The 57,671-nt window shown below is 40.8% G+C and carries 55 protein-coding genes (1 of these 55 running past the window's edge); 46 read left to right on the top strand and 9 right to left on the bottom strand.

What is annotated here, in order from left to right:
* Window positions 1-442 carry the final stretch of an aspartate kinase gene (locus tag BLO53_RS03735; protein ID WP_092059176.1) on the top strand. The gene continues 878 nt to the left of window position 1, outside the view, so the window shows 442 of its 1,320 coding nt (coding positions 879-1,320); its start codon lies off the left edge, out of view; the stop codon is at window positions 440-442.
* A 102-nt stretch (window positions 443-544) separates the two neighbouring features.
* Here BLO53_RS03735 and BLO53_RS03730 read toward each other — a convergent pair whose 3' ends face one another.
* Window positions 545-1,342 (bottom strand): hypothetical protein, encoded by a 798-nt coding sequence (locus tag BLO53_RS03730; RefSeq protein WP_092059175.1) that lies wholly within the window; start codon window positions 1,340-1,342, stop codon window positions 545-547.
* 288 nt (window positions 1,343-1,630) lie between these two features.
* Here BLO53_RS03730 and BLO53_RS03725 point away from each other — a divergent pair, with 288 nt between their 5' ends.
* The 5 genes from BLO53_RS03725 to BLO53_RS03705 all read left to right on the top strand — a co-directional run bounded on the left by BLO53_RS03725 (window position 1,631) and on the right by BLO53_RS03705 (window position 9,162).
* The gene (locus BLO53_RS03725; protein WP_092059174.1) at window positions 1,631-2,140 is read left to right on the top strand and encodes a DUF6106 family protein; all 510 of its coding nucleotides are present in this window, start codon (window positions 1,631-1,633) and stop codon (window positions 2,138-2,140) included.
* A gap of 80 nt (window positions 2,141-2,220) precedes the next feature.
* Window positions 2,221-3,678 carry an IMP dehydrogenase gene (gene guaB / locus BLO53_RS03720; protein ID WP_092059173.1) on the top strand — a complete coding sequence of 486 codons (1,458 nt, stop codon included), beginning with the start codon at window positions 2,221-2,223 and terminating at the stop codon, window positions 3,676-3,678.
* Between the two features lie 44 nt (window positions 3,679-3,722).
* Window positions 3,723-6,452 (top strand): sensor domain-containing phosphodiesterase, encoded by a 2,730-nt coding sequence (locus BLO53_RS03715; protein ID WP_092059172.1) that lies wholly within the window; start codon window positions 3,723-3,725, stop codon window positions 6,450-6,452.
* Between the two features lie 99 nt (window positions 6,453-6,551).
* Window positions 6,552-8,258, top strand: coding sequence for a glutamine--tRNA ligase/YqeY domain fusion protein (locus BLO53_RS03710; RefSeq protein ID WP_092059171.1), 1,707 nt, complete (start codon window positions 6,552-6,554; stop codon window positions 8,256-8,258).
* Between the two features lie 40 nt (window positions 8,259-8,298).
* Window positions 8,299-9,162 carry a DUF2225 domain-containing protein gene (locus BLO53_RS03705; protein WP_026488864.1) on the top strand — a complete coding sequence of 288 codons (864 nt, stop codon included), beginning with the start codon at window positions 8,299-8,301 and terminating at the stop codon, window positions 9,160-9,162.
* A gap of 65 nt (window positions 9,163-9,227) precedes the next feature.
* On the opposite strand, the gene BLO53_RS03700 is transcribed toward BLO53_RS03705, so the two are convergent.
* From BLO53_RS03700 to BLO53_RS03690, 3 genes are all read right to left on the bottom strand, one after another.
* Window positions 9,228-9,524: a hypothetical protein gene (locus tag BLO53_RS03700; RefSeq protein WP_035789465.1), complete on the bottom strand. Its 297-nt coding sequence runs from the start codon at window positions 9,522-9,524 to the stop codon at window positions 9,228-9,230.
* A 68-nt stretch (window positions 9,525-9,592) separates the two neighbouring features.
* Entirely contained in the window at window positions 9,593-10,531 is a 939-nt protein-coding gene (locus tag BLO53_RS03695; RefSeq protein WP_092059170.1) for a carbohydrate kinase family protein, read from the bottom strand.
* A gap of 55 nt (window positions 10,532-10,586) precedes the next feature.
* On the bottom strand, window positions 10,587-11,195 hold the full coding sequence (locus tag BLO53_RS03690) for a TetR/AcrR family transcriptional regulator (RefSeq protein ID WP_026488862.1): 609 nt from the start codon (window positions 11,193-11,195) through the stop codon (window positions 10,587-10,589).
* Window positions 11,196-11,487: 292 nt separating this feature from the next.
* On the opposite strand from BLO53_RS03690, the gene malQ reads away from it, so the two are divergent.
* From malQ to pdxR, 6 genes are all read left to right on the top strand, one after another.
* On the top strand, window positions 11,488-13,011 hold the full coding sequence (malQ, locus tag BLO53_RS03685) for a 4-alpha-glucanotransferase (RefSeq protein ID WP_092059169.1): 1,524 nt from the start codon (window positions 11,488-11,490) through the stop codon (window positions 13,009-13,011).
* A complete protein-coding gene (locus tag BLO53_RS03680; RefSeq protein ID WP_026488860.1) occupies window positions 12,992-14,023 on the top strand; it encodes a LacI family DNA-binding transcriptional regulator in 1,032 nt (343 codons plus the stop codon). Before malQ ends, BLO53_RS03680 begins: the two co-directional genes overlap by 20 nt.
* A gap of 234 nt (window positions 14,024-14,257) precedes the next feature.
* Window positions 14,258-15,073 carry a PfkB family carbohydrate kinase gene (locus BLO53_RS03675; RefSeq protein ID WP_092059168.1) on the top strand — a complete coding sequence of 272 codons (816 nt, stop codon included), beginning with the start codon at window positions 14,258-14,260 and terminating at the stop codon, window positions 15,071-15,073.
* Between the two features lie 4 nt (window positions 15,074-15,077).
* Window positions 15,078-15,599, top strand: coding sequence for a TIGR04002 family protein (locus tag BLO53_RS03670; RefSeq protein WP_092059167.1), 522 nt, complete (start codon window positions 15,078-15,080; stop codon window positions 15,597-15,599).
* Window positions 15,600-15,621: 22 nt separating this feature from the next.
* Window positions 15,622-16,218 (top strand): TIGR04100 family radical SAM protein, encoded by a 597-nt coding sequence (locus tag BLO53_RS03665; RefSeq protein WP_092059166.1) that lies wholly within the window; start codon window positions 15,622-15,624, stop codon window positions 16,216-16,218.
* A 111-nt stretch (window positions 16,219-16,329) separates the two neighbouring features.
* Window positions 16,330-17,463, top strand: a complete 1,134-nt coding sequence (pdxR, locus tag BLO53_RS03660) for a MocR-like pyridoxine biosynthesis transcription factor PdxR (protein ID WP_092059165.1) — start codon at window positions 16,330-16,332, stop codon at window positions 17,461-17,463.
* 544 nt (window positions 17,464-18,007) lie between these two features.
* Here the strand turns inward: pdxR and BLO53_RS03655 are convergent.
* Window positions 18,008-18,556, bottom strand: a complete 549-nt coding sequence (locus BLO53_RS03655) for a DJ-1 family glyoxalase III (RefSeq protein ID WP_092059164.1) — start codon at window positions 18,554-18,556, stop codon at window positions 18,008-18,010.
* Window positions 18,557-18,854: 298 nt separating this feature from the next.
* Between BLO53_RS03655 and BLO53_RS03650 the strand changes: the two genes are divergently transcribed.
* From BLO53_RS03650 to clpX, 8 genes are all read left to right on the top strand, one after another.
* Complete coding sequence (locus BLO53_RS03650) at window positions 18,855-19,796, top strand: Fic family protein (RefSeq protein ID WP_092059163.1); 942 nt, start codon at window positions 18,855-18,857, stop codon at window positions 19,794-19,796.
* A gap of 52 nt (window positions 19,797-19,848) precedes the next feature.
* Window positions 19,849-20,019 (top strand): hypothetical protein, encoded by a 171-nt coding sequence (locus BLO53_RS19095; protein WP_176757150.1) that lies wholly within the window; start codon window positions 19,849-19,851, stop codon window positions 20,017-20,019.
* Window positions 20,020-20,260: 241 nt separating this feature from the next.
* Window positions 20,261-20,653 (top strand): pyridoxamine 5'-phosphate oxidase family protein, encoded by a 393-nt coding sequence (locus tag BLO53_RS03645; protein WP_092059162.1) that lies wholly within the window; start codon window positions 20,261-20,263, stop codon window positions 20,651-20,653.
* A 49-nt stretch (window positions 20,654-20,702) separates the two neighbouring features.
* The gene (locus BLO53_RS03640; protein WP_330388805.1) at window positions 20,703-21,251 is read left to right on the top strand and encodes a hypothetical protein; all 549 of its coding nucleotides are present in this window, start codon (window positions 20,703-20,705) and stop codon (window positions 21,249-21,251) included.
* Window positions 21,252-21,476: 225 nt separating this feature from the next.
* Window positions 21,477-21,809 (top strand): hypothetical protein, encoded by a 333-nt coding sequence (locus BLO53_RS03635; RefSeq protein ID WP_092059161.1) that lies wholly within the window; start codon window positions 21,477-21,479, stop codon window positions 21,807-21,809.
* Window positions 21,810-21,990: 181 nt separating this feature from the next.
* A complete protein-coding gene (gene tig / locus BLO53_RS03630) occupies window positions 21,991-23,457 on the top strand; it encodes a trigger factor (RefSeq protein ID WP_026488849.1) in 1,467 nt (488 codons plus the stop codon).
* A 221-nt stretch (window positions 23,458-23,678) separates the two neighbouring features.
* The gene (gene clpP, locus BLO53_RS03625; protein ID WP_026488848.1) at window positions 23,679-24,284 is read left to right on the top strand and encodes an ATP-dependent Clp endopeptidase proteolytic subunit ClpP; all 606 of its coding nucleotides are present in this window, start codon (window positions 23,679-23,681) and stop codon (window positions 24,282-24,284) included.
* Between the two features lie 37 nt (window positions 24,285-24,321).
* A complete protein-coding gene (gene clpX, locus BLO53_RS03620; RefSeq protein WP_092059160.1) occupies window positions 24,322-25,590 on the top strand; it encodes an ATP-dependent Clp protease ATP-binding subunit ClpX in 1,269 nt (422 codons plus the stop codon).
* A 73-nt stretch (window positions 25,591-25,663) separates the two neighbouring features.
* Here the strand turns inward: clpX and BLO53_RS03615 are convergent, their stop codons facing one another.
* Together BLO53_RS03615 and yihA are read right to left on the bottom strand one after the other, a co-directional pair.
* The gene (locus BLO53_RS03615) at window positions 25,664-29,785 is read right to left on the bottom strand and encodes a glycoside hydrolase family 16 protein (protein ID WP_092059159.1); all 4,122 of its coding nucleotides are present in this window, start codon (window positions 29,783-29,785) and stop codon (window positions 25,664-25,666) included.
* Window positions 29,786-29,930: 145 nt separating this feature from the next.
* Window positions 29,931-30,539, bottom strand: a complete 609-nt coding sequence (gene yihA, locus BLO53_RS03610) for a ribosome biogenesis GTP-binding protein YihA/YsxC (RefSeq protein WP_092059158.1) — start codon at window positions 30,537-30,539, stop codon at window positions 29,931-29,933.
* Window positions 30,540-30,753: 214 nt separating this feature from the next.
* Here yihA and BLO53_RS03605 point away from each other — a divergent pair, with 214 nt between their 5' ends.
* The 14 genes from BLO53_RS03605 (at window position 30,754) to BLO53_RS03540 (ending at window position 44,308) form a co-directional block, all read left to right on the top strand.
* Window positions 30,754-32,505: a hypothetical protein gene (locus tag BLO53_RS03605; protein WP_092059157.1), complete on the top strand. Its 1,752-nt coding sequence runs from the start codon at window positions 30,754-30,756 to the stop codon at window positions 32,503-32,505.
* A complete protein-coding gene (locus BLO53_RS03600; protein WP_092059156.1) occupies window positions 32,506-33,114 on the top strand; it encodes a hypothetical protein in 609 nt (202 codons plus the stop codon).
* 125 nt (window positions 33,115-33,239) lie between these two features.
* Window positions 33,240-35,834 carry an ATP-dependent chaperone ClpB gene (gene clpB / locus BLO53_RS03595; protein ID WP_092059155.1) on the top strand — a complete coding sequence of 865 codons (2,595 nt, stop codon included), beginning with the start codon at window positions 33,240-33,242 and terminating at the stop codon, window positions 35,832-35,834.
* A 30-nt stretch (window positions 35,835-35,864) separates the two neighbouring features.
* Window positions 35,865-36,047, top strand: coding sequence for a DUF4250 domain-containing protein (locus tag BLO53_RS03590; RefSeq protein ID WP_092059154.1), 183 nt, complete (start codon window positions 35,865-35,867; stop codon window positions 36,045-36,047).
* Window positions 36,048-36,328: 281 nt separating this feature from the next.
* Window positions 36,329-37,054, top strand: coding sequence for a CpsB/CapC family capsule biosynthesis tyrosine phosphatase (locus tag BLO53_RS03585; RefSeq protein WP_143003199.1), 726 nt, complete (start codon window positions 36,329-36,331; stop codon window positions 37,052-37,054).
* 16 nt (window positions 37,055-37,070) lie between these two features.
* Window positions 37,071-37,799, top strand: coding sequence for a YveK family protein (locus BLO53_RS03580; protein WP_092059152.1), 729 nt, complete (start codon window positions 37,071-37,073; stop codon window positions 37,797-37,799).
* 8 nt (window positions 37,800-37,807) lie between these two features.
* Window positions 37,808-38,635 carry a polysaccharide biosynthesis tyrosine autokinase gene (locus tag BLO53_RS03575; RefSeq protein ID WP_092059151.1) on the top strand — a complete coding sequence of 276 codons (828 nt, stop codon included), beginning with the start codon at window positions 37,808-37,810 and terminating at the stop codon, window positions 38,633-38,635.
* 53 nt (window positions 38,636-38,688) lie between these two features.
* Entirely contained in the window at window positions 38,689-39,147 is a 459-nt protein-coding gene (locus BLO53_RS03570; RefSeq protein ID WP_092059150.1) for a hypothetical protein, read from the top strand.
* 82 nt (window positions 39,148-39,229) lie between these two features.
* Window positions 39,230-40,288, top strand: coding sequence for an LCP family protein (locus BLO53_RS03565; protein ID WP_092059149.1), 1,059 nt, complete (start codon window positions 39,230-39,232; stop codon window positions 40,286-40,288).
* On the top strand, window positions 40,263-41,036 hold the full coding sequence (locus tag BLO53_RS03560) for a class B sortase (protein ID WP_092059148.1): 774 nt from the start codon (window positions 40,263-40,265) through the stop codon (window positions 41,034-41,036). The genes BLO53_RS03565 and BLO53_RS03560 overlap by 26 nt, the downstream gene beginning before the upstream one ends.
* Window positions 41,037-41,067: 31 nt before the next feature.
* Window positions 41,068-41,775, top strand: a complete 708-nt coding sequence (locus BLO53_RS03555; protein WP_092059147.1) for a hypothetical protein — start codon at window positions 41,068-41,070, stop codon at window positions 41,773-41,775.
* A gap of 110 nt (window positions 41,776-41,885) precedes the next feature.
* Window positions 41,886-42,935: a histidinol-phosphate transaminase gene (hisC, locus tag BLO53_RS03550; RefSeq protein ID WP_092059146.1), complete on the top strand. Its 1,050-nt coding sequence runs from the start codon at window positions 41,886-41,888 to the stop codon at window positions 42,933-42,935.
* Window positions 42,935-43,429 carry a COG2426 family protein gene (locus BLO53_RS03545; protein WP_092059145.1) on the top strand — a complete coding sequence of 165 codons (495 nt, stop codon included), beginning with the start codon at window positions 42,935-42,937 and terminating at the stop codon, window positions 43,427-43,429. The genes hisC and BLO53_RS03545 overlap by 1 nt, the downstream gene beginning before the upstream one ends.
* Before the next feature lie 15 nt (window positions 43,430-43,444).
* A complete protein-coding gene (locus BLO53_RS03540; protein WP_092059144.1) occupies window positions 43,445-44,308 on the top strand; it encodes a class I SAM-dependent DNA methyltransferase in 864 nt (287 codons plus the stop codon).
* An 80-nt stretch (window positions 44,309-44,388) separates the two neighbouring features.
* On the opposite strand, the gene dapF is transcribed toward BLO53_RS03540, so the two are convergent.
* Window positions 44,389-45,276 (bottom strand): diaminopimelate epimerase, encoded by an 888-nt coding sequence (gene dapF, locus BLO53_RS03535; protein WP_092059143.1) that lies wholly within the window; start codon window positions 45,274-45,276, stop codon window positions 44,389-44,391.
* Window positions 45,277-45,559: 283 nt separating this feature from the next.
* Between dapF and pssD the strand changes: the two genes are divergently transcribed.
* From pssD to BLO53_RS03475, 12 genes are read left to right on the top strand one after another with little or no spacing between them, the layout of a single operon-like run.
* Window positions 45,560-46,030: a PssD/Cps14F family polysaccharide biosynthesis glycosyltransferase gene (pssD, locus tag BLO53_RS03530; protein ID WP_026488829.1), complete on the top strand. Its 471-nt coding sequence runs from the start codon at window positions 45,560-45,562 to the stop codon at window positions 46,028-46,030.
* Window positions 45,973-46,503, top strand: coding sequence for a PssE/Cps14G family polysaccharide biosynthesis glycosyltransferase (pssE, locus tag BLO53_RS03525; RefSeq protein ID WP_255363870.1), 531 nt, complete (start codon window positions 45,973-45,975; stop codon window positions 46,501-46,503). The genes pssD and pssE overlap by 58 nt, the downstream gene beginning before the upstream one ends.
* Window positions 46,504-46,529: 26 nt before the next feature.
* A complete protein-coding gene (locus tag BLO53_RS03520; protein WP_092059141.1) occupies window positions 46,530-47,933 on the top strand; it encodes a sugar transferase in 1,404 nt (467 codons plus the stop codon).
* 23 nt (window positions 47,934-47,956) lie between these two features.
* Window positions 47,957-48,214, top strand: coding sequence for a lasso peptide biosynthesis PqqD family chaperone (locus tag BLO53_RS03515; protein ID WP_035789499.1), 258 nt, complete (start codon window positions 47,957-47,959; stop codon window positions 48,212-48,214).
* 18 nt (window positions 48,215-48,232) lie between these two features.
* The gene (locus tag BLO53_RS03510; RefSeq protein ID WP_092059140.1) at window positions 48,233-49,678 is read left to right on the top strand and encodes a polysaccharide biosynthesis tyrosine autokinase; all 1,446 of its coding nucleotides are present in this window, start codon (window positions 48,233-48,235) and stop codon (window positions 49,676-49,678) included.
* Entirely contained in the window at window positions 49,620-50,615 is a 996-nt protein-coding gene (locus BLO53_RS03505; protein ID WP_092059139.1) for a glycosyltransferase family 2 protein, read from the top strand. Before BLO53_RS03510 ends, BLO53_RS03505 begins: the two co-directional genes overlap by 59 nt.
* An 8-nt stretch (window positions 50,616-50,623) precedes the next feature.
* Window positions 50,624-51,568 carry a glycosyltransferase gene (locus BLO53_RS03500; protein WP_176757149.1) on the top strand — a complete coding sequence of 315 codons (945 nt, stop codon included), beginning with the start codon at window positions 50,624-50,626 and terminating at the stop codon, window positions 51,566-51,568.
* 1 nt (window position 51,569) lies between these two features.
* Window positions 51,570-52,952, top strand: a complete 1,383-nt coding sequence (locus BLO53_RS03495) for a hypothetical protein (RefSeq protein ID WP_092059137.1) — start codon at window positions 51,570-51,572, stop codon at window positions 52,950-52,952.
* The gene (locus tag BLO53_RS03490; RefSeq protein WP_092059136.1) at window positions 52,939-53,886 is read left to right on the top strand and encodes a capsular polysaccharide synthesis protein; all 948 of its coding nucleotides are present in this window, start codon (window positions 52,939-52,941) and stop codon (window positions 53,884-53,886) included. Before BLO53_RS03495 ends, BLO53_RS03490 begins: the two co-directional genes overlap by 14 nt.
* Window positions 53,858-54,760, top strand: coding sequence for a glycosyltransferase family 32 protein (locus BLO53_RS03485; RefSeq protein WP_092059135.1), 903 nt, complete (start codon window positions 53,858-53,860; stop codon window positions 54,758-54,760). Before BLO53_RS03490 ends, BLO53_RS03485 begins: the two co-directional genes overlap by 29 nt.
* A 2-nt stretch (window positions 54,761-54,762) precedes the next feature.
* Window positions 54,763-55,353, top strand: coding sequence for a VanZ family protein (locus BLO53_RS03480; RefSeq protein WP_092059134.1), 591 nt, complete (start codon window positions 54,763-54,765; stop codon window positions 55,351-55,353).
* The gene (locus BLO53_RS03475; protein ID WP_092059133.1) at window positions 55,337-57,352 is read left to right on the top strand and encodes a CotH kinase family protein; all 2,016 of its coding nucleotides are present in this window, start codon (window positions 55,337-55,339) and stop codon (window positions 57,350-57,352) included. Before BLO53_RS03480 ends, BLO53_RS03475 begins: the two co-directional genes overlap by 17 nt.
* Before the next feature lie 138 nt (window positions 57,353-57,490).
* Here BLO53_RS03475 and BLO53_RS03470 read toward each other — a convergent pair.
* Window positions 57,491-57,671 (bottom strand): transposase (locus BLO53_RS03470; protein ID WP_176757148.1); only part of this gene is annotated, 181 nt, incomplete at its 5' end.

The following is a 57,671-nucleotide window of genomic DNA, read 5'->3' as shown; positions in this document are numbered from 1 at the left end:
GGGATTTTGCTGCGTGAATGTTCTCAAGGATCAGATGAACTCTGAGGTTGGATTTGTCCGCAAGGTATTACAGGCTTTTGAAGATCAGAATATATCTATCGAGCATGTACCTTCTGGAATCGACACAATGACTGTGTTTGTTCAGCAGGATGAATTTATTGAGAAGGAACAGGCTGTAGTATCAGAAATCCACAGACTTGCTCACCCGGACATGCTGGAAATCGAATCAGACCTTGCTCTTATTGCAGTTGTAGGCCGCGGCATGAAGTCAACACGTGGTACTGCTGGAAGAATCTTCTCAGCACTTGCTCACGCTTCTGTAAATGTCCGCATGATCGATCAGGGCTCCTCAGAGCTTAATATCATCATAGGTGTTGAAACAAGAGATTTTGAAAAAGCTATCCGTGCTATATACGATATTTTTGTAACTACACAGATTTGATCAGGATTTGGATTGTTATATGATCCAAGATGCGAAGATTAAGTTTACAAGATAAAAAGGAGGCTGTTGCACTTTATAATCTAGTGCAACAGCCTCAAACATTTACTTAAGCAAATATTCTATATATTTTACGGCAAGATCTTTTCTTGAGCTGTTGATGATAACTCCTGCTGCGGAGGAGTATCCGGAGTAGGCGCCTGTCTTTTTAAGGATTGCTGAGTTATCAAGCTTTATGCCTACAGGAATCGGATTCTCCATATCGGAAGGGTCAGTTGGAGGGAAAGTCAGGTCTTTGTTATAGTTATCAGCAATAACTGCGTATTTGTTGTTTTTATCAAACTCGCCAGTGCTGATGTAAGCCTGGTATTCCTCTGAGTTCAGATAATCCAGGTAACTCTGATCTACATATATAAACAAATCCTGATATTTCTCAATTTGTTCCTTTGAAAGAACTGTCCTTAAATCAGCAAAGACTTCCTGATTGGCGTAATAGGTAAAGATGTTGCTGTCAGCTGCCAGAACATCAAGATCTCCGCCGGCAACATTTGCCATGATCTTCTGACTCGTAGCTATGGTGGTCTCTGTAATAACCTGAAGATCATAACTCTCGGCAGTATCTATAAAGCAGCTATACTTACTGGTATCAATTCCTGCATAAGGAGCAAAACCGTATTCGAGCTCTTCCTGAGCACTTGATGCACCTGAGTTTATCATGACAGCATAGAAACCATAGGGCTTGTTGCTTCTGATATCGTGAATAAGCATAGATAAAAGAGCTACAGCACAAATGATCACTATTGTATGGATCTTGTAGTACTCCCAAAAATATTCGAGCTTGGCCTTAAATCCCTGACCTTTTAATTTTTTTTGTTGTTCTCTTATTTCATCGTGTAATGACATTTCTTCTCACTTTCCAACATGGTATTATTAACAGAAAAATAATACTTTTTTATCATCAAAACATATATAATAGTAATAGGACTTTTTTGCCCTCATATAATAAAGTAAATAATAAAAATTTAGAACAAAAGTGTCAATCCACAATTTAAATCAAATGTGAAATTGAATACAAGATAATAGTACAAAAATATTGCAAAATACACCTTGAAAGATTAGAGAAAGTAATATAAGATAGTCGATAAAATGGGCCATTTCTATAGGCCAGATTACAGGAGGCTATTGTTACAAATGGTTAGTGATAACAGTTATGTAGAATGTCTTGTCTCTAGTAAGGCATCACCTCTGTTTGTTGTTTTGAAGGTGGTTTCCCTTATACTTGCGATACTTTCTTTTCTTTCATCACTTTTACTTGGAAGCCTTGTGGGAATGATACTTGCGATAGCATTTGGTGCAGCTTACTATTTCGTTTCACTTAATGCCAGCATTGAGTTTGAGTATCAGTACTGCGACAAAGAGATCACAGTAGACAAGATTCTAAATAAGAGCAGACGTAAGAACATAGGCAAGTTCGATGTTGGCAAAATTGAGGCTATGGCTCCTTCTCGTTCTTATCACCTGGATGAGTACAAGAACAGAACCTACAAGGCTCTTGATTTTTCATCAAGGATCAAGGATCAGCAGCCTGATCCAACCTACACAATCTATTATGATGGCAAGGAGAAGATAGTTCTCGAGCCTTCTAAGGAGTTTGTAGAGGCCGTTAGAAACGTGGCTCCGAGAAAGGTATTTTTTGATTAATTGAATATAGTTGAATAAAGTATAAATGTGTTGGGGAATACATAGATACCAAAAATAATGATTTACGATGGGAGTAGAAAATGGGACAGATTATTGGTGAAGGAATCACATTTGACGACGTATTATTGGTACCTGCATATTCACAGGTAGTACCTAATCAGGTGGATGTAGGAACATATCTTACTAAGAAGATAAGACTTAACATTCCTATGATGAGTGCAGGAATGGACACCGTTACTGAGCATAGAATGGCTATTGCCATGGCCAGACAGGGCGGAATTGGTATTATTCACAAGAACATGTCAATCGAGGCTCAGGCCGAAGAGGTTGATAAGGTAAAAAGATCAGAGAACGGCGTCATCACAGACCCATTTTCACTTTCTCCAGACCATACACTGGCTGATGCTGATTCTCTTATGGCTAAGTTCCGTATTTCAGGCGTTCCTATTACAGAGGGAAGAAAGCTTGTTGGTATTATCACAAACCGTGATCTTAAGTTCGAGAAAGATTTCTCTCAGAAGATCAAGGACGTTATGACAAGCGAGAACCTGATCACAGCTAAGGCTGGAATCACATTAGAGGAGGCCAAGAACATTCTTGCCAAGTCTAAGAAAGAAAAGCTCCCAATCGTTGATGATGACTACAACCTTGTAGGACTTATCACTATTAAAGATATTGAAAAGACTATCAAGTATCCTCTCGCTGCCAAGGATGATCAGGGCAGACTTCTCTGCGGCGCAGGTGTTGGAATTTCTGCTAACTGCCTTGAGAGAGTAGCAGCACTTGTTGATGCCAAGGTTGACGTGATCGTACTTGACTCAGCACATGGACATTCCGAGAACGTTCTTAAGTGCCTTAGAATGATCAAAGAGAAATTCCCTAATCTTCAGGTTATTGCAGGTAACGTTGCTACAGGTGAGGCTACAAAGGCTCTTATCGAGGCTGGTACTGATGCGGTTAAGGTTGGTATCGGACCTGGCTCTATCTGTACAACAAGAGTTGTAGCAGGTATCGGTGTTCCTCAGATTACTGCTATCATGGACTGCTACAAGGTTGCCAAGGAATATGGAGTTCCGATCATCGCTGATGGTGGTATCAAGTATTCAGGAGATATTACAAAGGCTATAGCTGCAGGCGGTAACCTTGTAATGATGGGATCAATGTTTGCTGGCTGTGATGAGGCTCCAGGTGAGTTCGAGCTTTATCAGGGCAGAAAATATAAGGTATATCGTGGAATGGGATCCATTGCAGCTATGGAAAACGGCTCCAAGGATCGTTATTTCCAGGAAGATGCCAAGAAGCTTGTTCCAGAAGGCGTTGAGGGACGAGTTGCATATAAGGGAACAGTAGAAGATACTGTATTCCAGCTTATTGGTGGTCTTCGTTCAGGTATGGGATACTGCGGATGCGGTACAATAGAAGAACTCAAGGAGAACGGCAGATTCATCAAGATGACATCAGCTGCTCTTCGTGAATCTCATCCACATGATATTCAGATTACCAAGGAAGCACCTAACTATAGCGTAGATAATAACTAATAACACAGATGTAATTTAATCTTTATTTTCCTTGAGGGGGGAAAATGCAGGAGACAGTTACCAAAGTGGAACTTGAAAAAGCCACAGAGACGGGGTCTTTAAATGAAAAGAAAGGAGCCCTTGGTAATTTTGCGCTCAAAAATGCCGAGGGCATGCAGGCCTGGCAGGATAAGTTCTGCGAAATGTCAGGGGTCTATGCCATGTGCCTTGATGAAAACGGCAGTCCCATGAGCCAGTTCTCCGGCAATCCCCATGAAATAGAGATTATCAAGAAATACGTAACGGATGTACGTATTCATAATATTTTCAAAAGAGTATCAGAGAGCGAGCTGGAGGATCAGGCTGTGGAGATCACAGAGGTGCCTAATCTCCGGCTGGCTGCTGTTGCTGTTAAGAGTGGCAAGGATACTGCCGCTGTCTGGATTGTATGTGGCGCTTTTAAGGACGCAGAATATGAAGCGGAGTTCTATCATGTTCCGCCTATTGATTCTTTTTCATATCAAATTTCCGAAGATAAATTTTATAGAGTATTAGATCTTTTGAGAGCCACTCTGAATGCTCTTTTGGCTATTGAAACCTCAAGAACGCAGGCAGTAGCCATAAGTGAGGAATCAAAAGCCCAGGAACTTGAGATGACATCATCTTTCCACAGAGCAGAGACCATGACGGAGATTGTCTCCCTCCTTGATAGCAATGAAGGAATTGAAACTATCATGGCCATGATCTTGTCAAAGCTTTGTGGATATTTACAGATTAGTAACGGATTTACCTGCAGAGTTCACCACGGAAACCTCATGGACATTGTAGTTCAGTGGAATGCGCAGGGTGTAAACAAGATGTTTACTGAGACTACAGATCAGGAAGTGTACTGGTTCCTTGGAAATGAGAAGGCAATCGTGGTATCAAGTGACTCACAGATGAATGCAGGTGAAAGAGAGCAGCTTGACATACTTGGTATCAGGGCTCTTGTTGCTATGCCTATTATCATTAACGGTGCACCCAGATTTTATGCCTGCATTACTGAGAACAGAGAAGACAGGATATGGTCCATTGATGACGTTAAATTTATTAACGACACAATTAGAATCCTGCAGAGTATCATTACAAAGAGAATACAGACTAACTCCCTTGCTAGTTCTTTTGCCTCGCTGGAAGCGGTTCTTGATAACGTGGGCTGTTCCATATACGTAAGAGATATTGGCACTGGAGTATTGCTCTTTGCTAATAGGAGCTTTAAAAAGAACTTTAGCAAAGAGCTTTCTGAAAACAAACTTATAGAGCTCTTTGAATCTAACATTCCATCTAGAAGTCATAGTGGTAACTATGAGGTTAATCATAAGACCAGAGGTAAGTGGTACGACGTTTACTATACAAGGATCAAGTGGGTAGACGGCCGCCCGGTTTCTCTGTGCGCTATTTACGATGTTACTGAGAAAAAGCTCTACCAGAAGAGAATTGAGCAGCAGGCTTATACTGACTTTTTGACAGGCTTGTACAACAGAATGTGCTGCGAAAAGGATCTTGCTAAGTACGTAGATGAGGCTCGTCAGACAGGCAGGACAGGTGCACTTATGTACCTTGACCTTGATGATTTCAAGCACATCAATGATAGCCTGGGACATCAGTATGGAGATGTCCTCCTGCAGGATATTTCAAATGCCATGAGCAGGATTGATGGTATCAGCAATTCCTGTTATAGAATGGGCGGAGATGAATTTGTCATCATCGTTCCGCCTGAGAACTACAGCAAGATGGACAAGATACTTGAGGAAATCAAGGATGCCTTTGCTACACCCTGGTATCTCAAGGATAGCGACTATTACTGCACCATGAGTATGGGTGTCGTGAAGTTTCCGGAAAATGGCGATAATGTATCTGAACTTATCAGAAAGTCAGACGTTGCCATGTATGAGGCAAAAAAATCAGGCAAGAACAGGATTGCTGAGTATTCAGATAATATAGATTCTTCTTCAATCCACAGACTGGACCTTGAAAAGAATATGTTTGACGCTATAGGTAAGGCCTGCGAGGAATTTGAAGTCTTTTTCCAGCCTATAATCACCTTTACTCAGGATAAAAAGAGTAAGAAAAAGATCAAACATGTGGGAGCAGAGGCACTGGTTCGCTGGAACAGTACTAAACTGGGATTTTTAAGTCCGGATGAGTTTGTGCCTCTTGCAGAATATCTTGGACTTATAAATCCTATTGGAAATCATGTCCTGCAAAAGGCCTGCGAGTGCTGCAGGCAGTGGAATGAGTCTGGAATAGGAGAGTTCGCAGTAAGCGTTAATCTGTCTGTAGTCCAGATCATGCAGAATGATATTGTGGATACCATAAAAAAGTGCATCGAAGATAATCACCTGAATCCAGAAAATCTGGTGCTGGAGCTCACAGAGAGACTTGCTATAAATGATCTTGCAAGAACCAAGCAGACTCTTTTGGATATAAAGGCACTTGGAGTAAGGCTTGCACTTGATGATTTTGGTACCGGGTATTCCGCTCTTAGCAGTATAAGAGCTCTGCCTTTTGACATAATCAAGGTGGATAAGGATTTTGTAAAAGATATTGCGACAGACAATTATTCCCAGGCTTTCGTAAGAATGATGGCGCAGCTTGGAGAGACAATTGGTGCAGACATCTGTGTTGAAGGTATTGAGACCAAGCAGCAGCTGGATGCATTAAAAGGCATGGGAGTTAAGTATATTCAGGGTTACTATTATGACAAACCTCTAAGGAGAGTAGCCTTTGAAGAAAAATATGTCTACAATCCATAGAGTTTAGGGAATGTATAATAGAACATAGAATTATGTTATAATTTATGATATCATAGTGTGTCTATACTATACTATTTAGAAGGTTGGTTTTATTAAGTAATGGCAGAGGAAGTAATTAAGAATTTATCTGAGAATGCAGAGGGTGACAATACACCTTCAAGACATTTTATTGAACAGGCAATTGACAAGGATCTTGCAGAGGGAGTTTATGACCACGTTCATACACGTTTCCCTCCAGAACCTAATGGATTTTTGCATATAGGTCATGCTAAGAGTATTCTTCTTAACTATGGAATGGCTCAGGAATACGGCGGCAAATTTAATATGAGATTCGATGATACTAATCCTACCAAGGAGAAGGCAGAATTCATGGATTCTATCATCGAGGACGTTAAGTGGCTTGGTGCAGATTATGAAGATCGTCTCTTCCATGCATCAGACTATTTTGACGAGATGTATGAGGATGCCATCAAGCTCATCAAAAAGGGCAAGGCTTATGTATCTGAACTTTCCGCTGAAGAGATGCGTGAGTACAGAGGAACCCTTACAGAGCCTGGTAAGGAAGATCCTAACAGAAACAGAAGCGTAGAAGAGAACCTTAAGCTCTTTGAAGATATGAAGAACGGCAAGTTTGAGGACGGAAGCGCTACTCTTCGTGCCAAGATTGACATGGCTTCACCTAACATTAACATGAGAGACCCTATCATTTACAGGGTTGCACATATGACACATGCTAGAACTGGCGATAAGTGGTGCATTTATCCTATGTACGACTTTGCTCATCCTATTGAGGATGCTATTGAGGGAATCACACATTCTCTTTGTACTCTTGAATTTGAGGATCACAGACCTCTTTACGACTGGGTCAAAGAAGAGTGTGAGTACAAGAACCCTCCACGCCAGATTGAGTTTGCCAAGCTTTATCTTAATAACGTAGTTACAGGTAAGAGATATATCAAGAGACTTGTAGAGGATGGAATTGTTGATGGATGGGATGATCCACGACTTGTTACTATTGCCTCTCTTCGCAGAAGAGGATTTACTCCAGAATCTATCAAGATGTTTGTAGATATGTGTGGTATCAGTAAGGCTAACTCTACAGCTGAGTATGCTATGCTTGAGTACTGCATCAGAGAGGATCTTAAGCTTAAGTCTAAGAGAATGCTTGCTATCTTAGACCCAGTTAAGCTCATTATTGACAACTATCCAGAGGGACAGACAGAGCTTCTCGATATCGAGAATAACAAGGAAGTTCCAGAGATGGGATCCAGAAAGGTTCCTTTTGGAAAAGAGCTTTATATTGAGAGAGAAGACTTTATGGAGGAACCTCCAAAGAAATACTTCCGTCTCTTCCCTGGCAATGAAGTAAGACTTATGAACGCTTACTTTGTAACATGCACAAGCTTTGTCAAGGATGAAACTGGCAAGGTAACAGAGATCCACTGTACTTATGATCCTGCTACAAAGGGCGGAGACAGCCCTGATGGCAGAAAGGTCAAGGGTACTATCCACTGGGTATCTGCCAAGGAGGCTGCTACTTGTGAAGTGCGCCTTTATGAGAACATCATTGATGAGGAGAAGGGTGTATACAATGAGGATGGTTCACTGAATCTTAACCCTAACTCAATCAAGGTTATCAAGGATGCCAAGCTTGAGCCTGAACTTGCAAACGCAGCTCCATACGACAAGTTCCAGTTTGTAAGAAATGGATTCTTTAGTGTGGACAGCAAGGACTCCAAGCCAGGAGCACCTGTATTTAACAGAATAGTTTCACTTAAGAGCTCATTTGTAGTTCCTAAGAAGTAATGTCACCAAAACTAAAATCCTAATAAAGAGAGGTTGCGTTATGGCTGGTATTTTTTCTGGACTTGAAAAACTCGGACTTGGAAACATTGGCGGTGGTAATCTTTTTGAAGATCCTTCCAAGAAGGAAGCACCTGTAAAAAAAGAAGAACCCAAAAAGAAACTTTCCCTTGTAAACGAAGAGGACTATCTGTTTGATAAGAAGTACAAATGTCCTGTTTGCGAGGATGAATTTGACGCTAAGACTGTAAGAACAGGTAAGGTCAGGATGAAGAATGTTGATATCGATCTTCGCCCTGATTACGATGAAGTTGACCAGAATAAGTATGATGTTATAGCGTGCCCTCACTGTGGATATGCTGCGCTGGGAAGATATTTTGCAACACTTAACAAGTATCAGATTGATGATATAAGAGTTAAAATCTGTATGAACTATAAGAAACTCGACTACAATGAGCCTACTTATAGTTATGAACACGCCAGAAATATTTATCAGCTTGCTCTTGCTAACGCAGTGGTCAAGAAGGCCAAGAACAGCGAAAAAGCTTATATATGTCTGAAGACAGCCTGGGTTATCAGAGGTGAGACAAGACGTATGGATCCTTCTGAGGATGGCTATGAGGAAAAGAAAGCTGCCAATGATGCTCAGGAAAAAGAGCTGCTTTCAAATGCACTTAATGGCTTTGTAATGGCGAGACAGTCTGAGGAGTTCCCTATTGCAGGAATGGATTCAACAACACTTGATTACCTGATCGCTGCACTTGCCGTAGAAACTGATCAGTTTGATGTAGCTTCCAAGATGGTTTCAGAGCTGTTAACTTCAAGAGTTGCCAACAGCCGTATAAAGGACAAGGCTCGTTTACTAAAGGATATGATTGCTGAAAAGAAGGGCGAGCCAGCAGAGTGATAGTTTTGTAGTAAACATAAAGAAAACCCCTGTAGCCAATGGCTATAGGGGTTTATTAATATTCATTATTTCTCGTCATTGAAAAATTCTTCTGACTTTTCAGCTGTCTTCTCAGGTTCATCGTCAAGAGCTGAATCATCAGCAGGGCTGATATCTACATACTTGCGATTGCCAAATTTGAATTCTGTAGTATTATACTCGTCATCGTCCTCGAAATCTTCGAAGTCCTCGTAATCATCATCGTCAAAATCATCGGCAATAGCTTCATCTCTCTTTGAGAGATAGTAATATGCTCCAGCTGCGGCAGCACCTACAGCAGCACAAAATACAATAAATTTACCAAATCCGTTTTTCTTGGACATGTAAATGACCCTCCTATCAAGCGATAGAATAATTTTAATACAATTTAATCACAAATAAAAGTGCAAAATTAAGAATTACCGTCAAATTCACTTTTTTTGATGCCCCAGATAAGATTGCGCCACTGCTCAAGCTGATCTGTTGTCATGAAACCATTGGAGGTTCCCATATATCCAATTTTGTAGGAAGCAAATAACAAAGCGTTCTTGATCGCATTTACGCTGTCGCCGTTTTCCATATAGTAGTGAAGGAAACATGCGAACAGGGCATTACCAGCACCTATGGTATTAACAACCTCATTGGTCTTGACTGTTTTATAGTGGACACGAAGGTTCTGTGCTTTATCATACAGTATAAGACCTTCGTGGCCCTGACCAAGAATGATGATATCAGTGCCGTAGGTTCCAGCCATTCTGTCGATGAATTCATAAGGATCCTCACCCAGATTATCATCACTAAAATACAGAACTTTGGCAGGCTCAAGGAAATCAGTGTTATATTTTTCTTTTTCCCTATTGTAGTTTCTGATATTGACTGCAATAGGTTTTTTTCTGGCAGCTGCTTCTTTTGCAAAAGGTCTGCAGAAATTTGCATTGGCCAGTACCATCATGTCGCAGGCTTCTGCGATAGGGGCAACCATGGACATGTCATACACGTTTTCTCTTAGATCCTTGATATCTTCAAAGATTTGCTGCTTACGATCCTTGTCATACAGAACAACCTCTGTTGGAGTAGCCTCCATTTGAGGAATGATATACTGGGTAGAAAGAGTTATCTTTCTATCATGAGGATTGATCAGGCTAAGGTCCTGATTTCTTCCTACGATGGACATGAAAGTTACATCGTCACCGAGCCATTCAAGAGCCAGTGATTCGTTGTAAGCATCGCCGCCAATAGCCGTAAAAATGGAATCATTTGCACTGGTAATAGGAGAGTAGACTACAGGAATCTTGTCAACTCTAACAATGGTCTCAATCTGCGTAACACCTGCTACTAAGAACTTGCTCATGCTTTTGCCTCCTCATTATTGAGATATTCTGAATATCTGAACCAGTTTTATGGGTTTATCGTTCCATAAGAGACATGGCTTTTATCATATCTATATATTCTTCAGCTTCCTGCAAAAATAAGTCGGAACGGAAACTTGCACTTTTGATTCTTTTTACCATAAGTCCGTTTATTGTAAAATCAAGGATCTCTCCAACTTTATTGTAATCAACAAAAGGAGCGAACTGGGTTATATCGGCTCTTTCTCTTAGGGCCTCCATGATCCTTTGATATTTTTCTCTTCGCTCGCTGATCTCAGCGACAGCTTCTGGATGTTTTTCCTCATCAGCCTTATTAAGGTAGAGGAAAATGTATGGATACTGAGACATGGCTGCCACTTTGGCAGATAAAATCTGGTGATACAGCTCAAAATAGCCATTTTCATTTTTTTCCACATTGGCTGTAAGCTCCAGAGTTACGAACCTTGTGGCATAGTCGTACAAAAAAGCGTATATACCAATCTTGCTTCCAAAATAGTGAAACAAGAGTCCCTTGCTGATCTCAGCGTTTTTTACTATCTCATCGGTACTGGCATGATAGTAACCGTACTCAGAAAAGACCTTAAGTGCCGCGTTTATCATCCTGTCCTGCTTTTCTTTTTTTAGTTCAAAAAATTTCTCATTCATACTCTAGCCCGCCTAAAAAGTCGTAATTGACCACACCAGTCTATTATAAATATAGCATTTTTGCCATGTCACTTCAAACGATTTACCGTTATTTATCAATTTTTTATAGGTGGCGTCAAGCTAGGCAATACGCAGTTTAAAGCATTTTTAACGTAATTTAGTAGTTGCGGTAGAGTGATAATGGTGGTAAAGTATAAATATGGAAACGTTACCGGTAACGAGCGAAAATTTCCGGAAAGTGGTATTATAATAGTTAATGTGCAGGTTTTATGCGGATTGAGAGGGTCAAGTAATGGCAAAGAGTAATAAAAAGCAGACAAGGGCATGTGGTGTTCTTCTTCCTATTTTTTCACTGGCTTCAGAGTATGGAATAGGATCTTTTTCCAAGGAGGCATATGAGTTTGTTGACTTTTTGAAGGAGGCAGGGCAGAGCTACTGGCAGATACTGCCACTAGGTCCTACAAGTTATGGTGATTCACCATATCAGTCTTTTTCAACATTTGCAGGAAACCCTTATTTTATAGATATTGAGAAGCTTATAGAGGAAGGTCTTTTGACCAAAAAGGATGCAGAGAGCTACGATTTTGGCGACAATGCTGAGAAAGTCGATTACGAGAAGCTCTATCGCAATAGATTCAAACTTCTTAAAAAGGCCTTCGACAACATAGATAAGGCAAAGAATTCCAAAGAGATCAGAAAAGAGTTTGACTCTTTTAAGAAGAACAAGGATAATGATTGGCTAAGGGACTATTCTCTTTTTATGGCTCTTAAAAACGCCAACGGTGGAAGAGCCTGGAATACATGGGATGAGGATATAAGGCTTAGAAAGGCTTCAGCAATGAAGGCTGCTTTTGAAAAGTATGATGAGGAAGTTGAGTTTTACTCATTCCTTCAGTATCTTTTCCTCAAGCAGTGGACAGATCTTAAGGCTTATGCCAATGATAAAGGCATCGAGATCATAGGAGATATACCGATCTATGTGGCCTTTGACAGTGCTGATACCTGGGCTAATCCGGAATTGTTCCAGCTGGATAAAAAGAACACACCTATCGATGTGGCAGGATGCCCGCCTGATGCCTTTAGTGCTACAGGTCAGCTTTGGGGCAATCCTCTTTACAGATGGGACTATCACAAGAAGACTGGCTATAAATGGTGGATGAAGAGAATTGCTCACTGTTACAAGCTTTATGATGTGGTCAGAATAGACCATTTCAGAGGCTTTGATGAGTATTATGCAATTCCTTTTGGCAATCCAACAGCCGAGATTGGCGAGTGGAGAAAGGGCCCTGGATACGAGCTCTTTGAAACCATGAAGAAGGAACTTGGGGAAAAGAAGGTTATTGCAGAGGATCTTGGATATCTGACACCTTCAGTAATAAAGCTTGTTAAGAGAACAGGTTTCCCTGGTATGAAGATCCTGCAGTTTGCTTTTGACTCAAGGGAAGAGAGCGATTATCTGCCTCACAACTATACCAAGAATTGTATTGTGTATACTGGAACTCACGACAATGAGACTACAAGAGGCTGGTTTGATCATCTTCCAAGACAGGACAAGAAATTCTGCAAGGAATACCTTGGAATTCATTACAACAAGGACGCTGTTTGGGCTACTATCAGAGCTGCCTTTGCCAGCGTGTCTGACACAGCGATCATTCCTATGCAGGATTACCTTGAGCTTCCCATGTCAGCCAGGATAAATACCCCATCAACCCTTGGCGGAAACTGGGTATGGAGAATGGACAAGAACGCACTTTCAAAAGAACTGTGCGAGAAGATGAGGGATTACGCAAGAATTTATGGCAGAAATAACAATTAGAGAAATCGCAAAGCGCTGCGGAGTTGGCGTCAGCACTGTATCAAGAGCTATCAACAATCACTCTGATATAAATCCTGAGACCAAGCAGCGAATAATGGACGTAATAAAGGAAACAGGCTATATTCCAAATAATAGTGCAAGGAACCTTAAGAGAACTGATGCTAAGTGCATAGGTGTTCTGGTAAAGGGTATTACAAACCCCTTCTTTACACCTATCATCGAGAAGATTGAGCAGGAGACTGAAAAGAAGGGCTATGCTCTTGTGCTCAGGCATGTTGAAGCCTATGAGAACGAGGTGAATGTAGCGCTTGAGCTGGAAAAAGAAAAAAGGCTCCGTGGCATTATCTTTTTGGGCGGTAGTTCCAAGCATGAGGCAGATAAGCTAAGACAGCTCAATGTACCTGTAATCTTTGCTACAATAGGGTCTGACATTTCTGATGACCTTGGAAGAAATGCATATTCTACTGTATCTGTAGACGATGAGGTGGAGAGCCGCAAGATGGTTGAATACCTGATAGGTCTTGGACACAAGAAGATTGCTATCCTGACAGAGGGTAATGACCAGCCATCTGTTGTTAGCCTTCGTTATGATGGGTATAGAGATGCCCTTAATAAGCATGGGATAAAGCTTGATGAGAAATTGGTCAAATATGTAGATCGTAGGATTTATGCTATGCAGAACGGATATGAGACCACTAAGGCCCTTATTGATTCCGGAGCAGAGTTTACAGCTCTTTTCTGCGTATCAGACGTTTTGGCAGTAGGCGCTCTCAGAGCTCTTGCTGATGCAGGAATAAGAGTTCCAGAAGATGTTTCTGTTGCGGGATTCGACGGACAGGATCTGGCTTCATTTACAGTACCAAGGCTTACCACGATCAAGCAGCCATTATCTGATATTTCAGAGGAGACCATGCGCCTGATATTTGATCTTATTGAGGAAAAGAGAGGCCATAAGCATATAATTTTCCCTGGAGAGCTTGTTGTGGCAGAATCTACAAGGAGTATAAAATAATAATATAAAAATATAAAAATATAAAAATATAAAAATATAAGAGCCGTCTGGTTGCCTTTTGAGAAGGAAATCAGGCGGCTTTTTTCCGCTTATGAACTATCTCCGGGGATGAAAACATAATACTAACAAACTGGTCATATAAAAAGCCTTAAAACTGAATATATTTATAGTACCAGAAATATTGTATATTTGCTTTTAAATTAAACAAAATGCTTGCAGAGAGGTGATAATTACATGAAAAGAGTTGCTGCGATAAATGACCTTTCAGGATTCGGAAAATGTTCTCTTATAGCGGATATTTCAGTTCTATCATCCATGGGAATTGAGGTTTGTCCTGTTCCAACGGCAGTGCTAACTGCTCAGACGGGATTTCCATCTTATTACCAGCAGGATCTGAAAGATATGGTGGAACACTGCAGAATAGAATGGTCCAGGATGGGAACGAAGTTTGATGGTATCATCACAGGTTATATCCCCCATGAGAACCAGATTGATCAGATTATTGATTTTGCAAATGCCTTTAATCAAAAGAATACAGTTCTTTTGGTGGATCCAGTAATGGGCGATGGTGGACAATGCTATGCAAATTACACAGATTCAATGCGTTTAGGAATACAGAAACTTGTAAGGAAAGCAGATGTTATCACTCCAAATCTGACTGAGCTATGTATATTGGCAGGAGAAGACCCAAATGAGCTTCCCAATAATGTTGACCGCATTCTGGAAATTGCCAAAAAGGCAAAGGCTAGCGAAAAGCAGAAAATAGTTGTGACAGGTGTGATCCTTGAAAAGGGTGAGCTTTGTAACATGGCAATACATCCAGGTGGAGCAGAGGTTATTCACAGTAAATACAATGGCCTCAGCTATTCAGGAACAGGAGATCTTTTTGCGGCAGCCCTAATGGGAAATCTGTTAAATGGAGAAACGCTAGTGGACGCAGTTTCTAAAACAGCGGATTTTATAAGTGAATCCATAGTTAATACTGAGGATAAGGATAGAAACTATGGCGTTGACTATGAATTACAGTTAAAAAAGGGATGGGAGAGGTGAGAGTATGAATGAAAAAGTAAATACAAGGACAAAAAAGCTTTCTTTTACAGGACTATTGATAGCCATGACTGTATTGTTTACAGCCTATATTTTTCATATTCCGTTTGGACTAAATGGCGGTTATATTCATTTTGGTGATTCGATCATCTATCTGGCAGCAGCTCTTTTGCCAACACCCTATGCTCTTATGGTTGGAGCCATGGGAGGCGGGATTTCAGATCTTTTAACCGCTCCAATGTGGGTAATTCCTACAGTTATCATCAAAATGCTGATAGTGCTTCCGTTTTCAAGCCAAAAAAGTACTTTAATAACTAAACGAAATCTGGTGGCTCCTGTCATTTCTTTTTTTATCTCTGCTACAGGTTATTTTATAGCAGAAAAGATAATGTTTGGCACAGAAACAGCTATATTCGCAGCCTTTTCAGGGAGCTTCATTCAGTCTGGAGGAAGTGCATTGTTCTTTTATCTGATAGCAACCGCGTTTGACGGTGTTGGAATAAAAAAGAGAGTTTTTCAGGTTCAGTAATTTGGGGAAAGGGGATAAAAACGTGGCAGACATAATATATACTTACAAAGATTCAGTTTACGCAAACATAACAAATAAGTGCAATTGCAGATGTACCTTCTGTATTCGCTTTTTAAAGGATGGCATTGGAAATGCAGACACTCTTTGGCATCAGCAGAATCCTTCCAAAGAAGAAGTAATAAAAACCATAAGGGAATACGATTTTACAGGCTATAGTGAGCTTGTGTTCTGTGGTTATGGCGAACCTACCTGCGCTTTGGATATTTTGCTAGCCGCAGCCAAGGTTGCTAAAGAGGAGAAGGGGCTGAAGGTCAGACTTAATACAAATGGTCTTGGTAATGAGGAAAATGGCAGAAATATTGTCCCGGAGCTGGCAAGCGTAGTAGATAGCATTTCTATAAGCCTTAACGCGCCGGATAGTGCTGCCTATGAGAAGGTAACAAGACCTCTGGTGGAAAATGCTTTTGACAAAATGGTGGATTTTGCCAGGAAGGCAAAAGATAGCATTGGTCAGGTCAAATGGTCTATAGTTGACGTTTTGCCTAAGGAGGATATAGAAAAGTGCAGGCGACTCTCAGAAGAGACTGGTATTGATCTTAGGATCAGACATTTCACATGAAGACTATGAAAGGACAGGCAGCGATGTTTGTCCTTTACTTATATATTTCAGAAGGTTATCATAAATCTGGATATATAGGAATTTTCTTTTTTAGCAAAAAGGTATAACCAGATGAACTACAAAATTGAAAAAAATATATCGGAACCTGCGTATATTCAGCTTTACAAGCTCCTGGTAAATGATATTGTTGGAGGAATTTATGAGTACGGAAGTAAACTTCCTTCAAAACGCGTTATTGCCGAGGAGACAGGAGTCAGCGTCATAACTGTCGAGCATGCACTGACCCTTTTAAATGAAGAGGGCTATGTTGAGAGCAGGGAGCGAAGTGGTGTCATTGTCACTTATAAAGGTGAAGATTTTCTTGGAAACATGCAATCAGGCAGATTAAAGAGCGACGAGATAGCACATAAAAATATACATAAGCAGGTTGGAACGATAAAGAGTGATAACAATGCCGTCAGCGGAAGCAAGGGAGACTTTCCTTTTTCAGTTCTTACAAAGACAATGAGAAAGGTAATGCTAGATTACGGAGATAAGATATTGATCAAATCTCCAAATCATGGCTGTACAGAGCTTAGGCAGGAACTGTGCCATTATCTTGCAAGGAGCAGAGGCATCATGGTTGAGCCATCTCAGGTCATCATAGGTTCAGGAGCAGAATATCTCTATGGCCTTATTGTTCAGCTTCTTGGAACCGACAGAGTTTATGCCATAGAAGATCCTTCCTACAAAAAGATATATGATGTTTACAATGCGCTTGGCGCCAAAATTGACAGGCTGGGTATGACAAATGAGGGAATAGCTTCAGATGCTCTTTTAAAAACAAAGGCACAGATACTGCATGTCACACCCTTTAACAGCTATCCAAGTGGAGTTACAGCCAGTATTTCCAAAAAACTTGAGTACATAATGTGGGCTAAATCAAGAAACGGAGTCCTCATCGAAGACAATTATGAATCGGAACTAACGGTATCAAGAAAAGCTGAGCAGCCATTATTCTCTATGGACCCAGAGGCTGACGTAGTCTATATCAACACTTTTTCACGAACAATAGCGCCTTCCATGCGTATTGGCTACATGGTACTGCCAGAGAGCATGGTGGAACTCTTCAACGAAAAACTCGGCTTCTACTCCTGTACAGTACCTATATTCGACCAATACGTCATATCACAGCTCCTTAAAAGTGGTGACTTCGAGCGCCACATCAACAGAGTCCGCCGCCAGCGAAGGCAGCAACTGAAGTGATTCAGGCCTGAGCGCCAATGGTCAGCTTTTTACTCGCGCCAGTTTCCGTAGTGCTCGTCACTGACAAATGCAGATTTTCTTAGATGTTTCCGCAGTTTTTCTTCTAATGCGCATGCTGCAGCTGAAACTTGCAGGACGGGGAGAAATATTTCAATAGAAAATGCCATAGCCCGCGATGCGGGCATTTACAAGAAAAGCTACATCAATCTCTCAAGTAAACTTGGAGATGTTGATGTAGCTTTTCTTTATGGCGCGGTGCGCCAAATGGCATTTTCTTATATAAGATTATTATCCGTCCTGCTTCAGACAACGCTTCGCATGCGCGGGAAAAACTGCCATGGAAACATTAGAAAATTGCATTTGCCAGAAAAGACTCGCATAGGAAACTGGTCGCCTCGCAAGCGCTGCCCTGGCGCGAGTTTTGAACCGTAGAATTCTTATGCTACTTCCAGAAGCCAATGAATATCCGAACTGAAGCCGACGAAAAAGACTTTCTGAATGAGCGTTATTTACTCTGTGGCGAGGAATGCCAATGCACAGTGAATTATCTGTAGACGATTTTGGCTGCCATTTCGCGGGCGGCAGTTTCGCCCTGGAAGTGTTCAATGATTGCAAGGCCGAAGGGAATTGCTGTTCCCATGCCGCGGCTTGTGATGAAGTGGCCATCCTTGGTTACTTCTGAAGTTTGTACGTCGGCGCCCTGAAGGTCTACTTCGCAGCCTGGGTAGCAGCAGGCTTTTTTGCCATTAAGAAGGCCCATCTTGCCATAGACTGTTGGTGCTGCGCAGATTGCGCACAGCATCTTATCTGTAGCATCAAACTCTTTAATCTTGTTCTTGAGTGGCTCGCAGTTGCCGAGATTTGTTGTTCCTGGCTGACCACCTGGAAGGATCAGCATATCCATTGCTTCAAAGTCCACATCCTCAAAAAGTGTATCAGCGATAACGGTGATCTTGTGAGAGCCGGTTACTTCCTTTCTTCCCATTATGGAAGCGGTTGTAATCTCGATTCCTGCACGCCTCAATAAGTCTACAACAGTAAGAGCTTCAATTTCTTCAAATCCATCTGCTAAAAAAATAGCTGTCTTTGCCATAATTTCCTCCAAAAAGATACATTCTATGCAGTAATTGTTTTATGAATATTGTACCATAGTAATAGGTTTAATTCATTGCTTGAATAAGCGGGAAATGGTATATTTATTGATTATGATGAATATATTACTTATGTTTCAGTATTATAGACGATGTTAAGTCGGAGGTAAAAATTCTTTTCGAGACATTTTAGGGAACTTTCCTTGCTGATTATCGCAAAAAGTTCCCTATTTTTTATTTGAACTTTAGGGAACTTTTTGATATATTTCTATTAGAAAGGTTCCCTAAAAGGAGAAATCGATGGATAATAAGTTGGAAACAATTAAGAGCCTATTGCAGGATAAAGCTGACCTTCAGGCCCGTCTAAATCTCATACCTTATGACGGCTCACCGGAAGTGAAGGAAAACTCCAGTGGCAAATACTTGTATATAAGAAAAAGAGTAAATGGAAAACTTACATCAACATATGTTGATGTTTATTCAGATAATCTGTATCAGTTGCTTCTTAGAAACGCTAGAGAAGCCAGAGAATTAAAAAAGAGTATTCGAAAAATAGATAAGCAGCTTGCAGAAGTTGGATATAGCCCTACTGAACTATCTGCAGATGTTGTTATGAATTTGGATTTCGCCAGAGCCAATATGAAATCAAATATCTATGATCAGGCTGTGTTGGAGGGAGTAGCAACGACCTTTCCACAGACAGAGGAAATATTGGAAAAAGGTATCGTCAATGGCATGACAGCAGATGATGTGCAAAAAATCCTGAATCTTAAGCATTCTTGGGAGTTTATTCTTGACCAGGATGTTATACAGGCTGAAACTGATTATCATTTACTTTGCCATGTAGCAAAGCTTGTTAATGAAGGATTTTTCTCTTATGGGGGAAAGATACGGAGTGTGCCTGTAACCATAGGCGGAACCAGTTATGTACCGCCTATTCCTATAGAGTCAATGGTTATAGAGAACATAAACGAAATAAGATCATCTGATAAGGTGGATATAGATAAAGCTATAGAATTATGCATGTATTGCATGAAAACGCAGGTCTTCGTTGACGGTAACAAAAGAGCTTCTGTAATATTTGCTAATCATTATCTTATATCCCATGGGCAAGGACTTCTTGTCATACCAGAGAAAGATGTGCCGGAGTTCAAGAAATTATTGGTTGCATACTATGAAGGTGAAGACATCAATGTGATAGCTACTTTTCTTAAAGAAAAATGCTGGAAACGGATGAACTAAAAATAAATTCTGTTATTTTATATTAACAAAATTTCCATAACTTTGAAAAAATATGAGTTATGGAAGAAATGTTATCGTTTATATCCGAATAAAAAAGGTATTGCTAGAATATAAAGATGATGATGCAGGTTTTGAAGAAAGCAAGGAAAAGGTATTACATTTTGCGCCTGATGCAGAGGTCTATAAAAGGGCATCAGATGGACAATGGACATTAATGGACTAATGGTACTGTTGACAGGGGAAAACTAAATGAAAAGAATAAGCATTTTACTATTGGTTCTAATTATCACCTTTACTAGCGTTGGATGTATGGCTAATGGTAGAAAAAATCTGGATTTTTGGGGTATAAAAACATCGTATGGAGAGTGGGCCGACAATATAGGATTACTTAATAGAGATGGATTGACGATTTAGAACAATAAAGTAAAATTAAGGTATCTGAGTAAATTATAGGAGGTGACGACATGGAACGAGTAGCAAAGTTTTTGAAGGATGCAGGAACTTATTATCTTGCGACAGTAGAGGGAGATCAGCCAAGGGTAAGACCTTTTGGCACAGCGCACATTTTTGAGGGGAAGCTCTACATCCAGACTGGCAAGGTCAAGAATGTATCCAAGCAGCTTCACGCTAATCCAAAGGCTGAGATCTGTGCATTTATGAATGGGCAGTGGCTTAGAGTAGCTGCTGAGCTTGTAGAGGATGACAGAATAGAGGCAAGACAGTCTATGCTGGATGCATATCCTTCACTTCAGGGCATGTACAAGGCTGATGATGGAAATACAGAGGTGTTCTATCTTAAGAATGCGACAGCAACATTCAGTTCATTTACAAGTGAGCCAGAGGTTGTAACTTTTTGATGATGAGTGTAGGGAGTGATAGGATCACTCCCTATTTTTGAGGGCTAGTATGGGAATTGAAATTGAGAAGAAATTTACGGTAAAAGAGATATCTTTTGACCTGGACAAATATCCATTTCATGAGATTGAGCAGGGGTATCTTAATGTGCATCCTGCTATCAGGGTAAGGCGCCAGGATGATATTTACTATATGACGTATAAAGGAACTCCAGACAGCTCTTTTGCTGATAAAAAGAGTGAGAATATTGGCCAGCTTGAGTACAATATGCCACTTGATAAGGCAAGCTATGAGCATATGGTTTTGAAGGCTGATGGAAATTTTATCAGGAAAAAGAGATATCTGATCCCTTTAAATGAGGATGCGTTTTCTGCAGAATATCTGGAAGCTAATCCAGATTTAAAGGAACAGATAAAAAAGGGCGAAATCAAGATTGAGCTAGATATTTTCAAGGCGCCCTTTGAGGGAAGAATCCTTGCTGAGGTTGAGTTTCCTTCTGAGGAGGCAGCCAGAAACTATCATCCGGCAGCTTGGTTTGACGAGGATGTGACTGGCAACAGGAAATATAGTAATTCTCAGATGAGCATTGAGAAGGTATGAAATATTTTATTTCAATAGTTGCTTCTATTTTAGAATTATAATTTCACGGAATTTTGTTAATAATAAACAATAGAAAAAGTTGCCTTAAATATTTTTTGTGCTACTCATAGATAAATGTATAGATTTTGTGTATTGGGTTTATTTCACTCTTTTCCTGTAGTATAAATATCCCTGCGAATAATTAGAAGAAAATGAATGAAAGATATGAAGGGCAGGACATAATAAATGAGTAACAGGGCAGAGCTTATAAATCAGCTTGCGGCTTCAATGGGGGCTGGAAAAGTTGGAACAAATGTGGGGAACGGAACATCCAAGTCAAGATATAATGCCAAGACAGGAACTCTATATTGCAAGGAACACGATGTTTCTCAGAATGTTGCTAATCAGGCGATGACGTATTTTATGGGGATGAAAGAGAAATATAGTAGAAATACTTCTCTTCAGGCACAGCAGATGGTGCAGATTTATCAGTGCGCAATAGATGCCATCAGAATGTCACAGGATCCAAATGTTAAGGCAGCGCTTAAGGCAGTAAAGGCCAAGAAGTCAGTAGGCTGACAGAGCTAGAGCATTTTATATTAGTAATATAATGATAGGAATTTATAAGATGTGACGATATCTCAGAAATAATATGAAGATATCGTCACATTTTTGTTGAATGAAAAACAATATTATGTTATGATGTAAACCGATTGTGCCCAAAAGGGCGTAGACTTTTTTAGGAGGAAACAATAGTAACATGAGCGTAACAGTAGAGAAGCTCGAGAAGAGCATGGCTAAGCTTAAAATCACAGTTTCTGCAGATCAGCTTGAGAAGGCTTTGCAGAAGGCATATGAGAAGAATAAGAACAAGATCCAGCTTCCTGGATTCCGTAAGGGTAAGGCTCCTCGTAAGATGATCGAGCAGATGTATGGCAAGGGAGTATTCTACGAAGATGCAGCTAACGAGCTCATCGAGGAAGAGTATCCTAAGGCAGTAGAAGAGTGCGGCGAGAGCGTTGTATCTTCACCTAAGATTGACGTTGAGCAGCTTGAGGCTGGTAAGGACTTCATCTTTACAGCTGAGGTAGCTCTTAAGCCACCAGTTAAGCTCGGAAAATATAAGGGTGTAGAAGTTCCTAAGATGGACGTAGAAGTTACAGACGAGGAAGTTGATGCTGAGATCGACAAGCAGCGCAACACTAACGCTAGAACAATCGATGTTACAGATAGAGCAGTTGAGAACAACGATATCGTAACTCTTGATTTTGAAGGATTTGTAGATGGAGTTGCTTTCCAGGGCGGTAAGGGAACAGATTATCCTCTTACAATCGGTTCAGGTTCATTCATTCCTGGATTCGAGGAGCAGCTTATCGGATTTGAAATTGGCAAGGAAGGCGATGTTAACGTAACATTCCCTGAGGATTACCAGGCAGAGGATCTTGCTGGTAAGGCTGCTACTTTCAAGTGCACAGTTAAGGCTATCAAGGCTAAGGAGCTTCCAGAGCTCAATGATGAGTTCGCTTCAGATGTATCTGATTTCGATACACTTGCTGAGTACAAGGAAGATGTTAAGAACAAGCTCGTAGAGCGCAAGACAGCTTCTGAGAAGGCTAACAGAGAGGATCTCGTAGTTAAGGCTGTTATCGAAGATTCAGAGATGGAGCTTCCTGAGGCTATGATCGAGACTCAGCAGAGACAGATCGTTAATGACTTTGCACAGAGACTTCAGATGCAGGGTATGAACTTCGATCAGTACATGCAGTACACAGGCAACACAGTTGACAAGATGCTTGAGCAGGTTAGACCTCAGGCTATCGAGAGAATTCAGGCTAGACTTGTTCTTGAGGCAGTTGCAGAAGCTGAGAAGATCACAGTTTCTGATGATGACTTCGAGGCAGAGCTTGCTAAAATGGCTGAGCAGTACAAGATGGATGCAGACAAGCTTAAGGGTCTTATGGGTGAAGGCGAGCTTAAGACAATGCGTGAGGATCTCACAGTTCAGAAGGCAGCTGATTTCCTTGTAGAGAATGTTAAGGAAGGTGCCAAGAAGGCAGCAGCCAAGAAGACTACTACCAAGAAGGCAGCAGCTGACAAGGACGCTGAGGAGAAGCCAGCTAAGAAGACAACTACAAGAAAGACAACTAAGAAGGCTGCAGATGATGCTACAGCTGAAGAGAAGCCTAAGAGAACAACTAGAAAGAAGAAGACAGAAGAAGAGGCTTAAGTCATATCTTTTGACGCAATGAATATATAAGGCGCGAGGATGGTCATACGTCCTCGCGCTTTTCATAGTTTTTTAATAAAATAAAGGTTGCATAAAATCTAATTGTAGCGTAGTATTGCTCGTAAGTGCTAAAGACTTTAAAAAAATCAATAATTAAATTATAATGTAATTGGTATGTGCTTTTGCATTTGCCATTACAGTAAGATGAAAGGAAGACAGATATGAGTTTAATACCTTACGTCATTGAACAGACAAGCCGTGGAGAGAGATCCTATGATATCTACTCCAGACTTTTAAAAGAAAGAATTGTATTTTTGGGAGAAGAGGTTAATGCAGCTTCAGCCAGCACAATCGTGGCTCAGCTCCTTTTCCTTGAGGCGGAAGATCCTAACAAGGATATCCACATGTACATCAACAGCCCTGGAGGAGAGATTTCTTCCGGTATGGCTATTTACGATACTATGAACTACATCAAGTGTGATGTTAGCACAATCTGTATCGGAATGGCTGCCAGCATGGGTGCTTTCCTTCTTGCAGGCGGAGCAAAGGGTAAGAGAATGGCTCTTCCTAATGCAGAAGTTATGATTCATCAGCCACTTGGTGGAACACAGGGCCAGGCTACAGAGATTGAAATCGCTGCCAAGCACATTCTCAAGACTAAAGAGAAGATGAACAGAATGCTTGCTGCAAACTGTGGCAAGACATACGAGCAGGTAGCTGCTGATACTGAGAGAGATAACTGGCTTTCAGCTCAGGAGGCTCTTGATTATGGCCTTATCGATTCAATCATTGAGAATCGTCCATCTGAGAAGGATGACAAGAAGTAATTAAGAAGGCATTTTATATTAGAAATGAGGACTAATAATGGCAGGAAAGAATTCCGGTGAGATCAGGTGCTCTTTTTGTAACAAGACACAGGATCAGGTTAAAAAGTTAATAGCAGGACCTGCAGGGGTTTACATCTGTGACGAGTGCGTAGACATTTGTGCAGATATTATTGAGGAAGAATTTGAGGATGAACCTGTTACAGGCAGAGACCAGCAGATCAACCTCCTCAAGCCTGCAGAGATCAGGAACTTCCTTGATGAATATGTAATCGGACAGGACGAAGCTAAAAAGGTTTTGGCTGTATCTGTTTACAATCATTACAAGAGAGTTCTTGCTCCCAAGAATGAAGACAAGAATGATGTTGAACTTCAGAAGAGTAACATCATTATGATCGGACCAACAGGATCTGGTAAGACATATCTTGCACAGACTCTTGCCAAGATCATCAATGTACCATTTGCTATTGCAGATGCTACTACTCTTACAGAGGCTGGATATGTAGGTGAGGACGTTGAGAATATTCTCCTTAAGCTTATCCAGAATGCAGATTATGATATCGAGAGAGCTCAGTACGGAATCGTATATATCGATGAGATCGATAAGATCACCAAGAAGAGCGAGAATGTGTCTATAACACGTGATGTTTCAGGTGAAGGCGTTCAGCAGGCACTTCTTAAGATCGTAGAGGGTACTGTGGCAAGCGTTCCTCCTCAGGGTGGACGTAAGCATCCTCACCAGGAGCTTATACAGATTGATACCAGCAATATTCTCTTTATCTGCGGTGGTGCTTTTGACGGACTTGATAAGATCGTGGAGGCAAGACTTGACCGCAATTCAATCGGATTTAACGCTGAGATAGCAGATAAGTCTGAGAGAGAAATCGGTGAGGTTCTTAAAGAGGTAACTCCTCAGGATCTTGTAAAGTTTGGTCTTATTCCAGAGTTTGTAGGACGTGTGCCTATTACAGTTACTCTTGAAGGTCTTTCCAAGGAAGCTCTTATGAGAATCCTTACAGAGCCCAAGAATGCTCTTGTTAAGCAGTATCAGAAGCTCTTTGATTTTGATGATGTTAAGCTTACATTCGAGGATGAGGCTGTTCATAAGATAGCTCAGATGGCTTACGAGAGAGAGACTGGAGCAAGAGGACTTCGTTCTATCATGGAGAAGACTATGATGGATGTAATGTATGAGATTCCATCAGATGAGACTATCAGCGAGTGCGTTATCACAGATGCATCAGTTGATGGAACCAGCCAGCCACTTCTTGTTCACAAGGATCAGAAGAAGCTTAAACAGGCTAAATAAGATAAGTTAATAATTTTAAATAATAAAAAAGCAATTGGAATGAGGATAACCTCAGACCAATTGCTTTTTGTCTTTAGTTAATAAGAACTCCGTTCTCATCAAAGGTGTATTTCTTAAGCCATTTTGTGATGGTGCGATCCTTTACCATGTGTCCATCGCCGTCAAAATAGTGTCTTCCATCTTCAAGATCAACAAAGCTGCTAACAACGATATGACCTTTTTCATTAGCATAATAGGTGTATCCGTCTACATCGATGAGGGCATCCACTTGCATAAGGCCCTTTTTGTCAAAGAAATATTTAGAACCCCACTTTGTCATAAAGCCAGTAACCATGTGGCCTTCGCTATCAAAGTAGTACTTGCCATCATCTGTAGTGACATAATCACTTTTTACCATAGTGCCCTTTGCCTTGAAGTAGTAGGTATCTCCTTCATAAGTCAACATTCCTGAATATTTGCTGCCGTCCTCGAGGACATAGTAGGTTGAACCCCACTTAGTAACAAAAGATCCTGCTGGTGCTTCTGGGATTTCAGGATTTTCTGGTACTTCTGGTTCTGAAGGCTGTGTTGGCTCTGTAGGAACAGGCTCAAAGATGTCGTCTCCAAGCTCATCGTCGTTATCGGAATCTCCGCCTTCAGATGTTTCTTTTACCAGAGTCATTGATACATTTTTAAAGCTAAAAGTCATGTCTCCAGTTGCTGCGCTGTCACCGAAACCAAAGTTTAAGTGACAGTCATCCAGGGAAGCACCTGCAGTAAATACAGTTTCATAATGATAGAAACCATCATCAGTAGCTGTAAGATCATTTAAGTTAACCTGGACTACATCCTGAACAACTATCCAGTTTCCGCCGTTTTGCTGAACGATATATTTAAAGGTGTTGTTGCTGTTTCCTGTTATCTTGCAGTCCATGGACAGCTTGTACTGTAGGCCCGCCATAACAGAGAAATTGCTGCTTCCTATCTGTGGTGAATACCAGGTTGAACCGCTTGCAATTCCCGTCATGCTGTAAGTATTTGCTGCATCAGTCTCAATTGCTATAGCTGAACCTGCGCCGCTGTCGCCTGTGAAAGTGGTATTTTCATTAACTGGATTTTCGTCAACTACGGAAACCTGATTAGCGCCACGCATTGTTACATTGTCAATCTGGACACTACTTCCCTTTGCGAAGGTAAGAACAACTGCGCCGTTGTCCAGGTCTTCATCTGTGGTGACTGACAAGCTATATCTCTTTATGTTTCCAGCATTTGAATATGAAGCCTTGGCATTACCAAGCTCTTTTCCGAGAGTCTGACCACCATTCTCATCTGTTACAACTTCACGGATGGAAGCCTTAACAGCAGTTTCATTATCAGAATACATGTCAAAAGAGATAGTGTAAGTATCAGCAGTCATCTTGATGCCGCTCTGATAAATTGTAGGCACAGAGCCATTCTCAGAAGAAATCTGACCTCTTCTTTCGTAGTACTTAATGCCGTCAGGAATGTTCTCGTAGTTGGTCATGGAAGCGATATCCTTGACTCTTACATCGCTGTCCCTTAAAGCTGACAGAGTGTATCTTGGAACTAAAAGCTTAGTATTATCTAGTGTAGTCCAGTATCCTACGTGGTTGTTACCCTGATCAAAGGTTCCGTTAAAGATCATGTTGCCATCAGCAAGGACTCCGTGTACGCCGCTTGGATCTGTTGTTCCTATAAGTGCTGGATCAACTATTTCAACCTTAACATTTGAAATATATACTGAGCCGGTAGCCTGTCCACCTACATTGAATTCAATTCGGCAGTTGTCGAAATCTTCTGACTGTGCAAAGATGAAGGAATTGCGAGCTGGTGTATCAGTCAGATTAAAGGCCTGGATGCCATAGGTACTCCAGCCTGCATATTCCTTGGAATCGCAGTTTACCTGCTTACCTACAAGGGCGCCAGAAGCGTAGGAATCAAAGGAAACCCTATAGACGTATCCTGCCTTGGCGTTGTAATGGCCGATAAGTTGCACGCCGTAGTCCTGACTTCCCTGGCCGTTAACATTTATCTTTGCCCAGGTCTGGCCCTTATCATCTGTTACAGCTTCTGCAGTTGCTGCTGCATCTGACTGATATGAGAGGAACCACTTTCCAGAATCTTTTGCAGCATTATCATCATGTCCACCGCCTACAGTATCAAGATTATCAGTTGATAGATCTGCAATCTGATTTACGCCGGCTTGATCAGACCAGTCATCACGGACGCTTCCATCAACAGATCTTGTGACAGAGTCTGCGTAGCCTTCAGTCTTTTGATAGCAGCGGATATAGTCAACGTACATGTTTATATCATCCTGGAAATCAGCTTTGTTGGCTGATCCGCCGAACTGACCGCTGTCTACGGCGAGATTTAGGATCATGTAAAATGGCGCATCGAAAGGAGCATCAAAGCCAAGAGAATCAGAAGCTCCTGAGATTGCACTTGACCAGTTTGAGGAAGAATAGATTTCTTTTCCATCATAGTAGAAGGTCATTCTGCCTGGTTCCCAGTCTACAGCGTAGGTGTGGAAGTATCTGATGTCTGAATCAAGTGCTGTGTAGCCGCTTCCCTTGTATACGTGGCTTGGAACACCCCAGTGAAGTGTTGAGCAGGCCTGGTTAGTTTGAGTACCTGTTGTTTCCAGGATATCTATTTCCCCTGATACAGGCCAGCCGCCGTAGATCTCTGTGCTCTGTGGAAGCATCCAGAAAGCAGGCCATGCTCCTTTTGTCTGAGGAAGAGATATTCTGCCTTCTATATAGCCGTAGGTGCTGTTAAATAGCTCTTTCGAAGCGGTTGTTGTACGGATTCTTGCTGAGGTATAGCTCTTTTTGCTCTCTGCAGCATAGTTGTAGCCATTTTCTTCATATGACGCAGTGATACGAAGAAGTCCATCTCCGAAACCATCTCCATCAAGGTCTTCGTTTACAGAGATGTTTTTGGCATCATTGGTGTAACACTCAAGCTCATTATTGCCCCAGCCGTAGTTGCCACAGTCTGTTGTTCCATCACCCAGCTGATATCCCCAGTTATCGAGATTCAGGCCGGTCTGACTGTCTATATTAGATGTTGTATAGTTACCATCAAATTCATCTGACCAGATAAGGTCATAGCCTTCTTTGGAAAGGCCTGGATCAGCATAGTCAAAGAGTGCGTTGTCCTCTGCGGAAAAATCATATTCAAGGCCCTTGGACCCATTAGCAGATCCGCCTGAGAGGGATATGTAATTGCCTTCAGAGTCACATATCCTGAGGTTTTCTATAAGAATAGTTCCGCTAAGGTTCGCTGCTTCACCCTGCATTTGTCCAAGCGCAATAAAAAGAGTGTTGTTAGCAAGCTCGGAAATTGTAGCTGATGCAGTGTATTCATAGGTCTTGCCAGCCTGAAGGTCTATAAATTCATATATCTGACCTGAGTCGTCCAGTTTAATAAGGGCTTTTTTATTTATGGAAGATGTAAGATCCACAGAAAGAGTATAGGTTTCACCAACGCTAAGCCCAAGATCTTTAATTATGTACTGAAGACCCCACTCTCCATTCCAGCCATAGCTTGAAGTGGTGATAAGAGCTGTGGTGCCAGTTTCCTTGATATTTGCATTAACGCCGGCCCAGTCACTTCCAACATATAGTTCTGATGTGGCATCAGCAAGGCTTATAGCCCCTTCTTTGATCTGATGTTCTTCCGGAGGAGTTTCGCTACCTTCTCCTGCTCCTGGATCAGTTGGAGTTTCACCGCCTTCACCAGTTCCAGGTTCTACTGGAATATCTCCTTCCCCGGGACCAGGTGTTTCTGTGCCAGGTGTTACTTCTGGATTTCCCACTGTCACGGTTGCTGTAACAGCTCCTGATAGCTCACCATCTCTTTGGCCCTGGAGCTCTATAAGGTATACTCCGTCAGCGTACTCATCAGGATACCAGTGATAGCCAAGTTCCTGATCAGGGTAGACTTTCTCATATCCATTTGCAGCACAGGAAATAGTAACGGTATACAGATCATATCCTGCTGCGCCCCAGACAAAGCCAATACCTTTTTCCTGGTCATAATCTGCTACCTGACCAAAGGGAAGTGATAAAGACTCATTGACAGGCCCCTGATAAGCCAGGACCTGAAGACTTGTTGTCGTAAGAGACGACAAGGAGAGGGCAAAAGCAACTGCAATTGCAAGGCGCCCCCTTAGATTTCTCTTTTTCATACAAAAATACCTCCTTTAAACTTTTGTATACCACGCAATACTGCTATAAGTTTAAAAGAGGTAAGTCTTTGATTTTAGTTCTATAATTTTAATTTAGTGTCATTTTTACACTATAAGATTATGCGGATTATAGTTTGAAAAGTTATCACGCTTCTGATGTGTTTGCTGCCTCAGCAAGAAGCTCATCCATGAAATCATATATTTCCTGACGGCCCTCTTTGGACAGGGCTGAGTAAGGGAAAATCTTGATCTCATCAGGAAGTCCAAGGGTGTTTCTGAGCATGTTAAGGTGCTTCTCATGCTGGGACTTTTTGATCTTGTCAGATTTAGTAGCTATGATGACTGGCTGGAAGCCCTGATGAACAATCCATTTGTACATCTGAACATCATTGGCTGAAGGCTCGTGCCTTATATCTATTAAAAGAAATACTCTAAGGAGCTGTTTGGAAGTGTGAAGGTAGTTCTCAATCATCTTGCCCCACTGCTCCTTGACCTTCTCAGGGACTCTTGCAAAGCCATATCCTGGAAGATCCACAAGATAGAACTCATCATTTATGTTGTAGTAATTGATGGTCTGAGTCTTGCCTGGTTCCTGAGAGGTTCTGGCATAGTTCTTGCGGTTCATGATCCCGTTTATAAGTGAGCTCTTACCAACATTACTCTTACCTGCAAAGGCAAATTCAGGATGAATATTGTCAGGAAGAGTACTGGTGATTCCGCACACTGTCTCAAGATTTACATTTTTTATTACCATAATAATTCTCCAATAATCTAAATGAATAAAATGTTTCAGCGTCTTAATAATACACTATAAAAACTAATGTGGCAAAAAGTGGTCAGATAGTTGGAAGATTTTTCTATGTTAGAATAGTTGATATTTTGATATAGTTTCATTTGTGTGAAACAAAGCAAGGCGGGTGAATGTATAAAGAATAGAATAAAAAAGCCTTGTTGGGAGGAAATGAAAAATGAAAAGGATCAGTGCAGTTCTTTTAGCTGGCGCTATCATGGTTACGGCAACAGGATGTGACTTACAGGAACTTGGGAAAAAACCAATTAGAGTCGAATCAGAAGCGGAGGCTTCAGCGGAAGATATGTCAGTAGCTGAACCTGTAAAAGAGGAAGTGAAAGATGAGGCATCAGAAGCAGCTACTGTTGAAGAGGCAGAGGAAATAGTTGAGGAAGAAGAGCCTGAAGAAGATCTTTTGACTAAATACAAGAATAATCCAATGGACCTTACACCTGGAGAATTGTTCAGGCTGTTTTGCCAGGGAGAGATCATGGCAGAGACTCTTCCTGATGAAAGCGGCAATACACATACAATTGATGCAAGTCATTATGAATTTGAAGACTTTACAGATGCTACCAGTGCAATGACTGTGAAAAAGCCTCTTGATCTGGATAATGATGGGGAACTTGAATTTATCCTTAATAACATGGTTTATGGGGATATGTATTTCGACTGCAAGGAAGGCAAGGTTGTATGCTTTGCTCAGGGCGAAGGTACAGAGATTAAGTGCAGTAATCAGTACTATAACGGCGATAACTGGGTTATCCATTATGGCTCTGCTGGCAACGGAACTGCGTATATTTTTGATAAATATAATGGAAATTTAGAGATTACCGAGTCCTTCAGGCTTGATGCTATAGATGAAGCGGATGGAACAATGTCTTACTACAAGGATGAGACACCTATTTCAGCAGATGAATATGTTGTTCTGCACGAGACTATTTTTGGCTATGACCGTGAGGGCATGATGGAAGGTGAAGAACTTACCAAAAGTGAGCTTAAGGACTATGAAGCATTTCTAGAACGAGAGGGTTATGTTGGGTTTACGTTTACAACTTATAGACAGCCTGAAGATGTGAGTTGGGGTAGTGTTCTCTATGGAGGGGCTGGAATAGATACAGATGATTACTCTGTAGAGGCCAAAGATGCTTATCTTAAGGCAATTGGCGAAGAGTATGTAGAATACGATCTTGCTGCATTTAAAGGAGACGATGTCAGGGCAGATATAGAGAAAAAAACCGGACTTGTTAATTTTGATCTGAAAAAAATTCGGGGCCTTGTATATGTAGAAGAGTATGATATGTGCTTCCTGGAGTATAGTGATGTTACTAATTTAGATGTGACTATCCTAAAGGGAGTTAAGAATGGCCCTATAGTACAGCTTGTTATTGAAGGCAGATATGGCGAACCTGCAACTCGCCTGACACTTATAGGAACAGGGGATCCTGCAAATCCCTTCCATTTTTATTCAAACCGTCAGCTTTGGGAGGAAGAATATGGAAATAAGACCTTCCTTGCCCCTGTGGATGGATCAGATGAAATGGTTGAATATGTTGTTTCATCTTCTGTGAATGTTCATGATGGTTGTACACGTCCACATATTCAGATAATAGAAAACAATGAGACTGGAAATACTGTAGGTACATGGATGGCGAATGTAGATCTTGCAGGATATGAAATAAAGGAAGTACTGTTCTGTGAAGTAAACGGCGATGATATTAGAGATGCGATCCTGATACTGGATGACGGATCAGATACGATTGCTGTAGTCAGCAGAGGAAATAATAGCGAATATGGTTCAAGTTACTATTCTTGCGATAAATATACTACTACGGAATGGCTTGGCAAAAATATTAAAAATTTGACAGCAGCGCGCGTATTAAAGTACATTAAATCTCATCAGGATGAATATAAGGAACTCATTAAATAAATGAATTTTATTCCACTTAAGGTATCCCTGGATGAGGCCTGCATGTCAGACTTTTCAAGGCGATACCATTTTGAAGAAAAAGATAAAAATGAGATAGAAAAGCTCTACATAAAGGCTAGCCCAAGGGTTCATGCCCAGTTCCACTACTGTCTTCTTAATAATAAAGGTGAAGCCTTGGAAAAAGAGAATACGAAGGCAGCTAAACAGGCTTTGGTTGTGGTGACTCTGGGTCAGGCCTTTGATGTATTACAGGATAGTTTCCTTTCTAGTACAGAGGAAAATATCCATAAAGCGTATATCCTGGACTGCATTGGGCTTGAACTTCTGGCCAGGGCTTATGAAGAGGTTGATAAAAAGCTCCATGAACTGACAGGAATGTACGCAGGACGCTACATTTTTGCGGGAGAGGACAAGCTTCCTATGTCTGAAGTTCCAAGACTTATGGGACTTCTTGGGCAGAAGCTTGTGACCTACAATGAAGCCATGGTGCTGATACCAAAGAAAAGTGTGTTGTTTGTGGTACCTCTTTTGACAGAGCCTGTGCATAAACCTGGATTATGTAGTATGTGCGACGCCTTGGACTGCGCAATGAGGCAGGGAGAGGTATGATTGCACTATGCGTATTTGCGGATAAATTTTGAAAAAAGATTGACAGACAAAAAAAGGATTGTTATAGTTGTAATAGAACAACAATAACAATCCTTTATATTATGTATTTTTAGAGGGGAGGTATTATGAATATTCAGAAATTCACACAGAAGTCGCTAGAGGCTGTTAATAGCTGTGAGAAGATTGCTATGGAATATGGCAATCAGGAAATAGAACAGGAACATCTCTTGTATGCGCTTATGACGATTGAGGATAGTCTTATAGCAAGGCTCGTTGAGAAGATGGGCGTGGACAAAGAGTCTTTCATTAGGAGAATAGAGCAGGGAATAGCTAAGAGGACCAAGGTTCAGGGTGGTAACCCTTATGTGGGATCTGACCTTAACAAGGCTCTTTTATCAGCTGAGGATGAGGCTAAGGCTCTTGGAGATGAATATGTATCTGTAGAGCATCTTTTTATGGCTATTATCAAGAAGCCTAACAGAGAAGTCAGAGAGATACTGAGTCAGTTTGGTATCGACAGGAACAGATTCCTTCAGGTACTGTCTGAGGTCAGAGGTAATAGGAATGTTACAACAGACAACCCTGAGGCTACCTATGATACTCTTAACAAGTATGGTACAGAGCTTGTGGAGAAGGCCAGACGTCAGAAACTTGATCCTGTAATTGGAAGAGATACTGAGATCAGAAATGTGATCAGGATTTTGTCCCGTAAGACCAAGAATAACCCGGTCCTTATTGGCGAGCCTGGTGTTGGTAAGACTGCAGTTGTAGAGGCTCTGGCTCAGAGAATAGCTAGTGGCGATGTCCCATCAGCTCTTAAGGACAAGAAAATCTTTTCTCTTGATATGGGAGCACTGGTGGCTGGTGCCAAGTACAGAGGCGAATTTGAGGAGAGACTTAAGGCAGTTCTTGAGGATGTTAAGGGCTCTGATGGCGAGATAATTCTTTTCATTGATGAGCTTCATCTTATAGTAGGCGCTGGCAAGACTGATGGCGCTATGGATGCCGGTAATATGTTAAAGCCAATGCTGGCAAGAGGTGAACTGCACTGTATCGGTGCTACAACTCTTAATGAGTACAGACAGTACATTGAGAAGGATGCGGCCCTTGAGAGACGTTTCCAGCCAGTAATGGTTGATGAACCAACAGTTGAGGACACAATCAGTATCCTTCGTGGACTCAAGGAGAGATACGAGGTATTCCATGGGGTCAAGATCATGGATTCAGCCCTTGTAAGTGCTGCGGTTCTCTCTAACAGATACATTTCAGACAGATTCCTTCCGGACAAGGCTATAGACCTGGTGGATGAAGCCTGCGCTCTTATCAAGACTGAGATGGATTCCATGCCTGCAGAGCTTGATGAGCTTAACCGTAAGATCATGCAGATGCAGATTGAGGAGGCAGCTCTCAAGAAAGAGGACGATTCTCTTAGTAAGGAAAGACTATCTAATCTGCAGAAAGAGCTTGCTGAGCTCAAGGAAGAATTCGATTCCAGAAAGGCTCAGTGGTCCAATGAAAAAGAGGCAGTGGATAAGCTTGCTGCCATGCGTGAGCAGATAGATACTATAAATTCTGAGATTGCTATAGCTCAGAGAAATGGTGATTACGAGAAGGCTGGAGAGCTTCAGTATGGCAAGCTCCCTGCACTTAAGAAGCAGTTGGAAGAGGCTGAGGCAGTAGCAAGAGAGAAAGAGTCTGATACAACTCTTGTACATGAGAGAGTATCAGACGAAGAGATAGCTGGAATTATCAGCAGATGGACTGGCATTCCTGTCAGCAAGCTTACAGAGAGCGAGAGAAATAAGACCCTTCATCTTTCGGATGAGCTTCATCAGAGGGTTATTGGCCAGGACGAAGCCGTTGTAAAGGTTTCAGAAGCTATCATGAGATCCAAGGCTGGCATCAAGGATCCTACTAAGCCAATTGGTTCCTTCTTATTCCTGGGCCCTACCGGTGTTGGTAAGACAGAGCTTGCCAAGAGTCTTGCACAGGCCTTGTTCGACGATGAGAACAACATGGTCAGGATTGATATGAGTGAATATATGGAGAAGTATAGCGTATCCAGACTTATCGGAGCTCCTCCAGGATATGTGGGCTATGATGAGGGCGGCCAGCTAACTGAGGCAGTCAGGAGAAAGCCTTATGCGGTAGTCTTATTTGATGAGGTTGAGAAGGCTCATCCTGATGTGTTCAATATCCTTCTTCAGGTTCTGGATGATGGTAGAATCACAGATTCTCAAGGCAGAACTGTAGACTTCAAGAATACGATACTTATCATGACTTCCAATATCGGAGCCCAGTATCTTCTTGATGGAATCAGAGAGGATGGAACAATCAGTGAGGATGCCCAGAAGGAGACCATGGAGGATCTTCGTGCTCACTTTAGGCCTGAGTTCCTTAACAGACTTGATGAGATCATAATGTTTAAGCCTCTTACCAAGGAGAATATTGGAGGCATTGTTGATCTTGTAATAGCAGATCTTAACAAGCGTCTGGCGGACAGAGAGATTACAGTTTCTCTTACTCCTGCGGCCAAGGCCTATGTTATTGATAATGCATATGATCCAATTTATGGAGCAAGACCTCTTAAGAGATATATCCAGAAATATGTGGAGACGCTTTCAGCCAAGCTGATCCTTCAGGATGAGATAAATCCACATGATACTATAGAGTTTGATGTAAGAGACGGAGAACTTGTAGCCAGAGGCGTGAAGGGATGAATTAAAAGACTTTCATAGTAAGGAGAAAATATGATACCACAGGATCCAGTAATGCTGCTTAGCTTTATCAACATGAAGCTTCGAGATGAATATCAGGGGCTTGATGCCTTGTCAGAGGGGCTTGATATTAGCAAGGACGAGCTTGATGAAATAGTACGTAAATTAGAGAATATAGGGTACAAGTATGATCCGAAGCTCAACAAATTCGCCTAATTAGAGTATACTAATTCTCTGTTGTGGGAAATTTTATTATGGCTGTAGGCGGAATCATAGGGAAAGTTTTGATCGCATCCAACAAAAATAAGGGTAAAAGGTAATATAAGTGCAACTGACAAAGAGAGATTCTTTGTCAGTTGCACTTTTTTATATCATCTGATCTAAAAACTGGTGTATAATTAATTTGTAATACCATAACTTCTTAAACGCAATAATGAAAATGCGTTAAGAGATTATGATATTACAATGAATAAAACACATATACAACAAGGAGCGATATGCTATCATCCATAGATATTCACTGTCATATTATGCCAGGTGTAGACGATGGGTCCCCGGATATGGAGACTAGTCTGAAGATGCTGCAAATTGCGGAGAAAAATGGTATTGAACGCATTATTCTTACTCCTCATCACAAACCAATGCATCATAATGTAAGTCCTGAGCACAACAAGGTTTATTGCGGCAAACTCCAGGAACTGGCAGATAGGGCAGGACTTCATATTCATCTATATTCTGGAAACGAGATTTACTATAGTGATGAGACCCAGAGGGAACTTGAGAAGGGCAAGATCTGTACTCTGGCTGACTCTGATTATTGTTTGGTTGAGTTTCATCCCACAACCCCATTTAGAGCTATACATAACGGAATATATCAGGTTCAGACAGCAGGCTACATTCCAATAATAGCCCATGTTGAGAGATATTCAGATGTTGTATCCCATTATTCGTACGTAGAGGACCTAATAGATATGGGATGCTGTATACAGGTCAACGCATCAAGTGTGATGGGAAAATACGGATTTGGAATTTCTCATTTTACAAGGAAACTATTAAAGAACAGGCTGGTGGACTTTGTGGCTACAGATGCCCATGACTGCAAGAGCAGGGCACCAGAGATTCTTGAATGCAGAAATTATGTGGCTAAAAAATTTGGAGATGGTTACAGCCAAAAAATCTTTTACGATAACCCAATGTCAGTTATAAACAACGAAGTATTGTAAATACCAGGGGAGATTGATGAACAACAAAGACGACGTGCTAGAAATTAATCTTGGGGAATTATTTGCGGTTCTGATGGGAAGAGCCTTTCTGATCATTAGTGCTGGAGTTTTCTTTGCACTGGCGGGGCTTTTCCTTAGCAAGTTTGTGATTCATCCTGAGTATGAATCCACCACCAAGATTTATATTCTCAACAAAGAGGAGAATCAGACAGTAACGTACTCTGATGTGCAGATATCTACACAGCTGACACAGGACTATGCAGAGCTTATAAAATCCAGAAGAGTTTTGGAGGAAGTAATCCAGAGGCTTCATCTTGTTGATATGGAGTACAAGGATCTGTACGAGGTTCTGAAGGTTGATACCCCTTCTGATACGCGAATTGTAGCTATCACTGTCAAAGACGAAGATCCTCTTATGGCTATGAAGATAGCCAACTGCATAAGAGAGGTGGCCAGCGAACATATCACAAACGTTATGGATATTGATGCTATAAATGTAGCGGAAACAGCTAATGTTCCTACATCCAAGTCAAGTCCCAGCGTTGTGAGATGGACAGTTATTGCAGGCTTTTTGGGAGCTGTTGTAGTAGCCTTTTTTGCAATCCTTGGATATCTTTTGGATGACTCAATAAAGAGCAATGATGATGTGGAAAGATATCTTGGAATGAGCACTCTGGCACTTATACCGCTGACGCTGGATGAACAGGATAAGAAGAAAAAGAAAAAGCCAAAAAAGAGTAAGTAGGGGGATAAATGCAGAACGCCAAGCTTCATTTTAGCCAATCAGAAAATAACTATCAGATAAAAGAGGCATATAAGACCCTTAGAAGTAATATCGAATTTAGTGGACAGAACGTGAAGGTGGTATCCATCACAAGCTGTACACCTGGAGAGGGAAAGACTACAGTTGCCATGGCTCTTGCAAGAGCCTTTGCAGAGGCAGGTAAAAAGACTGTGCTGGTGGATGCTGATATGCGTAAGTCGGTGCTTGTTGGAAGATACAAGACTGGCTCTGTTCGCCTTGGCCTTACCCACTGCCTTGTGGGAAGGGAGAGATTATCAAGTGTTATCTGCGAGACTGATACGCCTAATCTTTATGTTATTTTCAGCGGCCCTGTGCCACCAAACCCCAGTGAGCTACTAGGAGGCAGGATTTTTGGCAAGGCTCTTGAAAATATGAAACAGGTCTTTGACTATATCATAATTGATACACCTCCTCTTGGAAGTGTTATCGATGCTGCTGTTGTAGCCAAGCAGTGCGATGGAACTGTCATGGTAATAGAATCAAATGCTATAAGCTACAGATTTGCCCAGAGGGTTAAAGATCAGCTTGATAAGGCGGGAGCCAAGATGCTGGGCGTTGTCCTTAACAAGGTCGATATAACAGGCAAAGGATATTATGGCCATTATGGAAGCTACTATGGCAAATATTACGGCAAGTATTATGGCAAGTACTATGGCAAATACGGAGAAGATAATATTGAGGTACCGTCCAAACCAAAGGCTAGTGTTGAAAAGGAGCCTTCTGATGATGACCTGGACGAACTTAATTATCTGGCAGGGGTAATGCGCAAGGACTAAGAATTTATCGAATTTATAGTTTCGACTAAAAAGATGACTTACAGGAGATTAACGTGAAGGGAAATATTCTGGGGATTTTTTTTACAATGTTAAGCGGAGTTCTGATTGCGCTTATCGTAATTGCTTACGGCAGGAGCGATAGACAGGAGCCGGAGTTCAGGTTTTCAGCCTTGAATCTTATGTATGATTCCACGACCACAGAGTCTGATCTTATTGCTGGAATAAATGCCTATGATTCAAGAGATGGAGATCTGACAAACAGGATTGTTGTGGAAAAGGTTGTTTTAAACAGAGAAGCTGAGACAGCGGTTGTTTACTATGCTGTGGCAGATTATAGCGGCAATGTCACCAAGCAGTCCAGAGTGTTCCCTGCGGACATAAAGGATCTTGAAGGTGAGACAGAGGAAGAAAATCTGGAAGAAATGTACCCTGATCTGAGTTTTGGGGATTCAGGTGAGATGTATAGCAGCGCAGAGGGGAGTTCTGGAGAACAGGCGGAGGAAGAATATTAGTATATTTGCAGATATGGAGACTGGAGGAAATATAGATAAAAGCTAAGGGGAATAGAATTCTGCGATTGGAGAAATATAGCTTATGAGGAAAGCAGGCAGAATAATCCTTGTGGTATGGGCGGTCCTTATGACCATAATTGCGGGCGGCCTTACTACCTTTGAAGCCATGAGGATATTTGGCAAACAGAATCTGGATTCCAAGTCGGCCACCACTTCACCTATGTTTGATGAAGAGATGGCGGGCGGCCCTGCAGAGAACAACACTGTCTGGGAGAACGACTGGGTAAGGTACAACGGTAATGTCTATGACTACAACGAGGACATTACTACTTTCCTGATCATGGGAATAGACAAGGACGATGAGGTGGTAAAAGAGGTACAGGAGGGCACAGATGGTGGCCAGGCGGATGCTCTTTTCCTGCTGGTATTAAATCCCCACGACGAGAGCATAAAGATCATTGGAATTAATAGAAACACCATGACAGATGTGGATATCTATGATGATTATGGCAGATACATGACTACAACTATCGCGCAGATTGCTGTTCAGCATGGCTTTGGAAACGGAATGGAAGAGTCCTGTGAATATCAGGTCAAGGCTGTTTCAAATCTCTTTTACCAGCTTCCAATACATGGATATGCAGCTATCAACATGAGCGCCATTTCTACAATAAATGACATCGTTGGCGGCGTAGATGTGACTGTTCTGGAAGACCTGACCAAATGGGATAGTAAGCTGGTAGAAGGAGCCCAGGTCCATCTGGAAGGAGAGAGCGCCTTTCACTACGTAAAGAGCAGAGATGTTAAGCTCTTTGGTTCCAGCGACAGGAGACTTGAGAGGCAGCGCCAGTACCTGAACGGATTTATCAAGGCAGCAAGGACCATGAGCATGGAAAATAGTAACGCTGCCATAGATCTTTTTACAGCAATAAGCGACAAGATGGTAACGGATATTACAGCAGACGAGATTTCGTATCTTGCTCCTTATATGACAAGATATTCCTTTGATGCCTCTGATTTTATGATGATAGACGGTGAAACTCAGAAGAATGGCCAGTATGAGGAATTCTATGTGGATGAGGATGATCTCTACAAAACAATAATTGAAGTTTTTTATGAAAAAGTTGATTATGCAGACTAAAGTTTTGGAGAAAAAAAGCCGATATAGGATTGTAAGAATATTAGTTATTTGCCTTTGCCTTGCGCTGATAGCAGGCTGTGGCAAGACGTCCAGCAAGAAAACTACGGAGGAAGAGGGCTCTGATTACGTTGATGTCAGCGAGCTTTCAAGGCTAAATAGTGATATCTTTGCCTGGATAAGGATTCCTGAGGCTGGAATTGATTACCCCGTGCTTCAAAGGGGCGACGGAGATGATTCATTTTACCAGACGCATGATTATCTGGGAAAAGAGGATCCTAAGGGCGCTATCTATATAGAAGCTGCAAACTTAAATGACATGTGCGACTTCAATGAAGTACTTCACGGCTCATCACCATCAGATGGCACAATGTTTGCACCTCTGAGTAAGTTTCTTGATCAGGAATTTTTTGACGAACATAAATACATTTACGTATATATGAAAGGGAATGCGCTTATCTATTATACATTTGCCGCATACCTAAGAGAAGATACAAGGCTTCTTGAGCAATATGATTTTAGCTATGCTTCTGGATGTCAGCAGTTTCTGGATGAGATTTATTCAAGAAGCATGAGCAAAATAGTTAGAGAGGGCTGGGAGAACCAGGTACAGCCTGACAATTTCATAATCACACTTTCGACAGTTGATCCTTCCTCAGGCAAACAATTAGTGGTAGTTGGATGCCTTGTGGGAGATGTGGCAGGGAAGATAGACAGATACGTGGATTATGGTGATCCTGATGATTTCTAAAGTTGTTAAGAAAGTATGGAGGCGTAGAAAAATGAAAAAGATTCTGGCTCTCGTAATGGCAGGAATGATGATCGTATCATCTAGTATTTGTGTTTGTGCTACTGATTCAGCAGGCACTGGAAATTCTGGTGAGGGCTCTATCAGTCCACAGGCTGAGATTGCACAGCTTAAGGCTGAACTGGAGGCTCAGAAAAAAGCTTATGAGAAGCTTGAACAGGCCAACAAAACCCAGTCAGCACAGATTTCAGCTCTTATAGATGCTGTAAAGGCAACTGCAAACAGCAAGCAGAGTGCGCCAGCTCCATCAAGAGGTTCTTCAGGACCTGATTACAGAAATCAGCAGCTAATTAGAAATAATGCTGTCTCCTTTAATGGCAACATAATTGGCCAGGGCGGACATGTAGAGATAAACGGCGGCAGAAGTAATGTCACCTTTGTACTCGGCGTTCCTGACGGGGGAACACTTACATCAGCCAATACTCTTGCAGGAAGTGTAAGGGGCGGCCTTATCAACTGTGTTACAGTTTCATCAACGGTAGGCTTTAGGACAGCAAGAGTTAATTTCTACATGCCAGGTGTAGTTGCCGGCGATACAATTGCTGTTTATCAGCTTCAGAACGGCAAATGGGTACAGCTTCCAACAGCAGAGATCCGCAAGGACCACGTAGTTGTTGATATGACACGCTATGGAACACTGGCGTTTATCAGAGTACCAGTACTTGCAGCAGTTACTGGTTGATAATTTCAGGCTTTATCCGCCTTTCAAGAAGGACTTGAGAGGCGGATTTTTTTGTTGTAGAATGTCTTTATCTTAGTAGAGCGTGAAAGTGAGAAAGTAGAGGAAATACAATGAGCTGGGAAGAAAATGTTAGAAAAGTCATACCATATACTCCAGGCGAACAGCCTAAGATCAAGAATATTATAAAGCTAAATACTAATGAAAACCCTTATCCTCCAGCACCTGCTGTGGAGGAGGCACTTAGAAATATGGATGCAGATGCCTTCAGGAAATATCCTGATCCTGGCTGCAGCCGCCTTGTTAATGCAATTGCTGATTTTTATAAAGTTGATAAGGACAATGTATTTGTGGGAGTAGGATCTGATGATGTGCTGTCAATGGCCTTTTTGACATTCTTTAATTCGAATAAGCCAGTCCTTTTCCCTGATATCACCTATTCTTTTTATGATGTATGGGCGCAGCTTTACAGGATCCCTTATGAGCAGATTCCTTTAAAGAGCGACTTTACTATAGAACCTTCAGATTATTTCAGGGAAAATGGCGGTATTGTCATAGCTAATCCTAATGCACCGACAGGAGTGGAGCTTTCTCTTTCTTCAATAGAAGAAATTGTAAAAAGAAATCCTGATGTGGTTGTGATCGTTGATGAAGCCTACGTGGATTTTGGCGGAGAATCAGCACTTCCTCTTATTGATAAGTATGATAATCTACTGGTGGTCCAGACCTTTTCAAAGTCAAGGTCTATGGCTGGAATGAGGATTGGTTATGCTTTTGGTAGCAAGAAGCTTATTGGATATTTGTCCGATGCCAAGTTTTCTTTTAACTCCTACACCATGAATATGCCAAGCCTTGAGCTTGGAGCCTTGGCAATCGAGGACAGGGACTACTTTGAAAAGACCAGGAGCATGATAATAAGAACCAGAGAAAGAATCAAGGAAGAACTCTCTAAACTTGGCTTTGTTTTTGCGGATTCCAAGACTAACTTTATCTTTGCAATGCACCCAGACAGGCCTGGCAAGGAGCTATTTGAATATTTGCGTCAGCATGATATAATAGTTCGTCGCTTTGATTTACCAAGGATAAGTGAGTATCTTAGAATCTCCATAGGAACTGATGAGGAGATGGATACCCTTATCAGCGTACTAAAGGAGATTATTTAATGCTGAAGAAATATTTGATAGTTTTTTTGTGGGCTATGGTTCCACTTGTTGAACTTAGAGGAGCTATTCCGATTGCCCAGGGAATTAAGGTTGCTGATCCAAATTTCAACATGCTTCTTGCATATATTATTATTGCAATCGGCAACATGCTTCCTGTACCTTTCATTTTCTTTTTTGCCAGAAAGGTGCTCGAGTGGGGCAAAGAGAAGCCTGTGATCGGCGGATTCTTTACTTTCTGCCTTGAAAAAGGTGAAAAAGGAGGAGCAAAGCTTCAGGCTAAGGCTGGAAGAGGCTTGTACTGGGCGCTTCTTCTTTTTGTAGGTATTCCAGTTCCTGGAACTGGCGCCTGGACAGGAACTCTTGCTGCCAGCATTCTTGATATGGATTTTAAAAAGAGTGTAATGGCAGTAGTTGGTGGTGTTGCACTTGCCGGTACTATCATGGGCGTAGGAAGCTTTGTAGTTGCCAATCTTTTAGTTGGAACCTTTGGCTGATTGTAGGAGCTTTATATGGAAGCATATTCAGATTTTGCAACTGTATATGACACCTTTATGGATGAGACCCCCTACGAAGTGTGGGGAGACTATGTTGCTGAGCTTATAGACGAGTATGGAATATCAAGGCCTTATACTGAGAGTGCTGCAGAGGCAGGCACGGAAGCTGAGGCTGATGCGGAAGCTATAGAGGATACAGAGGCAGCTCTTTTACAGGAGAGAAATCTTGTGGTTGAGCTTGGCTGCGGCACTGGCTCTTTTACCCAGATCATGAAGAAAAAGGGTTATGACATCATGGGGATTGATATGTCTCCTGAGATGCTGAACATAGCAAGGAACAAGGCAGCAGAGGCTGGGCTTGATATCATGTATCTTGAGCAGGATATGAGGGAGCTTGATCTATACTGTACTGCCGGAACTATTGTAAGTGTGTGCGATAGCATCAATTACTTGCTTGAGGATGAGGATGTGATTGAGACCTTTAGGCTTGTCAACAATTTCCTTTATCCGGGTGGAATATTTATTTTTGATTTCAACACTCTCTACAAATACAGAGATGTGATAGGAGATGCTACGATTGCAGAGAATCGTGAGGACTGCAGCTTTATTTGGGATAATTATTATCACGAAGAAGAGCACATCAATGAATACGATCTGACTATTTTTGTCAGGACTTCTGGGGAGGAGGATGTATTCAGACGTTTTTCGGAGACACATTATCAGAGAGGATATACGGTGGAGGATATGAAGTACTATTTGAAAGAAGCGGGGCTAGAGCTAGTTACTATAGTTGATGCAGATACTCACAAGGCACCAACTGCTGAGAGCCAGAGGATTTACATTGTGGCTAGAGAGAAGGGTAAAGAGAAAAGTAAATAATGAATATTAAGAAAGACAACTGATTGCACTTAAGAAAATAGTGGTCAGTTGTCTTTTTTTATTTCATGGAGCTGTTTGGATCAGTCTATGGAAATCTCTCCGGTAAATACTGTAGTTGCAGGGCCCTCCATGATAACGGAAGACTCAAGGTCACCATTCCAGGTGCAGGTAACAATTCCCCCAAGAACATGAACATCAACTTTTTTATCTGTAAGACCGTTTAGAATACAGGCAACAGTTGTGGCGCAGCACCCTGTTCCGCAGGCAAGGGTTTCTCCAGTGCCTCTTTCCCACACACGCATATGAACTGAGCCTCTATTGTCTACCTTTACAAACTCTGTATTGGTGCGGTTGGGGAATATCTCATTATTCTCAAATTTTGGTCCGATAGCTTCAATATCGAAGGTTTCAAGGTCCACATCTTCCGGCAGGAAAACAACTGCGTGAGGATTACCCATGGAAACGCAGGTGATATTCCACTCTTTGCCATCTATTGTGACTGGGGCATTTATCATGGCATCAGTGGAAGTACTGTTAGCCTCTGACTTATCGAGTGATACAGGTACAAGCTCGGGAGTAAGTATTGGTGCACCCATATCAACCTTTACTGAGGACACAAGGTTGTCGTCACCAACAGTCAGATCTATATATTTCTTTTGTCCGGCACTTACTATAACCAGATTTTTCTTATTGGTGAGTCTGTTGTCATAAACATATTTGGCAACGCATCTTATTCCGTTTCCGCACATTTCAGATCTTGAACCATCGGCGTTGTACATTTCCATCTCAAAATCAATGGATGAATCGGAAACTGGATTGATAAATATAAGGCCGTCTGAACCAATTCCAAAGTGTCTGTCAGAAACTTTTTTTGCAAGGTCACTTTTTTTATTCTGGGGAATATTTTCCCTGGCACCATCTACGTAAACGTAGTCGTTGCCGCATCCGTGCATTTTGGTAAAGAGCATAAAAAAACCTCCTGAATTCTGAATAAGTTATCTAATTTTACGGCTTTTTTAGATTGATTGCAATCTAATCAATAAAACCTTGAAAAAATTCAAGAATTTTATTATTTTTTTCTATTCAAAAATTCTAACAAATATGATAGATTTTATGATTATAATAGGTATAAATTAGATATTGTAGGTTTTACATATTTAGATTTTCAAAAGAGGTTTTCAATTAGAGTTTTTTGCATGAGGGGCAGATACACATAGTTTTGGGGATGTGTGTCTGGATGTGGAGGACAGTATGAAAAAAGGGGTTAAAAAGATTGCATTCGTAGCATCTTCAGGGGGACATCTTGAGGAAATTTCCCGTCTGAAGGAAATCGAGGGGATGTATGACTGCTTTTTAGTAACAGAGAAAAGTGATTTCGAGATCAAGGATTTCTGTGAAAAAAGGTATCTTGTTCCAATGATGAACAGAAAGCAGATCACATTTTTTCCAAAGTTTATTTGGCTATTTTTTAAGACGCTTTCTATTCTGCTCAAGGAAAAACCAGACTTTATAATTACAACAGGAGCTTTGGTGGCATATCCTTTCTGCGTGGTAGGCAAACTTCTTGGTATCAAGGTGGTTTATGTTGAGTCTTTTGCAAGAGTCACAGAGCCATCTCTTACAGGTAAGCTTGTTTATAACATGTCAGATTTGTTCATGGTACAGTGGGAGGATATGCTAGAGAAATATCCGAAGTCGATGCTTGGAGGCGGTATATTTTGATATTTGTCACATTGGGGACGCAGAAATTTCAAATGAATAGACTGGTCAAGGCAGCAGATGAGTTGGCTTTGGTACTTTCTGAAGATATATACATTCAGAAGGGTCACTCAGACTATGTTCCCAAGAACTGTGAATATACCGATTTTGTGGATGCCGATGAGTACAATAAGAAAATTGCGGAGTGCAGCATTCTTATTACTCATGCAGGTGTAGGAACGATTATTACAGGCATCAATTGTGGTAAGCCAATAATAGTTGTACCACGCAAGAACAAGTATGCAGAGCATGTTGACGATCATCAGTGTCAGATTGCGAAGGCATTTTCATCCAAGGGATGTGTTCTTTGCTGTGAAGAGGTAACTGAATTAAAGGATTATATTGATAAAGCAAGGACGTTTGACTTTAAACCATACGAACTTAGGGGTGGTAATATAGAGGAGACTATCATGAGATTTATCAATATCTTTGATTGATACTAAGATGTTGGGGCAGTATTACGATGAATCGCAGTAACAAAGGGGCAAACACAAATTTTATACAAATGATGGAGGATATTGTAGTCCTCTTTATTGTTTATTTTATAGAGCGCAAGGCGTTTGAGGATGTGATCTTACCAACGACACAGCCAAAATGTCTCGCGCTTGTTGTGGTTTTTGGTACAATCTATATTCTGTCCAACAAGGAGTCCAGAATATACGATGTGACGTTCTTTTTCTATATGGACAGGTTCTGGAAGACTATCAGTAAGTCCTGGATTCTGGCTACCGGGATCACTATGGGACTTATGTATGTCTATAATCCTCATATCAATATCAGAAGATTTCATCTTCATTTCATTTTCTGGGTATATGTTGCCATATGCATCAATATGGTATTCAGCAGATTTTTTCAAATGATATTTGCAGACAGGTTGGCGCCTAGAGCGGCCTTTGTCGGTACTTTTGAAGAGTATGAGAAGTTCAATTATTTTTTGAATAAGACAAGCGTCAAGGTTGAGGAAGTTGGATATATTCTGGACAGAGAACTTCCCGGCAAAAAGGTGTTCAATATTCTGGGAGTTATTGATGACATCGAGAAGATTGTCAGAAATAACGAGATTGATCAGGTATATTTCATACAGCATAGTGATGACAATATAGAACAGATACAGCAGTATATTGACATGTGTCTTGAGATGGGAGTCACTGTCAAGGTTGTGATGGATGTTTCATACTCACGCAGGATGCACAGATCTAATAGTTATGTTAGTTCTGTTGGGACATACCCGCTTATCACATATCATACAATCACACTTAACAGTTATGAGCAGGCTATAAAGAGGGCGATGGATTTTGTCTTTAGCCTTATTGCAATCATAATTGTATCGCCTGTGATGCTGATAACCGCGATAGCAATTAAGCTTGATTCTCCCGGACCTGTTATTTTTAAGCAGGTTCGTGTTGGACAAAACGGCCGCACCTTTAACATGTACAAATTCAGGAGTATGTGTCAGGATGCGGAGAAACGCAAGGATGAACTTATGGAGCAGAACGAAATGGACGGCTTCATGTTTAAGATAAAAGACGACCCGAGGGTAACAAGGGTAGGTAAGTTCATTAGAAGGACCAGTATAGATGAACTTCCACAGCTGATCAATGTACTAATGGGAGATATGAGTCTTGTGGGGACAAGACCTCCGACAATCGATGAGGTTGCCAAGTATAAGAGAGGCCAGTGGAGGAGAATCAGTATCAAGCCAGGAGTTACAGGGCTCTGGCAGATCAGTGGGCGTAATGATATCAGGAGCTTTGATGAAGTAGTTGAGCTGGATCTGAGATATATCGACAACTGGACCTTAGAGTCAGATATTGCGATTTTATTTAAGACGGTGGGAGTTCTTTTAACAAAAAAGGGAGCATATTAAGGTGGAGGAAGACGAAAGTGGAGATGACAGAAAAAGTAAAATTAAAAAAGCAGCTGAATGTGACAGATCTTTCTGGGGAAAAAGTTATGATTGATTTTGAATCAGGTAAGTATTTCATGATAAAGGGCGCAGGTAATGACATATGGGATCTTATCCAGGAAGAGATTACTGTAGGCGAGATCATTGATAAGCTGCTTTCTGAGTATGAGGTTTCAAGGCAGGAATGTGAGGAGTCTGTTCAGGATTTTTTGGGAAAGCTTCGTGAGCTTGATTTTATCTGATTTTTTGGAGGAGTTATTGTGTTAAAAACTATTATCAACAACTTTCATATAGAGAAACTTTTTTGGATAATAAAGTCCAAACTCAAATATATGATACTGGTGGGACTTTTTTTTGGTGTGCTGGCAGGAGGCGCTACCTTTGTATTGAGGCAGGATACCTATGCAGCGCAGATTTCTTTTTATGTATACAGTAATCCGGATTATATCAATGACAGTGGGATCAATCTTTCTTCAGCTGAGGTAGGTAATGCTTCGGCACTTCTTAGTAGTTACCTGCAGATATTAAAGAGCAATAGCTTTTTGGAGTCGGTTATAGAAAAGTCTGGTATTGATCCGGTGTATTATACCCCTGGCATCTTAAGGTCTGAGATTTCCGCTTCTGCGGTATCAGGTACAGCGGTGTTTAAGGTTACGGTATACGATGTTAATCCCTACAACGCGATGCTTATAGCCAATACCATCGGAGAACTTGCACCAGAGAAAATTGTCAGCGTTGTAAAGTCTGGCGGTATCGAGGTTCTTGATCAGGCTAAGCTTCCGACTGTGCCTTATGAGTCAACAAGCGTTTCACTTATGACTTTTATGGGGGCAGTTGCAGGTGCAGCTTTAGCAGCTTTCTTTTTTATCATTAGAGGTCTTAGAGACACTAGATACAGAAGACTTAATGAAATTACAGATGTTTACAACATTCCAATACTTGGAATAGTTCCTCAAATGGAGGAAAAGGATGAAAAGGGTAATGTAAAGGTAATTCTGTCAGATGACAGCCCCTTTGTTCTAAGGGAAGCCTACAACGATATCAGAACTAACATGCTCTTTATGGGTAATGGAGAGAAGTGTCCTGTATTTGCTGTAACAGGCGCAGATTATGACGAAGGTAAGACTACTAACAGCATAAATCTTGCAACTAACTTCGCAATGATGGGAAAGAAAACTCTTCTCATTGATGGAGACCTTCGAAATGGTGATATAGCGCAGATTCTGGGCATAGAATCCAAGAATGGCCTGTCAGAGTATCTTGGAGGCCTGCAGAAAAAGCTGAATATTCATGCGAACACCAGGGAAAACCTTGATGTTATTACTACGGGCGTTATTCCTCCTAACCCTACAGATCTTTTGATCAGTGATAAGTGGAAGGACATGATTGCAGATCTTAAGAATAATTACGACGTCATAATTATTGATACACCTTCTATTGGTATAGTTGCTGATGGCGTGGAAGTTGTCAATGTGGCAACTGCATTTATAGTCGTGATAAGAGAGTTCGTAACAAGGTTTGAGAGAGAAGAACTAATTATCAGAAAGCTTGACGCTGTAGGCGCAAATGTTTGCGGATTTATTTATAACGGAATGGACGTCAGGTCAGTAGATTATAATCACAAGGATTATGTTAACGGTGGAAATTATGGTAAGCGTAGTAGTGCCAGTGTACAACACAAAAAGGTATCTAAAAAGAAGTCTTGATGCACTGGTAGGACAGACAATACCTCATTCAGAATTTGAAATTGTTTTGGTGGACGACGGTTCAACTGATGGGTCTGGAGAAATCTGTGATGAGTATAGTAAGAAGTATCCAGATATTATAAGAGTGTTTCACAAGAGTAATGGCGGTCAGGCCACAGCCAGAAATTATGGCATCAGGATGGCCAGAGGTGAATATATTGGTTTTGCTGATTCTGATGATTATGTGGATGTGACCATGTTTGAAAAGCTGTATGAGCTTGCAAAGGCTGAAAATGCGGATCTTACTGAGTGCCATTATCACAGTATGTTTGAACTTCCTTCAGAGGATGATTCTTTTCCTAATTACAGGGAAATAGGAACCAGAGGAACAATAAGAGCTCACAAGGATGTGAGAGAACTATTTTTTGATCCTCAGGTTTCTCCCTGGAATAAGCTATATAGAAAAAGTGTCCTTGCAGACAATGATGTCTTTTTCCCAGAGGGAATGATATATGAAGATACTGCCTTTTATATAAAGGCACTTCCCTTTATAAAAAAGCACGCATATCTTGATGAAAAGCTAGTGTATTACAGCGTAAGACCAAGTTCCACCATGACAAAGAATCTTGGAGCCAGGGTTGGTGATATTTTTAAAGTCTTGGACAATATAATAGATTTCTATCACAGGAAAGCAATCTTTAGACAGTACAAGGATGAGCTTGAGTACTTTTGTGTGAAAATAGCATTCTGCAGCAATCTTAGCAGAATAGGAAGAGTTCCTAATAGATACATGAGAAGGGAATTATTTGATAAGACCTTTGATTTTGTAAATAAGAATTTTCCTTATTACCGCAAGAATAAATTTTTTAAGGGTAAGATTGGGGTGTATATAAAGTCAGTAGGTAGATGGAACTGCGGTATTTATGCCTTTGTTCTGTCCAAAGTGATGATCGGATAAGGGGAAAAATGAAGCCGCATATTTCTGTGGCCATGGCCACCTATAATGGGGAAAACTACATAATAGAACAGCTTGAATCTATCTTGGATCAGTCAATGAAAGTGGATGAGATCATTATCCACGATGACATATCCAAAGATGATACAGCGGCAGTTGTGGAGAAGTATATCGAGGCAAAGGGGCTTTCGGATATCGTAAAGTTTTCTGTTAATAAGAAAAACCTCGGATATGCTTCTAATTTTATAAGTGCACTGCTTGAAACCAGAGGTGATTATGTTTTCTTCTGTGATCAGGATGACATATGGACCAGCACCAGGGTTCAGGATATGGTGCAGGTCATGGAGAAAAACAAAGATATAGCTCTTTTGGGATCTGAGTTTGAACCCTTTAAATGCAGTGAAGATGCACCAGATGTGCCTTCCTGGGAACTTGCCAGATTTAAAAACGATGGCTCAGTAGAGAAGCTTTCCTTTAATTCCGAGAACATTTTTATTGGCTGTCAGGGCTGTACAATGCTCATGACAAGGTCTTTCCTTGAGGATATTAAGGACTATTGGTATGAAGGCTGGGCTCACGATGAATATGTCTGGAAACTGGCTCTTTCCATGGACAGACTATATTTCTTCCATAAGACTACACTAAAAAGAAGACTTCATTCCAGCAATGTCACCCTTCACAAGGAACATAAAAACGAGCAGAGGATCAGATATCTGACTGAACTAAAAAAGAGCCACGAGGCTACAAGGCGCTTTATTTGTGAAAACGAAGCTGTGGCAGAAAAAGAGTTTAAAACAAGACTCATGGATCGCCATATAAAGGCAACAGGGCTCAGGCTTGGCCTGATCCAGAATAAAAAGATTTTTAACAGCATTAGATTATTAGGGTATATGGACTGCTATCACAAAAAAAGGTCTATTCCCGTGGAACTACTAATGGCACTTAGAAGAAAGTAATATGAATAGTACTACAGAAAATGTGAATAATACGAAAAGTAAATACTTCAAAGATCCGCTTGAGAGGGAGTGGTTCAGAAAAGTGGGACTTGCGTATATGTTTTCTCTATACGTGCTTCCACAGTATTTTGGAATAGCAAATCCCCTGTTCGATCTTACTATAGTTAGAATAACTATTATTGTGGCTGCTATTTTTATAATTAATGACAAAGAAAGAACAGCTTCTTTTAAACAGATAATTGTCACTGAGAAGATGGGGCTTGTTCTTATTCCATATTTTATTGTCCTTTTCTACACTATGGTGCTTAGGGTAGATATTAACGCTTTTCTTAATCCGTTTATTGAATTTCTTGAGATGTATCTTTTGATATATATTATCAGGGATACCTTCGGATTTAAGCAGTCAGTAAAGATATTTCTGGGATTTATATACCTGCTGGTCATCTTGGGAGTCATAGAGTCAATTACAAGTGTTTCGCCTTTTTCATATCTGGTGACTATAAAAGGTATTTACACTGGTAGATATTTGAGAGGTGGCCACTACAGGATAATGGGTAATGCAGGGCACTCTCTTGGATATGGCCTTATGTTGATAACAGCTCTCCCTTTTGCGGCGTACGATTATGAGAAGGAAGAACTAAATATCTTTAGAAGGCCTGTACTTTTGTGGCTTTTAATATTTAACATTTTTATGACTGGGTCAAGGTCAACATTAGGAGTGGCATTTGGTGAAATTTTTGCTATATTTTTGCTTTCAGATTTTAAGTATATAAAGCATAACACTATGCTGCTTTTATCATCCTTAACAATATTTGCCTTTTTAACATTTGTACTGCAAAGAACTTCGTTTGGATCCTATGTCATGCTGCAAATAACTTCATTAGTGGACTCATTATTTGATACTACTTATTCGGTGAAATATGGAGCGAACTACTTGCAGCTTAGACAGAGTAAAGCTTATAGAGATCTGCTCAAACGAATATTCCATGTGGAATGGCTTAACCCCATCTTGGGAATAGGCAGAAAACGTGGTTTTAAGAGTATGGTGGATGGAAAAAGAATTGTTTCCATAGATAATTTCTACATTGCAGAATATGTAAGATATGCATATCCGGGAATGGTCAGTTACATCCTGTTTTTGGTATATATGGGGTTACGTATGGCCTACGATATATATAAGACTCATTCTGCTGCTATCAGAATGGTATTTATTGGATCTGTTTTCTATTGTCTGCACCTGTATATTGCTGATTCGCTGCAGACATTTAAGTATTTGTACGTTCTATTTGCATTGTACCTGTGTGTGGATAAAAAGGAATATGTTCCTGCCAAGGATCCTTGTAAATATATAAAACGAGGAATTATCGAATATGCCAAGCTATGATAATAAGCTTATGAACAGAATAAAGGATAGGATGCTTCTGGGGACTATCTATGATCAGGTAATGATGCATGTGAAGTATAAAGATGAAAAGACACGTTTTCTGTATAGTGTTATGGCTGGTCAGAAGCACAGAATGATATTCTACCGCAGGTTTAAAAAGAAATACCTGGAGAAATGCACTGAGGACAGGCCATGGGAGTGCCTTGAGAAGAAAACTAACAAAGATACTGTCTGGTTCATGTGGCTTCAGGGAATTGATAATGCACCAGATATTGTTAAAAGGTGCCTTGAGAGCCAGAAGAAAGCCATGCCTGATAAAAAGTTTATTGTGCTGGATGAGAGTAACTATCAGAAATACGCTTCGCTTCCAGATTACATCGTTAAAAAGCATGATGAGGGCATTATAGGACATGCACATTTTAGTGATCTTATCAGAAATGAGATACTGATAAAACATGGCGGATTCTGGATTGATTCTACTGTTTTTATGACTGATGCAAATCTTGTAGAGAGTATCGAGAAGACAGATCTTTTCATGTACAGCTATTATTATTTTGGTTTTAACCCGGAGATAATGGAGCTGAACAACTGGTTTATTTACAGCACAACCAATAACAATATGCTATCTCTTTTGCAGAAGTTTTTGTATGAATATTGGAAAGACAACAACCGCGCATCAAATTATTATATCTATCATATTTTTGAAGCGATTGTTAATGAGTATTATGAGGATGAGTACAAGGCTATGCCTATAGTAAGCCAGGCCCAGGCTCATGTTTTGGCAACATATATTTATGACAAGTATAATCCTGATAAATTTGAATGTCTTAAAAAGACCACAGGGGTTCACAAGCTGAGCACCAGATTTGACCAGGACAAGCTTAAAGAGAAAGGAACGTTCTACGATGTCATCATCAATCAGTCAGACTACTGATGTGGAAGTTATAAAGAACATAGCTCCTGAAGATGGAAATAGAATACCCAAGATCATTCACTATTGCTGGTTTGGTGGAAAACCTCTGCCAGAGGATCTAAAAAAGTGTCTTGATACCTGGGAAAGACTCCATGGCTATACCATTATGAGATGGGATGAGAGTAATTGTTCCTTTGATGAGAATGAGTTTGTGAGAAACACCTTCAGGGACAGGCAACTTGGATTTATTGGTGACTACTACAGGCTTAAGGCTGTGTATGAATACGGCGGTATCTATTTGGACACCGACGTGAAAGTGTATAAGTCTTTTGACAAGCTATTAAAGCATAAGGCATTTCTGAATTTCATTTTTGACTGTTCAATTGGAACTGCCATTATTGGAAGCGAAAAGGGGAACCCTTTTATCCGTGGAATAATGGATATGTACGATAGAAGCGTGATACTTCCGGTGGATAGTAAAAGGCAGGACAAGGTCTTTGAGTGGAAGGACGATATACTCTATGTTCATGGATATGCCACCAGCAATTACTATTATACCTATTACATTTTAAAGCACTATCCAGCTTTGATGCTCAATAACAAATTCCAGGATATGGGGGACTTTGTTATTTATCCCAAGGAATTATTTGAGATAGGAACACTTTCTGGAAGACACTATGCTATTCACTTAAATGCAGGTGAGTGGAGAACTAAAGAGGATGACTCAGATAGTCTGAAGAACCGGATAAAGAATTCCCTAAAAGGTAATGAGTTTATTTATGACAAGGTTCAGGTTCTGGTCAGAAAACGCAGATACAAGAGACTTAATAAGGGAATACCTTTTTATGCCTATTCGCATGCACAAAAGGAAGGAAGACAATTACCGGAGTTGTAATAATGAACTATTATTTTACAGTTATTTGGGGACTTATAATTGAACAGCTACGGGGAATATATGTGGCGCAGATTGAGCTTTTATTAATTGTAGGAGCCCTGGTGATTCTTATTCCTGGATATATCCTGATGAGGATAAAGGGGAATATTACCAAAAGGGGGCTTTTTACTGCCTATTTTCTTTTTGTATATGTAGGAATAATGCTTCTTATAACCATATTCAGGAGACAGCCCGGCTCAAAAGAAGGACAGATAGTAACTCATTTGGATTTTGGATATATTAAGGGCGGATGGTTTAGGCAGAAACAGGCGGCTTACAGCATCCTTAATGTTTTTTTGTTTGTTCCATTTGGTTTTTTGATAAGAGTTTTAAGGAAAGAAGAAGGACACATTCGAAACATTGTCATGTGTACACTTTTAAGCTTCCTCTTTAGCTTTGGAATAGAATGTATTCAGCTTATGACAGGGACAGGTTCTTTTGAAGTAACGGATCTGGTTACAAACTTAAGCGGGGGCTTTATAGGAGCAATTATTGCTTCCCTGATCTTACATATTTTAGACAGAAGGATTTTGAAACATGAAAAAGAAATTTAATCTAAAAGATTTTTTGATAATTCTACTCAGCATCATTTGTCTGTGTTTGCTGATTTTTATTATCTATGCTTCCAGGAAAAGCAGTGAGATGGTTTCAGAGATGCTTGAAAGTGACAGCGAACTTGTAGCATCTACTGTAGCAGAAACAGAAAAAGTTTTTACCGACTATATAGAGCTTAGCGAGGCTTCTTCAGAAAAATATATTGAGCTATACAACTACGGAACCGACTCCATCGATCTATCTGGTATAAAGATTCTTCTTGCCGGGGAGGAAATCGGAACCATAGGAGATGGAACTTTAATTGAAAAAAATCAGTACATCGCTATTGACCTTAAGAAAAACCCTGGAGATGCCAAGGTCAATATAATCACACTTAAGGACAAAGATGGCAATGATATTGCCGGATATCTGCTTCCACAGATAACTGCTGGGAAGAGCTATGGAAAGAGAAGTGCAGACAGTAAGGAGATGGGATTTATGTCTCCTACCAAGGGCAAGGCAAATGACTCAAAAGAAATAGAATATGTAAGCTTTGATGGTATAAAGTTTTCTACGCCATCTGGTTTTTATTCCGGTACTTTTCCTCTTACATTGGAAGCAGGCGCTGGGGAAAAGATATATTACACAACAGATGGTACTATGCCAACAACAAAGTCTGATGAATATGTGGAACCAATAATGATCAGAAAGCCCTCAAGCTCTGATGCGGTATATTCAAAGATAGCCTTTGACTATTATCAGACTGCAAAATATACTGGCGGAGCCATTGACAGAGCAATGGTGGTCAATGCCATAAGAGTAGATGGAAGCGGTAAGGTTACTGGTCAGGCTTCACAGATATACTTTATTGATATGGCCAGGGATGTATCCTACAGGAATATTCCTATTATTTCAATTACTATGGATCCTGAAGATCTGATCGGATATGAAAGCGGTATTTACGTATCGGGTAAAGGATACGATGATGCCTTAATTGCAGGAGAGGCACATCCCAGCAACTTCTCCAATTACTTAAGCAAAGAAAAAAAGGACTGCCAGATAACCTATTTTGAAGCTTCTAAGGGAAAGTCATTAGAGAGCGATGGAAAGATAGGTATCTATTACAACAGTGAAGTATACTCTGTTCAAAAAGCATTCAAGATTACTATGGACGGATCTATATGGAAATATGTAGGTTCATCACTTCATGATTATATAGATGGTAATTATGAGCTAATTGTGCAGCAGAACCTTGATGATGAGGATGTCAAACTTAGAGAATATATTGCTAATGGCCTTATGGAAGATACAGCTGTTGGAACCTACGAAATGACTCCGGTAGTGTTATTCCTAAATGGAGAATACTGGGGCGTGTATATGCTCAAGGCTCCTTATGATACTAAATATTTTGCCAAGGAATATGGCGTAAGCGAAGATGGACTCAACATAAGAAAATATTATTATGGAGTTTATAATCAGTCTTTCAGAAGTCTGACAGAATATATAACCACCAATGATATGAGCGTGCCTGAAAACTATGAGCATGTTAAAGAGATGATGGATATTGATAGTTATCTTACATATGTATGTGGGAATATTTACCTGGCTAATTCAAAACTAGGTACAACAAGAACCTCAACATGGAAGACCGTTGATGCAAGCGGGACTGGCTACTCTGATGGAAGATGGAGATGGCTCATGGATTTTACAGGGGATACCATGAACAGCTCCAGAAAACAGAATTACAAAATAAATACCTTTATGCAGCCTGGGGTTCATGGCGATAGGGTATTTCAGTCATTACTGATGAATAAAGAGTTCTGTAATCGCATGGTTGAAGTCATGGAGAAGCTGATTGCCGAGAATTTCAGTAAGGAAAACTATACAGAGGTTATAGAGTACTATTCAAATCTTATGAAAAAACCTGCCATGGATTCACATTCAAGATTCTACAGCTCTTATTCTGAGGCTGAGTTTAGTATGCAGGTAGATAATCCTGAATTATTCATGACAACTTAATTTCCTAAAATCTGATCCATAATCCGATTTTTTGAAATGGATGCCTAGAACAGGCGGGATTTAGTCCTAAAAAAGGGTAGACTATCCCTATGTATCAGAAATACAGATTTTTAAGTTATCAAGGTACATTATTAGTTGCTATTCCAGCTGTGGCTGTAAGCCGCTTATGTTTGTTAGAGTTTCATGAAACTCAGATATATAAGGACAACTGCTACACAGCTTGAAATAAATATATCTACCTGATCTGACTACCTTAACGGCAATCTTGATCAGTTTCAAACGGATTGTATCTGCACATTGCTTCCTCATGGAAGCACAC

Source organism: Butyrivibrio sp. INlla14, assembly GCF_900102515.1.
In the GTDB taxonomy this organism is placed as follows: Bacteria; Bacillota; Clostridia; order Lachnospirales; family Lachnospiraceae; genus Butyrivibrio.
Note: the sequence above shows the minus strand (reverse complement) of the source record. Positions and strands in the feature narration are given on the sequence as shown.

Bases quoted from the DNA above. Each gene is read 5' to 3' on its own strand.
- BLO53_RS03515 (WP_035789499.1), top strand. From the start codon at position 47,957: ATGACAGAAAAAGTAAAATTAAAAAAGCAGCTGAATGTGACAGATCTT.
- BLO53_RS03540 (WP_092059144.1), top strand. From the start codon at position 43,445: ATGGAAGCATATTCAGATTTTGCAACTGTATATGACACCTTTATGGAT.
- BLO53_RS03475 (WP_092059133.1), top strand. From the start codon at position 55,337: ATGAAAAAGAAATTTAATCTAAAAGATTTTTTGATAATTCTACTCAGC.
- BLO53_RS03645 (WP_092059162.1), top strand. From the start codon at position 20,261: ATGGAACGAGTAGCAAAGTTTTTGAAGGATGCAGGAACTTATTATCTT.
- clpB (WP_092059155.1), top strand. From the start codon at position 33,240: ATGAATATTCAGAAATTCACACAGAAGTCGCTAGAGGCTGTTAATAGC.
- BLO53_RS03715 (WP_092059172.1), top strand. From the start codon at position 3,723: ATGCAGGAGACAGTTACCAAAGTGGAACTTGAAAAAGCCACAGAGACG.
- BLO53_RS03670 (WP_092059167.1), top strand. From the start codon at position 15,078: ATGAATGAAAAAGTAAATACAAGGACAAAAAAGCTTTCTTTTACAGGA.
- BLO53_RS03650 (WP_092059163.1), top strand. From the start codon at position 18,855: ATGGATAATAAGTTGGAAACAATTAAGAGCCTATTGCAGGATAAAGCT.
- BLO53_RS03700 (WP_035789465.1), bottom strand. From the start codon at position 9,524: ATGTCCAAGAAAAACGGATTTGGTAAATTTATTGTATTTTGTGCTGCT.
- BLO53_RS03725 (WP_092059174.1), top strand. From the start codon at position 1,631: ATGGTTAGTGATAACAGTTATGTAGAATGTCTTGTCTCTAGTAAGGCA.
- malQ (WP_092059169.1), top strand. From the start codon at position 11,488: ATGGCAAAGAGTAATAAAAAGCAGACAAGGGCATGTGGTGTTCTTCTT.
- BLO53_RS03565 (WP_092059149.1), top strand. From the start codon at position 39,230: ATGAGGAAAGCAGGCAGAATAATCCTTGTGGTATGGGCGGTCCTTATG.
- hisC (WP_092059146.1), top strand. From the start codon at position 41,886: ATGAGCTGGGAAGAAAATGTTAGAAAAGTCATACCATATACTCCAGGC.
- clpP (WP_026488848.1), top strand. From the start codon at position 23,679: ATGAGTTTAATACCTTACGTCATTGAACAGACAAGCCGTGGAGAGAGA.
- yihA (WP_092059158.1), bottom strand. From the start codon at position 30,539: ATGGTAATAAAAAATGTAAATCTTGAGACAGTGTGCGGAATCACCAGT.
- BLO53_RS03695 (WP_092059170.1), bottom strand. From the start codon at position 10,531: ATGAGCAAGTTCTTAGTAGCAGGTGTTACGCAGATTGAGACCATTGTT.
- BLO53_RS03690 (WP_026488862.1), bottom strand. From the start codon at position 11,195: ATGAATGAGAAATTTTTTGAACTAAAAAAAGAAAAGCAGGACAGGATG.
- BLO53_RS03585 (WP_143003199.1), top strand. From the start codon at position 36,329: ATGCTATCATCCATAGATATTCACTGTCATATTATGCCAGGTGTAGAC.
- BLO53_RS03560 (WP_092059148.1), top strand. From the start codon at position 40,263: ATGAAAAAGTTGATTATGCAGACTAAAGTTTTGGAGAAAAAAAGCCGA.
- BLO53_RS03730 (WP_092059175.1), bottom strand. From the start codon at position 1,342: ATGTCATTACACGATGAAATAAGAGAACAACAAAAAAAATTAAAAGGT.
- pdxR (WP_092059165.1), top strand. From the start codon at position 16,330: ATGAACTACAAAATTGAAAAAAATATATCGGAACCTGCGTATATTCAG.
- BLO53_RS03485 (WP_092059135.1), top strand. From the start codon at position 53,858: ATGTCATCATCAATCAGTCAGACTACTGATGTGGAAGTTATAAAGAAC.
- BLO53_RS03600 (WP_092059156.1), top strand. From the start codon at position 32,506: ATGAATTTTATTCCACTTAAGGTATCCCTGGATGAGGCCTGCATGTCA.
- BLO53_RS03490 (WP_092059136.1), top strand. From the start codon at position 52,939: ATGCCAAGCTATGATAATAAGCTTATGAACAGAATAAAGGATAGGATG.
- clpX (WP_092059160.1), top strand. From the start codon at position 24,322: ATGGCAGGAAAGAATTCCGGTGAGATCAGGTGCTCTTTTTGTAACAAG.
- tig (WP_026488849.1), top strand. From the start codon at position 21,991: ATGAGCGTAACAGTAGAGAAGCTCGAGAAGAGCATGGCTAAGCTTAAA.
- BLO53_RS03555 (WP_092059147.1), top strand. From the start codon at position 41,068: ATGAAAAAGATTCTGGCTCTCGTAATGGCAGGAATGATGATCGTATCA.
- BLO53_RS03710 (WP_092059171.1), top strand. From the start codon at position 6,552: ATGGCAGAGGAAGTAATTAAGAATTTATCTGAGAATGCAGAGGGTGAC.
- BLO53_RS03680 (WP_026488860.1), top strand. From the start codon at position 12,992: ATGGCAGAAATAACAATTAGAGAAATCGCAAAGCGCTGCGGAGTTGGC.
- BLO53_RS03505 (WP_092059139.1), top strand. From the start codon at position 49,620: ATGGTAAGCGTAGTAGTGCCAGTGTACAACACAAAAAGGTATCTAAAA.
- BLO53_RS03675 (WP_092059168.1), top strand. From the start codon at position 14,258: ATGAAAAGAGTTGCTGCGATAAATGACCTTTCAGGATTCGGAAAATGT.
- pssD (WP_026488829.1), top strand. From the start codon at position 45,560: ATGAAAAAAGGGGTTAAAAAGATTGCATTCGTAGCATCTTCAGGGGGA.
- BLO53_RS03580 (WP_092059152.1), top strand. From the start codon at position 37,071: ATGAACAACAAAGACGACGTGCTAGAAATTAATCTTGGGGAATTATTT.
- dapF (WP_092059143.1), bottom strand. From the start codon at position 45,276: ATGCTCTTTACCAAAATGCACGGATGCGGCAACGACTACGTTTACGTA.
- BLO53_RS03545 (WP_092059145.1), top strand. From the start codon at position 42,935: ATGCTGAAGAAATATTTGATAGTTTTTTTGTGGGCTATGGTTCCACTT.
- guaB (WP_092059173.1), top strand. From the start codon at position 2,221: ATGGGACAGATTATTGGTGAAGGAATCACATTTGACGACGTATTATTG.
- BLO53_RS03615 (WP_092059159.1), bottom strand. From the start codon at position 29,785: ATGAAAAAGAGAAATCTAAGGGGGCGCCTTGCAATTGCAGTTGCTTTT.
- BLO53_RS03640 (WP_330388805.1), top strand. From the start codon at position 20,703: ATGGGAATTGAAATTGAGAAGAAATTTACGGTAAAAGAGATATCTTTT.
- BLO53_RS03500 (WP_176757149.1), top strand. From the start codon at position 50,624: ATGAAGCCGCATATTTCTGTGGCCATGGCCACCTATAATGGGGAAAAC.
- BLO53_RS03575 (WP_092059151.1), top strand. From the start codon at position 37,808: ATGCAGAACGCCAAGCTTCATTTTAGCCAATCAGAAAATAACTATCAG.
- BLO53_RS03495 (WP_092059137.1), top strand. From the start codon at position 51,570: ATGAATAGTACTACAGAAAATGTGAATAATACGAAAAGTAAATACTTC.
- BLO53_RS03480 (WP_092059134.1), top strand. From the start codon at position 54,763: ATGAACTATTATTTTACAGTTATTTGGGGACTTATAATTGAACAGCTA.
- BLO53_RS03655 (WP_092059164.1), bottom strand. From the start codon at position 18,556: ATGGCAAAGACAGCTATTTTTTTAGCAGATGGATTTGAAGAAATTGAA.
- BLO53_RS19095 (WP_176757150.1), top strand. From the start codon at position 19,849: ATGAGTTATGGAAGAAATGTTATCGTTTATATCCGAATAAAAAAGGTA.
- BLO53_RS03605 (WP_092059157.1), top strand. From the start codon at position 30,754: ATGAAAAGGATCAGTGCAGTTCTTTTAGCTGGCGCTATCATGGTTACG.
- BLO53_RS03705 (WP_026488864.1), top strand. From the start codon at position 8,299: ATGGCTGGTATTTTTTCTGGACTTGAAAAACTCGGACTTGGAAACATT.
- BLO53_RS03520 (WP_092059141.1), top strand. From the start codon at position 46,530: ATGAATCGCAGTAACAAAGGGGCAAACACAAATTTTATACAAATGATG.
- BLO53_RS03590 (WP_092059154.1), top strand. From the start codon at position 35,865: ATGATACCACAGGATCCAGTAATGCTGCTTAGCTTTATCAACATGAAG.
- BLO53_RS03635 (WP_092059161.1), top strand. From the start codon at position 21,477: ATGAGTAACAGGGCAGAGCTTATAAATCAGCTTGCGGCTTCAATGGGG.